Source organism: Actinomyces gerencseriae DSM 6844, from assembly GCF_000429265.1.
GTDB lineage: Bacteria > Actinomycetota > Actinomycetes > Actinomycetales > Actinomycetaceae > Actinomyces > Actinomyces gerencseriae.
Genome location: NZ_AUBN01000011.1, coordinates 115343 through 161355, shown reverse-complemented (window position 1 = coordinate 161355; position 46013 = coordinate 115343). Strand labels below are relative to the sequence as shown.

At 66.7% G+C, this 46013-nt stretch carries 39 protein-coding genes, 1 tRNA gene, 1 other RNA gene and 3 pseudogenes (1 of these 44 cut by a window edge); 14 read left to right on the top strand and 30 right to left on the bottom strand.

Annotation, left to right across the window (positions count from 1 at the left end; translation table 11 throughout):
* The 7 genes and pseudogenes from G448_RS18510 to G448_RS17400 all read right to left on the bottom strand — a co-directional run.
* The coding region (locus G448_RS18510) for an IS630 family transposase (RefSeq protein ID WP_026407247.1) at nucleotides 1–350 on the bottom strand (350 nt) is incomplete at its 3' end.
* A gap of 128 nt (nucleotides 351–478) precedes the next feature.
* Nucleotides 479–859 (bottom strand): annotated as a pseudogene (locus G448_RS19170) (helix-turn-helix domain-containing protein); the annotation flags it as partial.
* A 190-nt stretch (nucleotides 860–1049) separates the two neighbouring features.
* Complete coding sequence (locus G448_RS19165) at nucleotides 1050–1436, bottom strand: MFS transporter (protein WP_084436368.1); 387 nt, start codon at nucleotides 1434–1436, stop codon at nucleotides 1050–1052.
* A 168-nt stretch (nucleotides 1437–1604) separates the two neighbouring features.
* A complete protein-coding gene (locus G448_RS0105875; RefSeq protein ID WP_026407246.1) occupies nucleotides 1605–2117 on the bottom strand; it encodes a transposase family protein in 513 nt (170 codons plus the stop codon).
* A 115-nt stretch (nucleotides 2118–2232) separates the two neighbouring features.
* A complete protein-coding gene (locus G448_RS18710; protein WP_156910931.1) occupies nucleotides 2233–2382 on the bottom strand; it encodes a hypothetical protein in 150 nt (49 codons plus the stop codon).
* A gap of 1003 nt (nucleotides 2383–3385) precedes the next feature.
* Nucleotides 3386–4345, bottom strand: coding sequence for a quinone oxidoreductase family protein (locus G448_RS0105865; protein WP_026407245.1), 960 nt, complete (start codon nucleotides 4343–4345; stop codon nucleotides 3386–3388).
* Nucleotides 4346–4535: 190 nt separating this feature from the next.
* The gene (locus G448_RS17400; RefSeq protein ID WP_211227965.1) at nucleotides 4536–5405 is read right to left on the bottom strand and encodes an aldo/keto reductase; all 870 of its coding nucleotides are present in this window, start codon (nucleotides 5403–5405) and stop codon (nucleotides 4536–4538) included.
* A 540-nt stretch (nucleotides 5406–5945) separates the two neighbouring features.
* On the opposite strand from G448_RS17400, the gene G448_RS17395 reads away from it, so the two are divergent.
* The 3 genes and pseudogenes from G448_RS17395 to G448_RS15270 all read left to right on the top strand — a co-directional run bounded on the left by G448_RS17395 (nucleotide 5946) and on the right by G448_RS15270 (nucleotide 8547).
* On the top strand, nucleotides 5946–6374 hold the full coding sequence (locus G448_RS17395; RefSeq protein WP_084436366.1) for a MarR family transcriptional regulator: 429 nt from the start codon (nucleotides 5946–5948) through the stop codon (nucleotides 6372–6374).
* Between the two features lie 100 nt (nucleotides 6375–6474).
* The gene (locus G448_RS19160) at nucleotides 6475–7137 is read left to right on the top strand and encodes a 4'-phosphopantetheinyl transferase family protein (protein ID WP_425393639.1); all 663 of its coding nucleotides are present in this window, start codon (nucleotides 6475–6477) and stop codon (nucleotides 7135–7137) included.
* Between the two features lie 96 nt (nucleotides 7138–7233).
* Nucleotides 7234–8547 (top strand): annotated as a pseudogene (locus tag G448_RS15270) (ISL3 family transposase).
* 574 nt (nucleotides 8548–9121) lie between these two features.
* Here G448_RS15270 and G448_RS18705 read toward each other — a convergent pair.
* Nucleotides 9122–9598, bottom strand: a complete 477-nt coding sequence (locus G448_RS18705; protein WP_084436361.1) for a helix-turn-helix domain-containing protein — start codon at nucleotides 9596–9598, stop codon at nucleotides 9122–9124.
* A 203-nt stretch (nucleotides 9599–9801) separates the two neighbouring features.
* Here G448_RS18705 and G448_RS18030 point away from each other — a divergent pair, with 203 nt between their 5' ends.
* Complete coding sequence (locus tag G448_RS18030) at nucleotides 9802–10014, top strand: hypothetical protein (protein ID WP_156910930.1); 213 nt, start codon at nucleotides 9802–9804, stop codon at nucleotides 10012–10014.
* Between the two features lie 124 nt (nucleotides 10015–10138).
* Here G448_RS18030 and G448_RS15260 read toward each other — a convergent pair whose 3' ends face one another.
* The 3 genes and pseudogenes from G448_RS15260 to G448_RS0105835 form a co-directional block, all read right to left on the bottom strand.
* Nucleotides 10139–11254, bottom strand: coding sequence for a winged helix DNA-binding domain-containing protein (locus tag G448_RS15260; RefSeq protein WP_034494514.1), 1116 nt, complete (start codon nucleotides 11252–11254; stop codon nucleotides 10139–10141).
* Between the two features lie 706 nt (nucleotides 11255–11960).
* Entirely contained in the window at nucleotides 11961–12149 is a 189-nt protein-coding gene (locus G448_RS18500) for a metallophosphoesterase (protein WP_026407243.1), read from the bottom strand.
* Nucleotides 12150–12495: 346 nt separating this feature from the next.
* A pseudogene (locus G448_RS0105835) lies at nucleotides 12496–12873 on the bottom strand (recombinase family protein); the annotation flags it as partial.
* Between the two features lie 265 nt (nucleotides 12874–13138).
* On the opposite strand from G448_RS0105835, the gene G448_RS15250 reads away from it, so the two are divergent.
* Nucleotides 13139–13942: an alpha/beta fold hydrolase gene (locus G448_RS15250; RefSeq protein ID WP_245572200.1), complete on the top strand. Its 804-nt coding sequence runs from the start codon at nucleotides 13139–13141 to the stop codon at nucleotides 13940–13942.
* Between the two features lie 64 nt (nucleotides 13943–14006).
* Here G448_RS15250 and G448_RS15245 read toward each other — a convergent pair whose 3' ends face one another.
* From G448_RS15245 to G448_RS0105810, 4 genes are all read right to left on the bottom strand, one after another.
* Nucleotides 14007–14771 (bottom strand): CPBP family intramembrane glutamic endopeptidase, encoded by a 765-nt coding sequence (locus G448_RS15245; protein ID WP_034494512.1) that lies wholly within the window; start codon nucleotides 14769–14771, stop codon nucleotides 14007–14009.
* Between the two features lie 114 nt (nucleotides 14772–14885).
* Complete coding sequence (locus G448_RS0105820; protein WP_026407241.1) at nucleotides 14886–15407, bottom strand: hypothetical protein; 522 nt, start codon at nucleotides 15405–15407, stop codon at nucleotides 14886–14888.
* 219 nt (nucleotides 15408–15626) lie between these two features.
* Nucleotides 15627–17762, bottom strand: a complete 2136-nt coding sequence (locus G448_RS18700) for a DUF6571 family protein (RefSeq protein ID WP_026407240.1) — start codon at nucleotides 17760–17762, stop codon at nucleotides 15627–15629.
* 76 nt (nucleotides 17763–17838) lie between these two features.
* Entirely contained in the window at nucleotides 17839–18285 is a 447-nt protein-coding gene (locus G448_RS0105810) for a hypothetical protein (protein WP_156910928.1), read from the bottom strand.
* A 373-nt stretch (nucleotides 18286–18658) separates the two neighbouring features.
* Here G448_RS0105810 and G448_RS0105805 point away from each other — a divergent pair.
* A tRNA-Leu gene (locus G448_RS0105805) sits at nucleotides 18659–18743 on the top strand.
* A gap of 447 nt (nucleotides 18744–19190) precedes the next feature.
* On the opposite strand, the gene G448_RS0105800 is transcribed toward G448_RS0105805, so the two are convergent.
* Complete coding sequence (locus G448_RS0105800; protein WP_026407238.1) at nucleotides 19191–19715, bottom strand: EXLDI protein; 525 nt, start codon at nucleotides 19713–19715, stop codon at nucleotides 19191–19193.
* Nucleotides 19716–19823: 108 nt separating this feature from the next.
* Nucleotides 19824–20753, bottom strand: coding sequence for an MmyB family transcriptional regulator (locus tag G448_RS0105795; protein WP_026407237.1), 930 nt, complete (start codon nucleotides 20751–20753; stop codon nucleotides 19824–19826).
* Nucleotides 20754–20880: 127 nt separating this feature from the next.
* Between G448_RS0105795 and G448_RS0105790 the strand changes: the two genes are divergently transcribed.
* From G448_RS0105790 to rnpB, 3 genes are all read left to right on the top strand, one after another.
* Nucleotides 20881–21786 (top strand): Nif3-like dinuclear metal center hexameric protein, encoded by a 906-nt coding sequence (locus G448_RS0105790; protein WP_026407236.1) that lies wholly within the window; start codon nucleotides 20881–20883, stop codon nucleotides 21784–21786.
* Nucleotides 21787–21851: 65 nt separating this feature from the next.
* Nucleotides 21852–22583 (top strand): zinc ribbon domain-containing protein, encoded by a 732-nt coding sequence (locus tag G448_RS0105785; RefSeq protein ID WP_026407235.1) that lies wholly within the window; start codon nucleotides 21852–21854, stop codon nucleotides 22581–22583.
* A gap of 85 nt (nucleotides 22584–22668) precedes the next feature.
* An RNA gene (gene rnpB, locus G448_RS16995) (RNase P RNA component class A) lies at nucleotides 22669–23050 on the top strand.
* A 172-nt stretch (nucleotides 23051–23222) separates the two neighbouring features.
* Here rnpB and G448_RS0105780 read toward each other — a convergent pair.
* The 3 genes from G448_RS0105780 to panB all read right to left on the bottom strand — a co-directional run bounded on the left by G448_RS0105780 (nucleotide 23223) and on the right by panB (nucleotide 26470).
* A complete protein-coding gene (locus tag G448_RS0105780; RefSeq protein WP_026407234.1) occupies nucleotides 23223–24353 on the bottom strand; it encodes a hypothetical protein in 1131 nt (376 codons plus the stop codon).
* 222 nt (nucleotides 24354–24575) lie between these two features.
* Nucleotides 24576–25466: a type I methionyl aminopeptidase gene (gene map, locus G448_RS0105775; RefSeq protein ID WP_034494509.1), complete on the bottom strand. Its 891-nt coding sequence runs from the start codon at nucleotides 25464–25466 to the stop codon at nucleotides 24576–24578.
* A 155-nt stretch (nucleotides 25467–25621) separates the two neighbouring features.
* Complete coding sequence (gene panB, locus G448_RS0105770; RefSeq protein WP_026407232.1) at nucleotides 25622–26470, bottom strand: 3-methyl-2-oxobutanoate hydroxymethyltransferase; 849 nt, start codon at nucleotides 26468–26470, stop codon at nucleotides 25622–25624.
* Between the two features lie 159 nt (nucleotides 26471–26629).
* On the opposite strand from panB, the gene G448_RS0105765 reads away from it, so the two are divergent.
* From G448_RS0105765 to G448_RS0105755, 3 genes are read left to right on the top strand one after another with little or no spacing between them, the layout of a single operon-like run.
* Nucleotides 26630–27961, top strand: a complete 1332-nt coding sequence (locus G448_RS0105765; RefSeq protein ID WP_026407231.1) for a glutamine synthetase family protein — start codon at nucleotides 26630–26632, stop codon at nucleotides 27959–27961.
* Nucleotides 27962–27976: 15 nt separating this feature from the next.
* The gene (locus G448_RS0105760; RefSeq protein WP_026407230.1) at nucleotides 27977–31534 is read left to right on the top strand and encodes a bifunctional [glutamine synthetase] adenylyltransferase/[glutamine synthetase]-adenylyl-L-tyrosine phosphorylase; all 3558 of its coding nucleotides are present in this window, start codon (nucleotides 27977–27979) and stop codon (nucleotides 31532–31534) included.
* 55 nt (nucleotides 31535–31589) lie between these two features.
* The gene (locus tag G448_RS0105755; RefSeq protein WP_026407229.1) at nucleotides 31590–32261 is read left to right on the top strand and encodes a histidine phosphatase family protein; all 672 of its coding nucleotides are present in this window, start codon (nucleotides 31590–31592) and stop codon (nucleotides 32259–32261) included.
* A gap of 90 nt (nucleotides 32262–32351) precedes the next feature.
* Here G448_RS0105755 and G448_RS0105750 read toward each other — a convergent pair whose 3' ends face one another.
* The 7 genes from G448_RS0105750 to lipB form a co-directional block, all read right to left on the bottom strand.
* The gene (locus G448_RS0105750; RefSeq protein WP_051268658.1) at nucleotides 32352–33191 is read right to left on the bottom strand and encodes an amino acid ABC transporter ATP-binding protein; all 840 of its coding nucleotides are present in this window, start codon (nucleotides 33189–33191) and stop codon (nucleotides 32352–32354) included.
* On the bottom strand, nucleotides 33188–34159 hold the full coding sequence (locus G448_RS0105745) for an amino acid ABC transporter permease (RefSeq protein WP_026407227.1): 972 nt from the start codon (nucleotides 34157–34159) through the stop codon (nucleotides 33188–33190). The genes G448_RS0105750 and G448_RS0105745 overlap by 4 nt, the downstream gene beginning before the upstream one ends.
* A 3-nt stretch (nucleotides 34160–34162) precedes the next feature.
* Complete coding sequence (locus tag G448_RS0105740; RefSeq protein WP_026407226.1) at nucleotides 34163–35104, bottom strand: ABC transporter substrate-binding protein; 942 nt, start codon at nucleotides 35102–35104, stop codon at nucleotides 34163–34165.
* Between the two features lie 154 nt (nucleotides 35105–35258).
* A complete protein-coding gene (glnA, locus tag G448_RS0105735; protein WP_026407225.1) occupies nucleotides 35259–36683 on the bottom strand; it encodes a type I glutamate--ammonia ligase in 1425 nt (474 codons plus the stop codon).
* A 178-nt stretch (nucleotides 36684–36861) separates the two neighbouring features.
* The gene (locus tag G448_RS0105730; RefSeq protein ID WP_026407224.1) at nucleotides 36862–37599 is read right to left on the bottom strand and encodes a DUF4191 family protein; all 738 of its coding nucleotides are present in this window, start codon (nucleotides 37597–37599) and stop codon (nucleotides 36862–36864) included.
* 98 nt (nucleotides 37600–37697) lie between these two features.
* A complete protein-coding gene (gene lipA / locus G448_RS0105725; protein WP_051268656.1) occupies nucleotides 37698–38723 on the bottom strand; it encodes a lipoyl synthase in 1026 nt (341 codons plus the stop codon).
* Between the two features lie 74 nt (nucleotides 38724–38797).
* Nucleotides 38798–39505 (bottom strand): lipoyl(octanoyl) transferase LipB, encoded by a 708-nt coding sequence (gene lipB, locus G448_RS0105720; RefSeq protein ID WP_026407222.1) that lies wholly within the window; start codon nucleotides 39503–39505, stop codon nucleotides 38798–38800.
* A 155-nt stretch (nucleotides 39506–39660) separates the two neighbouring features.
* On the opposite strand from lipB, the gene G448_RS0105715 reads away from it, so the two are divergent.
* The gene (locus G448_RS0105715) at nucleotides 39661–41232 is read left to right on the top strand and encodes a protein kinase domain-containing protein (RefSeq protein ID WP_084436379.1); all 1572 of its coding nucleotides are present in this window, start codon (nucleotides 39661–39663) and stop codon (nucleotides 41230–41232) included.
* A gap of 94 nt (nucleotides 41233–41326) precedes the next feature.
* Here the strand turns inward: G448_RS0105715 and G448_RS0105710 are convergent, their stop codons facing one another.
* On the bottom strand, nucleotides 41327–43582 hold the full coding sequence (locus G448_RS0105710; RefSeq protein ID WP_026407220.1) for an FAD-dependent oxidoreductase: 2256 nt from the start codon (nucleotides 43580–43582) through the stop codon (nucleotides 41327–41329).
* 99 nt (nucleotides 43583–43681) lie between these two features.
* Here G448_RS0105710 and G448_RS0105705 point away from each other — a divergent pair, with 99 nt between their 5' ends.
* Entirely contained in the window at nucleotides 43682–44335 is a 654-nt protein-coding gene (locus G448_RS0105705; protein ID WP_026407219.1) for a TetR/AcrR family transcriptional regulator, read from the top strand.
* A gap of 86 nt (nucleotides 44336–44421) precedes the next feature.
* Here the strand turns inward: G448_RS0105705 and sucB are convergent, their stop codons facing one another.
* Both sucB and lpdA read right to left on the bottom strand, forming a co-directional pair.
* Nucleotides 44422–45879 carry a 2-oxoglutarate dehydrogenase, E2 component, dihydrolipoamide succinyltransferase gene (gene sucB / locus G448_RS0105700; RefSeq protein WP_026407218.1) on the bottom strand — a complete coding sequence of 486 codons (1458 nt, stop codon included), beginning with the start codon at nucleotides 45877–45879 and terminating at the stop codon, nucleotides 44422–44424.
* A gap of 26 nt (nucleotides 45880–45905) precedes the next feature.
* Nucleotides 45906–46013 carry the final stretch of a dihydrolipoyl dehydrogenase gene (gene lpdA / locus G448_RS0105695; protein WP_026407217.1) on the bottom strand. 1266 nt of this gene lie beyond the right edge of the window, so the window shows 108 of its 1374 coding nt (coding positions 1267–1374); its start codon lies off the right edge, out of view; the stop codon is at nucleotides 45906–45908.

Sequence of the window (46013 nt, the reverse complement as noted above, 5' to 3'; positions counted from 1 at the left end):
GCACCGGTGGGGGTGAAGTGGACGTGGATGCGGGGGTTGGCCTCCAGCCAGGCGCGCGCCTCGGGGGTCTTGTGGGTTGCGTAGTTGTCGATCACCAGGTGCAGCTCCTCGTCGGGGTAGGCGCGCGCGACCTGGCGCAGGAAGACGAGCAGCTCGGTACGGCGCTGGCGGGGCCTGCAGGCGGCTGTGACGCGGCCGGTAGCGACCTGAAGGGCGGCGAACGGGGTGGAGGTGCCGTGCCGGGTGTAGTCGTGGGTGCGCCGCTCGATCCCGCCCGGCTGCATGGGCAGCATCGGGGCGGTGCGGTCCAGGTCCTGGATCTGGGACTTCTCGTCGACGCACAGCACCACGGCGTTGTCCGGGGCGCCAGGCGCAGGCCCACCACGTCGGTGACCCTGCCCACCAGCTCGGGGTCGGTGGAGTACTTGAAGGTCCCCGACCTCCAGGGCTGGATCCCATAACTGCGCCACACCCGCGCCACGGTGGCGTTGCCGATGCCCAGGTGACGTGCCAGCAGTCGGCTCGACCAGTGCGTGACCCCGTACCTCTTGGGAGGTGGCGCCAAAGTAGCGGCCACGACCCGCTCCTGAGGCACCTGCCCGGGACGCCCCGAGCGGGGCGCGTCCTCCAGCCTCCGCACACCCCCGGCCTGGTAGCGGCGCTGCCAGGAGACCACCGTGGGGACGCTGATTCCCACCGCCTGCGCGATCCGACTGTTAGCCATCCCCTGAGCGGCCAGGAGCACGATCCGCGCCCGCCGCGCCAAACCAGCCGGCACCGTCGTGGCACGCAGCCAGGACTCGAGCACCTCCAGGTCACCCTCACGCAGAACCAGTTCAGGAGCAGGTCTATTCGCCATACCCCTCATCATCCTAAACACCAACCACAAAACAACTAACAACACGCGACACTAGGTGCAGGCCAAAAACCGAATGCCATCCAGCGAGCCCCACCAGGAATCCTGACAACGACGGATCAATAGCTAATCCGGCGCCAGCAGTAGATCCGAAAATGGCGAACGCCTTCGCCAATTGCTCACCCGTGTATGCTTAAGCGAGCAGAGCACTACCAGCAGTCATCATCGCAGCCGCTCCGACACCCGACAGGCCGCGGACCACATCAAGTAACAAGATGTTGTTAGCCAGTACGCTTGTCAAAGAGCAGGCAGCGAACAATGTTGTACCAAAAATGAACACACGCTTACGGCCAAGAATGTCTGCCAGCGATCCAAAGATCAACATAAAGGCAGCGAACGTTAGATTGCACGCATTTACAACCCGCTGCAACTCTACGAGGCCAGGATGCAATTCAGCATTAATCTGAGGGATTGCGACCGATGTGCCGGTTAGAGATGCGGGGAGAATAAGCGCCGCCAGACAAGCGGTCAGTAACGTCAGCAACTGTTGTGATCGGTTTACGGTATGTGGAGTAAACATTGAGTATGTCTCCCTTCTTGCGAGAGGTCGTGATTCAAGAGGAATGAAAATCTTTGAATCAAGATTTAAGGCATCGCGAGAACAAGTCAATACAGCCCGCGACTGTCAAATTATTATTACGATCGACGACTTTCTTTTAAAAATAGTCCATGACACCTGGAGGTTTATTCATAGGGTGTAGGTGAATATGATTCCGAGGATGGCGGTGATGGTTGTTGGGAAGGTTTGTAGTGGTCTTCTGTAGCCGGCGTGCAGGACCTTCCATGTTTTGATGTTGGCGATGACTCGTTCGATCTTGTACCGGATCTGGTTGACGGTGGTGTTGTAGGCCTTGTCGTCAGGGTGGAGCGGCAGGCATGGTGGTTTTCTTTTCGGGGTGATCATTCCCAGTCCGATGTACTCCTTGTCGCCGATGTGCCTGGGTGGTGAGGCTCTGTCCGGGAGGTCGGCGGGTGGTACGTCGAGCAGGCCGCAGCGGCGCAGCGCCTCAGCGTCGTGCGTGCATCCGTCCTGGGGGTCGGAGACCCGGGCCAGGGTCCCTGACAGGGTGCGGGCGACCTGGACGTTCAGCCCCGTGGTCCCGTGCTTACCGGAATAGAGCTCGGGGTGGTCCTTCCAGGACCAGCACTCCAGCAGGGTGCCGTCCACAATCAGCTGGGCGGTGGGGTCCAGGTCCTCCACGACTGGCACCTGGTCGCTGAGGGCGTGGGCGATCAGGGGCGTGTAGGAGGTGATGACTCGGGAGGCGGTGGCCTGGGAGACACAGTAGAGCTCGGCGAGCAGCTTCTGGGGCAGGTTATGCCGCAGCCAGGATCAGAATCAGGCGCACGCACAGGAGCAGCCCCAACGCCCTCGCCCCGAACACCGGCAGAGGACCGGAGGCGTGAATGGCCTCGCACAGGCCCAGAACCTCACTGCGGGAGATTCTCGTGCTACTATTCGTCATGGCGGCTTGCTTCCTGAGGTGCTTTAGATTTGACACCTAAGATTCTCTCAAGAGCAAGCCGCCACCCTATCTAACGACACATCCCCCTTTAAACACCCTAAACACCCCTATGAATAAGCCTCCTTGATTTAATTCGTCGCCAAGTACACCGTTCACGACCAATGAAGTGAGTAACTCACTCAGAAGAAAGACATCTTCGAAAAATTACCAGCATAACTTTTTTGAATGGTGTAAATTACACGCAATTCCGATAAGATCAGCTAATCGAGACGACCTAACGAGCAACTTAAATCGTTGCACCATCAGCGTGTCGACCTCTCTAACTTTTCAACAGAATGATAGGCAACGACACATGCTTTGAGACATAGATCATGCAAAAGGTTTACGATCAAATCTGGCAAGTCCGCGCACATCACTATAGTTAAATTAAAGATTCGAGCAGCACCAAGCGCACATCGATTGCCGATTGGGGCTATCTCCCGCAAAGATCTCAACTAGGAGATCCATCGGCGTTGGATAAATATTGATTAAATTTGCTCTTCTATTTCGAACATTTTTGACATGTCTGCTAGACGAAGACTCGAAATTGTTGTGACGATCAAGCTCACGACACCTAACCGTATGAAGATGAGGTAGCCACCTGAGCAAATCAGCCTTGCTGGCGATGTATTTGTGTTGCCTTACTTCGTACCCTGTCATTCGACAGACTACATCGACGCCACGGAACCCTGCAACGCGAAAGAAGCGAATTGATCCGGCCGATTGGGTGATTTACGCCACCGCCGTTGTCGATCTAGGTGAGTCCACTCACCAAATTGGCGCTCGACTGAATGAATACGGGCGCTTGCAAGAGAATGAACCAATATCCACCCGTCTTCGCAAGCGCCCGTGTCTCGGTCTCTCAGCAGATATTCAACGACAGAACAGACTGTTCAACATCGATGGACTTCCGTTGTAACCGTGGTGTCCAGATGGGCTTTGAGTGAGTTACCACTCTGCTGCGCTATCGAACGCGCAGCGCCACCTTGCCTGTAGTTTGGCCAGTTTCGAGGGCTTCGAGCAGCCGTGCAGCGTCGATGATGTTAGCGACGTCGGTGAGGTCGACGCGAATGGTGCCGTTGGCAACAGCGTCGAGTGACCACCGTAGCGACTCGGTTCCTTCCTCTGGGTGGGCAACTAGCCATGCACCGACGTTGAACCCGGCGGTGGTCTTGTTTTGCAGCCAGTGCTGTGTGGAGTTTACGGCAACGTCTTCTGCTTGCGATGCATTGCCAACACGAATCAGTCGACCACCACTGCGCAGGACGCGGAAGGCGTCTTCTGTCGCCTTGCCACCAACGGGGTCAACGACGATGTCGTAGAAGTCCTCGGGGATAGCAGCAAGGTCGTCGCGTAGGTAGCTGTTATCGTAGCCAAAGCCACGTGCGATCTCCTTCTTGGCGTCGGTACCAACCACGGCATCGACACGACCGGCCCCCAGCGCACGGGCTACCTGGGCAAACTGCGACCCCAAGCCACCAACGCCGGCGTGAATCAGCAGACTCTCGCCGGCAGCAAACCGGGCCACGGTGGTCAGCGCCAAATGGGCGGTAACGGTGTTGATCGGTACAACGGACGCAAGGTCCATAGGCAGCGCGTTGGGGACCTCGGCTACTAGCGAGGCTGGGGTGCAGACCACCTCAGCGAACCCTCCGGTATTTGGCAGGATTGCGGCCACCTTCTGACCGACAGTGAGGTCGGTAACACCTGCGCCGAGCTCACGGATGGAGCCTGATACCTCCAGTCCGGAAATACGACCAAGCCGAGATGGCATCCGCCCAGTGGTCCACAGCGCGTCAATGAGGCCAACGCCTGCGAAGTCAACATCGATACTGACTTCACCTTCAGCTGGCAATGGCGTCTCGACCTCTGCGTACTCCAGCCCGTTGAAGCGGTCGTGGCGGTTGATAATGAGTGCGTGCATAGAGGCTTCTCCTTCTTGTGGTGGTTAGTTGGTAGAGGTGGGCTAGATTGAAATGAGGCGCTCACGGCGTTGACTAGTCCAGTTGGGGTCGTCGATGTCGCAGCGCTCGCCGACGACATCAGCCGCTAACGCATCGAGTGCACACATATCGTCCAAGTCAAGAGTGACCGTCATCGAGCGGACATTTTCGTCAATGCGATGCTTTTTCGCGTGCCCGGGATAGGAGCAAGTGCAATATCTTTACGTTCAGCTGTTGCATACAACCAAGACAATGCAATCTGTGCCGCCGTGGCTTCATATTTTTGGCCACCGTGTTTAATGTTGTCACGATCGTTTGATTTATTGCGAGCGCATCGCCGCTAAATCGCGAGAATGACCCACGCCAAGCGTCGTGAATTTGCTGCGCATTACTGATGGTCCCGGTAAGGAATCCGCGACCCAACGGCGAATATGGTACAAATCCGATTCCGAGTGCAGCAGCAGTTGGAACGACATGCTCCTCTACGTCACGACTCCAGACTGACCATTCGCTTTGTATAGCGGCGATCGGGTGTACCGCTTGGGCTGCTTCTATCTCCGGAGCAATGACTTCCGACAGGCCTAGATGGCGAACTTTTCCTTTCGACACCAACTCACTCATAGTTCCCACAACATCTTCGATCGGTATCGAAATGTCACGCCTGTGCAGATAGAGAAGATCGATCACGTCTACGGACAAACGACCAAGACTCTCATCAACTGCCTTACGAATGTATGACGCATCGTTGATCACGCGAAGGGATTTTCCGTCGGCAGAGCGCGAGATCCCCACTTTGGTTGCAATGGTCATCTCGCCTCGTCGATGCTTTGCCACCTCACCGACAGTGAGTTCATTCCTTCCGTCACCATAGATGTCTGCCGTGTCGATGAAGTTGACACCGATATCGAGTGCATGATTGAGTGTTGCAATGTCATTTTCATGAGCACTGTAGCCATACACACCAGTCAGTGCCATAGTGCCGAACCCCATTCGGCTGGCGACTAGTTCATCTCCGAGAGTGACAAGTGCGGGGCTTACCAAGTTACCTCCTAGGTTTGAATAGCGGCCGTCGAGGAGAGTGGTGACAGACTAGCATGAGGGTCCTGTCATATGACAGACTTCGATCATCTGACGACCGATGGTCACGAACGGCGCGTTATGCCCGCAACCGCAACGTTCTTGTCCCATCCACCCACTGGTCGAAAAGTGCGATATGTCACTCACCGAACCATGATGAGCCGGCCCTCGATGTCGACCACCGAACGACCTCTCGCCACCACAAACAGAGCAGCAGCGCTCAACCAACTGCCAGCACCTAAAGTGAGAGCATTGTCACAGTCGATTTTGCGGGCCACTGTATGGCATCGTGTCGTATCTCGGGGAACACCGATGGCAGTGCGGCTCGGTGAACATCACGCTTCCGGGGCAACTTGAGGCGCTTCCACTCTCAGCGCCGACGCACGGCCGACATTGAAGGATCAATCATCCGACTACACTGGAGTGGACAGTGTTAGATCAGCCGAAGACGGGACAAGTGTGACAAATCACTCAGATCAAGCGCAGTGTAATTGCAATGAAGATATGACACTACGCCTCGGCAATGGAATCAAACGGGTCGAGCAGCTCCTTATGGGAGAAAAAGCTCGAGCCTTACGTGATTTTGAGCTGACAGTACCTCAGTACGCCACCCTGGCAACACTTGCCCACTCCCCTGGCCAGTCCGCCGCACAGCTCGCGCGAGCAGCGCTTGTGTCACCTCAGACGATGGCAACCATTCTCGGTAACTTGGAGGCGAAAGGGCTGATTGAGCGAGACGTGTCGTCATTACACGTCAGGGTACTTATATGCCATTTGACTAGCGCGGGCTGCGAACTAGTGTCTAATGCGGATCGAACGGTTAAGTCAATCGAAGACGACCTTCGTTCTAATTTCACCGAAGACGAATTTCGCTGTTTCCGCGAATACCTGGCTCGTTCGGAACAATATTTACTTACACGAGTAAAATCATAGCACAGGATTATCTCCCCGATGGTCCTAATGCACATTTCTCCTGATTGGATTTCCGTTGCTGAAAGTCAAGGCGCACCTATAGGCGCCCTACGAAGAGGAAATAGCCTACCTCAAAAAAGCGGGACAGAAGCGCTGGCAAGAGTTTGCGGCTGTTAGGCTCTGCGCAAAGATCGCGCTGCAATCACTAAACTACGAGCGACCGGTGATGGTTCCAGGAAGGTCTGGGTTACCCACTTTGCTCAATGGTCTTATCGGTAGTATGACGCATTGCAATAGTTATTGCGCTGCCGCGGTAGCGCCTTCTCAGGTTTGTAACGCGATAGGAATCGACGCCGAGCCAAATCGGGGTGTTACTCCAGGAGTGCTAGATCGCATCGCGTCTTCAACGAAATGCGAACACGTCCAATATCTGCGCGCTTTACATCCACACATTTCGTTCGATCGGCTTTTATTCAGCAGCAAGGAGTCTATCTATAAGGCAGTATTTTCGAACTCCGGCGATAGTCTCCGCTTTAAGGACGTTCGGGTTTTAGCGAACCCAAACAGTAACTTTGATACACAAATAACGTCATCTCATTTGAGGCGCGCGTCACTTCAAGTGATACTGGGGCGAGCGCGACGGAATCTTGGGTACTATTGTTACCATTCATCTCATAGATCTGCCTGTCAGAGCGACGGCTCTAGCAGAGACATCTACCTCACTCGCGACAAGATGGAAAACCGGCTCTTCGCGTTTGAGGGTGTTGTAGCTGGAGCCTATTGAAGTGCATAGGTGGGGTGGGTGTGTCGTTGCGGTGGGTAGGGGTCGAGGTCCCCTGATGATGGGAGCTGCTACACACGCCACCTGAGAGACCTCGACATGCCTGAGACTACCTTCACCGCCCCTGATCTGACGACCTTCCTGGGCCTGGACACCCTGGGACTGACCGCGGTGGGCCAGCACCTCACGGCGGAGTGCGCGCTGATCGAGTGCCGCATGCAGATAGGGGTCGATGATCCTTTCTGCAAGGCCTGCGGCGCCCAGGGACAGGCTCGTGGGACGGTGGCCAGGCGCCTGGCCCACGTGCCAGCGGGGTGGAGGCCCACGCAGCTGCTGGTACGCCTGCGGCGCTTCGCCTGCACCCACTGCTGCCGAGTGTGGAGGCAAGACACCTCCACCTTGGCTGAGCCCAGAGCGCGGCTGACCCGCTCGGCGGTCGAGTGGGGGCTGCGTGCCCTTGCCCTGGAGTGCATGTCGGTCTCCCGGGTAGCAGCCGCTCTGGGGATCTCCTGGCACACCGCCAACAACGCAATCCTGACCCAGGCCGAGCAGGCCATCACCGGCAACCCTCACCGCTTCGACGGTGTGGAGGTCCTCGGAGTTGATGAACACGTGTGGCGCCACACCAAGCGGGGCGACAAGTACGTCACCGTGATCATCGACCTGACCCCCGTGCGCGACCGCAGTGGTCCGGCCCGGCTTCTGGACGTGGTCCCGGGCCGGTCCAAGAAGGTCCTCAAGACTTGGCTCGCCCAGCGCGACCAGGACTGGCGTGGACGGGTTGAGGTGGTGGCGATGGACGGCTTCACCGGGTTCAAGAGCGCCGCCGGCGAGGAGCTGCCCAAGGCCCGGGCGGTCATGGACCCCTTTCATGTCGTGTCCCTGGCGGCCGGCAAGCTCGATGAGTGCCGCCGCCGCATCCAACGAGCGATCACGGGCCGGCGGGGCCGGGCGGAGGACCCGCTCTACCGGGCCCGGCGCACCCTACTGACCGGAGCCGACCTGCTCACCGACACCCAGGCCGAGCGTCTCGAGGCCCTGTTCACCGACGAACGCCACGCTCCGGTTACGGCCGCCTGGGGCGTTTACCAGCGCCTGATCTAGGCCTATCGCACCGAGGACCCGGGCCTGGGGCGGTTCCTGATGCAACGGCTCATCAGCTCCCTGAAACAGGCCATCCCAGACGGGCTCGAGGAGATCCAGACGCTGGCCAGGACCCTGACCGAAAGAGCCTCCGACATCCTGGCCCACTTCGACCGCCCCCGTACCTCCAACGGCCCCACCGAAGCGGCGGGCGGACGCCTGGAGCACCTACGCGGCATCGCCCTGGGCTTCCGCAACCTCACCCACTACACCATCCGCAGCCTCATCCACGCCGGACGCCTCAAAGACCGCCTGACAACAACCACCTAAACCAGGCGATAATCCCCACCTACAACACCCTCAAACGCGAAGAGCCGGAAAACCTGGGCAGGTTTGGTCAACACTTTTTTCGACCTAGCAGAGTCCTACGTTCGTCGCAATATTCCCATGACCATGAAGGATAGAACCAAATCACCCAGGCGACTTCCTCAACCTTGACGACCACTCCATCCTGGATAACGTCAGAACCATCTCTATAGAACAGGCCAAACATCGCGTCGTGAGCCAATTCGAGACATTCCGAGTGGTATAAGGACTAGAGGCAATATAAGCGACTTTGATCAGTTAGGGAAACAGGCAGATACTGAGTGTTTAAAATTAGCGACGAGCGGGGTGACGTTTTTCCCACTACTGTATTTCTGAGGTGAGCACATACCACTCGCGCTGAGCAGATCTTGGGTGCTGTTTGAACAGGCACTGTGCCGCACCGTGACGATCGTCTGACCATTACAGAGTCGTCAAGAGAATTTGTTGGTGGCGCAACTATACATGGTTGGCTACGTGCCGCCTAAATTTAGGTTCCAGAATGATAATTCAGCAGCATATAAGATCCACTTATCACCCTTCAGGCAAGGTCCGACCGATCACCCCATCTGCCCTCGTTGGCCTTGAGGTGTTTGCTCACCGTATCCCGCCCGAAGCCGAGCTCCAGCCCGATCTCGATGTAGGTACGGCCCTGAGCGTGGAGCTGCTGAGCACGACGGAGATCATCATCGGTGAAGCGCCGCTTGCGGCGGGGTCGTTGCTTAGCTTGGCGGCAGACAGCCTTCACCGTAGAGGTAGACGTGCTGACCTGTCTAGCGATCGCTCGGGCGGACATGCCGGTGGGCTCCAGATCGAGTATCTGCTGCTTCTTCGCCGCGCTGATCGGACGGCAGACCGTCTTGCGAATACCGCGGGCCGTCGTGGTTTCGCTCGCCTGCTCGGTAGGCGCTACGCTAGGCGTACTCGATTCCGGAGCCATCTCACCCGCGATGAGGCGCTTGCGGAAGGCGAGTAGGGGTAGCCAGTTGTTCGAATTGATGTTGCCCAGGTGTACCACGAGGTTCCTATACGAACTTGCATCATATGGGTCATGCCTGCATCATGAGGGTCATGGCTTGGGGTCGTGTTTGATGGTTGAGAGCGTCCGCCCCGCCGGGTGGGCGTTTTTCGGACACCGCTTGTTTTGTGTTTCAGGCCGTCTTGGTCGGGTCCAGGAGATTCGCGTTCCGCCTCGTTGGGGGCGCGATATTCTAGGGCTGAGTGAAGGCGGACGTGATTGTATCTCATCTCGATCCACGAGGCACTATCGTTGATCGTCTTATCCTTCGTGGGATACGCCATGAAACTTATTCGTGGGCTGTATGTGAATATGATCCGATCGATCGTGTAGCAGACCTGGTTGACGGTGGTGTTGTAGGTCTTTGTGAAGAGCCTGATATGTCTGTCATGCTGGAGCTCAGTGCCGATCTCTGAACACAGCAGACCGGTTTGGAGCGGATTGCGTTTGTCACGAATCTGCTGTAGCGGGCGGCAGAATCACCGGGGAAGCGCTTGTCCCAACTAGACGGAATGATGTGATGACACTGCGGGGTGGGGGTCATCCCACCCGCGGTGTCATTTTCACCAAACCATGCACCGCTGCAAGCCGCGCAGCTGCATCCTCCAGCACCTTGGAAGGCGGCGCCTGCTCACCTGGAAACGGGGTGGCGACAAGATTCCCGTCATCCATTTCCCAGACGCCGGTGATCCGCCCTCCCTGGGTCAGGACGGGAGCGATCCAACCTGCAGTCTTGCTCACCCGCGAGCGATGCTTGTTCGCCAGCATGTGAGTGTCCTTAGTCCCAGGGCCAAGGACGAACTGGTCGAACGCTCCTAGGAAGTGGGTGGCGCGGCTGGGCTGGGTGGCCGCGAGCTCGTCCTCATACTCGGCGAGCAGATATCGTGTCTCATCCTTCACCCGCACCTCGACGATTTGCTCGCCAAGACTGGCGAACCAGCCCTTGAGCGTTGACTTCTTGTTGCTGTTGCGCGAGAGCCACGCGTCAAAGGTTTCAGGGGTCGCCGGGCCATAGGCGGAGAGGTATCGCTTAATGACCGCCGGTGCTGCCTCCGCAGGATCGGGTAGCCCATTCCAGTTCTTCAGAAAACTGGCAGGGTTAGTGAATGTCACCTTCGAAGAACTGCTTGGGCCATAGCACAGGGCACCCCGCCATGCGAGGGGCTTGAGCAGAGCGCCCCATCCGGAACGCAGTTGTTCTTCCATCCCCTTGAACCGTTTGTCCTGAACCAGTTCGCTCACCAGCTCATCGCGAGACAGCACCTGACCGTCGAGGAGATCAGCAACAGACTCCGTCAGTTGCTCGACCTCCTCTGGCGTAGCGCCGAAGTGCCGTGACCAGGTGGGCTTGGTCCACGTACGAGCGCTAGCTAGCAGCGATAGGTACTCCGCTACGTCCGCAGACCGCATCGCGTGCAGCGTTCCGCGCATCGCCCAAGTCTTGACAAGCGAGCGGTCGGAGTACGCACGCTTGACCCCTTCAGGTCGCGGGTTGCGTTGCCGTAAGGCGATAGCGGTCTCAGCAGCGGAAGCCACCTGCGCCTGCGTACCGCAGAGCCGTCCGACGATCTCAACAGGATCTGCGTCCGTCAACGGTTCCAGGTACTGCCTGTGCAGCCGCCATGCGAGCACCTGTTCGGCGGAAACCTCGATCAACGTCGTCCCCTCTCGTCGTTACCGTCAGATTCTAAGCCTCTTCGGAGCCTTGATTCGGTACACCGGGTAGCACTTCATGCAACCAGTCGCTGCGTGTCTGCTGAGCTTTCCACTGCCGCGGGTATCCCACCGACACGTCCTCGAAGCGGACGCCGGAGAGCTCGATGGATACGAGGGATGTGCAGGTGTCCGTACACCACGACCTTCGCGTTGTACTCGATGTGCCACCGTGCGGTTTGGGCAGTGCCGCACCACAGACCGAACTCGGGGTGACGCAAGATCTGCATGGGTTCACAGTGTAGTGGCCAGTGATTGACGAGCGCTGTTGGGTACCCCGTTGAGGCAGGCCAACCGGTTTTGCGTGTATGCGAGCCGCGCACGACACCAGTCCTCACGGGTGGGGTAGGGATCTGGATGCAGGAAGTACTCGTCAGTGCAGACGACGCCAGCGGACGCCGCAACAGAGAGTGCCTCCTCCTTCGTGAAAGTGCCTGCAGGGCGAAAGGTGTAGTCGTATAGGACGAACAGCGGCGCGATGACCACTGGCACGGTTGCTGTCTGCCACGTCGGGTATGGGTCCTCGGACGTCACCACCCCCGGCGCTCGGCACACATCCACCAACTTCTGGTAACAGGCTTCGCCCCGCAACGCAACTGCACCTCATCGTTCGGTGTCGTCCACAACTCGTGGTTGCCCGGCATCCAGATCACCTTTGCGAATCGAGCAGACAGTAAAGCAAGGACTTTTCAACCTGGGAGAAGTCCTCAGCGACGTCGCCGGCGACGATCAGCCAATCGTCCTCCGTCGTCGGCTCCATGCTCTCCAGAAGTTGCTGGTTCTCCGGGTAAGCGACATGTAGGTCGCTTACGGCGAGAAGCTTCCGAGATGGGAACACTTGATATAGTCTACATCACTGTATCGAGTCTGCGCGAGCTTGACTGAAAGAGGCTCTTCGCGTTTGAGGGTGTGGTAGGTGGGGCTTATTGGCACTTTTAGGTGGTTGTTGTGAGGTGGTCCTTGGGGCGTCCGGCGTGGATGGGGCTGCGGATGGTGTATCCCGCGAAGGACAGGGCGATCAAGGATATTGCCTCGTGGATCGAGCTGAGATACAATCACGTCCGCCTTCACTCAATCCTAGGATATCGCGTCCCCAACGAGGCGGAACGTGAATTCCTGGGCCTGACCAAGACGGCCTGAAACACAAAACAAACAGTGTCCGAAAAACACCACCCAGCAGTCCAGTTGCGGTACCCCAGCGGAGCCTTCCCCAGCGTCTCGCCGTTCCTGGCCTTCTCACCCATGCCCTTGATGACCCCGTTGGCCAGGTTGCGGGAGTAGAACTCGTCGATGGAGCTCATGATGCCGTGCAGCAGGATACCGCCGGGGGACTGGTCGATATTCTCAGAGGTGGAGATCAGGCGGACACTGGCCTCGTCGAAGGCCCGGTTGATCTTCACATCGTCCGCCCTGTTGCGCGCCGGGCGGTCGAGCTTGTGGACGATGACGTAGTCAACGTCGCCGGCATCCTTGAGGTAGCGGAGCATCTTCTGCGGCTCGGGGCGGTTGGCGCTGCGGGCGGACTCACCGCGATCAACGAACTCCTTCACCACCAGCGCCCCATAACAGTCGCCTTCTTCTTAGAAATTGCGTCATCAGGTTAGGGCTTGCCGGTGGGGTGTTGGTTCCACCGGAAGCGGGCGTGGATGACTCGCTTCTGCCGGGGCTCGGCGTCCGCGCTCCGCTCCCGTGTCGCGCCTAGTGACGTGATCCTCAAGAGAGTCGTCCTCGTCGGGGCCGATAAATGCAGCTAAATACTGCCGGAGTCAATGCGTGCACGAGGTTCGTGCGCATGTCGCCCGCCTATACTCGTTGAGGTGACGATGCTTGCGCTGCACGAGTGGGGGGGATCCCACGGCTCCGGTCCTGCTCCTGGTCCACGGCCTGACGGAGTCGGCTGCAGCCTGGCCCGACGCGGTGGCTCGCTGGTCTCCCCGGTATCACGTCCTCGCGGTGGACCAGCGGGGGCACGGGGCGTCCCCGCGCTGGGACGACGAGTTCCTGGGCCGGGTGCCGCAGACCATGCAGGAGGACCTTGAGCTGGTGCTCTCCTCTTTCCCGGAGCCGCCGGTCGTCGTAGCGCACAGCCTGGGAGGGCTCGTGTCGTTGCGGGCGAGCGTTGCCCGGCCCGACCTGGTTCGGGCCCTGGTCCTGGAGGACGTCGCGCGCCCCACTGGGCACTGGGCCCCGGACCCCTGGTTCGTGGAGCACCAGGAGCGCTTCCTGGACGCGTTCGCCGACGGCGGCGCGGCCGAGCGGGAGCGTATCCGGCGCGAGACCTCGTGGAGTGATGCCGAGATCGAGGGGTGGGCCGGGTGCAAGGGGCAGGTTGACCGCCGCTACATCCGCGAGGGGACCTATCTCGGTGAGGCCGACCTCATCAGCGCAGTCAACCGGCTGATGATGCCGACGCTGTACCTCGCGCCCCGCCACGGCGACATGGCCCCGGACCCCTCTGAGGTGATCAACCCGCTCGTGCGCTTGGTGCTGCTCGACGGCGTCGGCCACTGCGTGCGGCGGGACGCCCCGGAGGCCTACCATGGGCTGGTCGATCCCTTCATCGAGGAGGCCTTCGGCGAAAGATGCGGGTCATGGCACGACCGTCGTGAAGGGCAACCGGGAGTTCCGTGAGCACGTGGTCCGACTGGTGCCGGAGCAGCGTGAGGGGCACGCCTCGGAATCGGTCACGTCCGCCTCATGCTCCCATGAATCCGAGCACCAGCATCGGTCCGACGCCGAAAGCGATATTGACGATCCAGTGGGTGATCACCATCGGCGCCAGACGTCTCTGCTTATGGACGATGATGCCGGCGGTGATGCCCCAGGCCGTGAACATGAAACCGTAGATGGCCATACCGCGGACGTCGCCTGCGAACATCATGTGCTGCAAGCCGAAGAGCACTCCCTGGATCAGGATGGCGGTCGTGATTCCGGAGCGCCCGACCAAGCCTTTCTGGAGCCAACCGCGGTAGATGATCTCCTCGATCGGAGCGTTCGCGAGGAAGATGACTGCACCGAAGACGCTCATCGCCGGCAACACGCCGGCGGGCAGCTGCGGGCTGGATTTGGAGAATACTTGTTCAAAATTCTGGAACATGTTTGCGCCGAATATGAGATACATCGACCCCATCAGGGTGATGATCATCGGGATATAGGTGACGAACAACCACAGGAGTCCCCAGGCGATGTCCTTGCCGAGACGACGCTTCTCGAAACCAAGATACGTCCATGTCGACACGCCGTGCCGCCGGAACGCACGCCAGATAACGGCGCCGCAGACGATATTGACGAAGGGAAAATAGGGCGTGTCGAGCGGTGGAAAATCCTTACTGATGCCAGCGAGTCGGAGTATAAAATATGTTGTGGTCGCCAGTGCCGCCATGGCGACCAGACGAATGAGTACGAAGTGGAATGGCTTGTCGCGCTGCGCGTCGAGTGGATTTTTCGTGGTTGGGATCATTGAGGTTCTCTCACCGGGGTCGGGACGGCGGCCTGGGGGCCAGGATGGCGAGGAGGGTGAGTAGGGGGTGCGGGTCGGGTCGGGGCGTCGGCGGTCATGTGCGTGGGGTTCGGGTCATTGGTCGGCCGGTACCTTGGTGTAGCGCTGGTCGGGTCCGGCGGCGGTCTCGGGGATGGTGGGGATGATGGTGGTCATGAGGGTGCGTACGCCTTCCAGGGTGGTGTCGTTGTAGCCGTGGTCCGGTCTCCCCTCGATGAAGTACTGGAATTCCAGGACGTGGTTGTCGGGGTAGAGCCAGGCCGCATCGACGCTCGTAATGACGCCATCGATGTTGGGGCTGTCCAACCAGATGTAGCCTCGGCCCTCCACGCCGTCCAGGACCAGTGGGTCATGCCCCTCACCGTCCAGGTCGGTGAAAGGATGAATGCCGCCAATAGCGTCCAGGTAGCCGCCGGGTTCGTAGGAGATGTAGAACGCGGTTGGAGACAGATTCGCCGAGGCGTTCCGGCCTCTGATCCTGCATTGGAAGCCGTTCTGGTCGGGCTTGTTCGGGTAGCTGTCGTGCCAGTACTCGTAGTCAACGGTCTGGAAGGACACGGCCTCCCGGAGCGCGTCGGTGGAGGTGATCTCGCACACGGCCTGCTCGTCAAGGAATGTGGGCGAGGGGGACGGTGAGCCGGTCACCCGGTTCACAAGCCCGCGCCCGCACCCCGCTGGCCCCAGGGCCAGTGCCACGCATGCCACCACCGCGGTCACGAGACGCCGCACCGGCCGGGGCCCGTGCCGAGGAGCCATCATGGGTCCTCCGTTTCCCTCATCCTCTTTCTCCGCATCCTTTCCGCTCGCACAGGCGAGTCATCCCTTGCGGGGACCACCGTCGTCACTGCTGCTTTCCGCATGGGTCTTTCCGTGACTGTCTCCGTTCGTGATGCCGTCCTCGAGTTCACCGAGCACCTTGAGGTCGTCGTTGTTGCTCACCTCGTCGTCCTTCCAGGTCACCATGTCCTGGGCCTGGTCATTGGTCAGGGCGGCCGTGTTGATGGCGGGGTTGCCGTCGGCGTCCTGGTGGTACCAGTCGTGGTCCTTGGCGGTCTCGACGGCCCTGCGGCCGCCGTTGTCGCTGTCGCCGTCCAGCAGGCCGTGGTTGAGGGCGTCGGCGAAGGCCCGGGCCCGTAGTGTCCTGGAGGAGGTGGCGGCGTCGACCGCGTCGCCTGCGGGTGCTCCCAGCGCGTCGGTGATGGCGTCGGCGGCCAGGGGCCTGGCGATGGTCGAGCCCACCGAGAAGGCCAGCGGGGCGGCCGCGCCGCTGCTGAGGGCCGACACCCCGGCCGCCGCCACCGTGGTCAGCACCGACAGGCTTGTACCCACCGTGTCCTTCTGCTCGGCGGAGCCCTCGGCCCCGTCGTCGGTGAAGCGCGACTCCGACAGGGACCGGATGTAGGTCGAGGACGCGGCCGCCTGCTGATACTCACTCTTCAAGGTCCCCTCCCCGGCGCCGGGCTCGGCCATCTTGCTCTGGATTCGGTCGTGGTGGAACTCGCCCATGCCCGTGGCCAGGGTCGCCATGGCGTCCTTGTCATCGCCGAGGCGGTAGACCAGCGTCGAGATGTCGGCCTTGCTGACGCCCCAGTTCAAAAGCCTGGGTCCGTCGCCGCTCTTCAGGTCTTTTCCTTCGGCGACGGCGGTGATCTCCTCGGGGCTGTTGGCCGCCATGACCGCCAGGTTCTGCTTCATGGCGTCGGTGATGTCGTCCTTGGAGAACGCCTCGCCGGCGAAGTAGGTGATGGCCCGGCCGCATGCGCAGGTGGCGCGCGCGTCGGCGTCCGCCGGCACCGGGTCATCCGCGCTGGGAGCACGATTGCGGAACGAGGAGGCCGCCGCGGTCGCGGCGCTCAGGGCCTCGGCCGCGTCCTGGTGCTGGATGTTCCAGTCCCGGCTGGTCAGCAGCTCCCACCGCTCGGTGGCGGTCTGGGAGGAAACCCAGTTCCCGGCGTCATCGACGCTGCCGTCCTTGGCCGGCGCGAGATACTCCAAGGCGGCCTCGGGATTGTTGCTCATGGCGGTCAGTACTCCGGTCAGGGGGTCCGAGGTGCCCGCCTGGCCGTTGATGAAGTGCATGGTCGGCGGGACCATCGAGTTCGGGTCGCGGCTCTCGAGCCTGCCGGCCAGGCCGATCAGGAAGTCGGTGCCGTAGACCGCCTCGGGCGCGCTCAGCATCATGTTGAGCGCCACCATGTAGCCCGGGGCCCCGCCCTTGTCCTCGATCACCCGGTGGAGGCCCTCCGCCAGAGACTCGCCGCCCGAGTCCGACCGGCTCGCGGCGGCCAGCACACGCCCCAACGTCGCGGTGGAGGCCGTGAAACGCCCCGCGGCGTCATCACCGTCGTAGTCATCGCGGTAGTAGTCGTTGAGGTCCTCGACCAGGTCCAGGTAGGCCTGGGCGCCCCCCACCCCGTCGACGAGCATCTTGCCGTAGACGGGGTTGTCCTGGTGGTTGGCGATGTCGGTCAGGATCTGGTCGGTGGTGCGCCCGTCGTCGGCGGTGCCGTTCTCGGAATCCTTGGCCTGGGCCAGGGCGGCGGCGTCGGCGCCGGCGGCGGTGGCGGCCTGGGTGTTGTAGCCGCGGAGGTTGGTGATGGTGTCCTCGGCGCCGTCGGGCAGGTAGTAGGTCAGGCTGCCGTCCGGGGCGGCGGCGGTGACGCCACTGCTGTTGAGATCGATGATCTCCCGGCGGCGGGCCGCGAGATCGTCGGCGACCTCCAGCAGGATCGCGGCGGCGTTGCCCATCGTGGTCGCCGACACCCCGTCCGCCGGAGCGCACGAGTACAGGGCCGGGGCGCTCGTCATCTCCTCGACCGTGGGCACCGGGTGATCACGATCATCACTGGCCCAGTAGATCGCGCTGCGCCCCTCATCAGTATCCTCGACATAGGCGTACAGGTTGTTGATCAGCGCCTGCACGCCCTCGGGATCGAACTTCACGAACGTCATGACGATCCCCCATGGTCTCCACGAATCTCCGCGGCCCCCGCGAGCCCATCGCACTTTCGGAGCCCTCCCCGGGCTCTCACTGGGCCTGCCTCCACGTGGCCTCGGGCGAGTTCGGCTCGGCCCTCTTCCCGGGATAGGTCAGCTGAACGTTCTCGGCACTGGTCAGGTCCTCGACGATGCAGCGCAGCATGGTGGCCACCGCGTCGATACCACCTGTGATCCAGCCCCGGTAGCCCTCGGCCGCTGGGGAGTCCCACACGTCGTCGTCCAGCGCCGTCTTCAGACTCTCCAGCGTCTCACCGCCCACGACGATGGTCGGATTGACATCACCCGAGCCACCGCCCGAGGGAATCGCCTGATTGGACGTCCTCCACTCCGTCGTCAGATCGGTCTCCACCCCCTCCGCCTTGGCCTTGATCTCCTGAACCGCCTTGAGCTTGAGATTAGGAGGCCAATCAGGATGACCCCCGCCGTCGTCATCGTAGGAGTCACCGCCGTAAGGGGCGTATGCGGACATCATCACGAGCCTCCCGGGGGCCTGATTCAGGGATCCGCGCGGTAGCGGTAAGCGGCTCGTCCTTCGACGGCGCACCGCCCGGCCACCGCGCTGTGACGCGCACAACCCAAGCACACTCGCGCCCACGGGACAACCCCCCGAGCGCCCGCGGTTCGTCCACATCGCAGCGCATCCACCACCCGCAACCATTTCACCCCCACCGATTGCCGTCGCATCGAGGATCTGCTCGATTCACCGGGCCCTGCTCGGGGCGCTCGTCGGCGATCCCGGCCCGGCGACGCGGGGCCATCGCGGCCGAGTGACGGCCCTCGGAACTGGTCACGGCCGCCGATGTCGAAGGTGTTAAGTTGTCCTGGCTCCCGATGATCGGGAGTGGCCGGCCTCCGTGGTGGAATCGGTAGACACCGCGACCTTAAAAGTCGCTGCCTGCGGGCGTGCGGGTTCGAGTCCCGCCGGGGGCACCACGAGGTTCGTATACGAACCTCGTGCCAGGCGTGTCATGGTCGGGGCTCGTGCCGGACGATGGGGAACGCTCATCCTCATCGGTTATACCTGCCCGCCGGCGGGAGGGACGAGTACCGGCTCTGGAACCTGACGGGGCTCCGACGGGCTTCGGAGACTTTCGGCGTGGTCGCCACGTTGAAGCCAGGGATTTCGTATGCCATCTTCGGCGCTCTCATGTGGACGTCCATGGGCATGTGCGTTCTGGGCTTCTCAAGTATGGACTTCTCGACCAAAGATCGATCGTCGTCGTGGGAGTGCGGGCGATAGCAATTGTTGTCACCCTGTCCACCGCCCTCAGCGAGAAGAGGAAATGGTCCGGATCCGGAGAATATCCCGGAGGCTGGGACTATGCCGGACGCTTCTCGGGCTCGGGCTCGTCGGGCGGCTCCGGCGCGCACGGGAGGCGATCAGATGTCCAGGTCCTCGACGAGGGGCCGGGACTCGACGCTCCTGACCGCCTCGATCAGCTCGTCGGGCAGCTCCCCCTCCATGTCGTCGACTGCGGCGAAGACCCGGAGCTCCCGCTTGCCGCTGCTCCACCAGTCTCCGTGCCATGTCCCGGGGTTCTCCCAGACCGGGTCGTCGTCCTCCGGGCTGGACAGGACGTCCCAGTTGGGCTCGTCGCGCAGGTGCACGGCGTACTGACCCTTGGCCGTCCTGTACACGCGAGCGGTGAGCGAGCGGATACCGCCGTCCTGCTGCCTCCAGCGCAGCAGGCGTCGTCCCGAGAACCGCTTCGTCACCGCAACCGGGCCCTCGTCCACCGTGAGCTCGATGGTTGCCATCGTGTCCTCTTTCTGTCGTTCGTCGTGCTGCGCCAGGTACAGACGCAACCCCACCGTCACGGCGGCCGACATCCCGCCCGCAAGTGTCGCAGCGCGATCGAACAGGGGCAGGTCGGCCTCCGAGACGTAGACGTTCTTACTGGGCATGCGCATAAACATATGCATGTCTCGGCCCGGGACGCAAGGCCGACGTGCAGGATGCGATCCGCCTTTCGGATCGCGGGGCCGACGGGGTCGGGCCGGGCCCGATCGGGCTCAACCCGCCGCCGCCCAGGCGCGCAGACGCTGCATGGCCGCGTGGGCGGGGGAGCCGGCGGACGGCGTGAAGACGACGACCTGCGCACCGTCGTCCTCCGCGAGCATGCGGAAGGGGATCGTGACGGCGCCGATGAGGGAGTGGAAGATCCTCTCCTCTCCCTGGGACGAGCTGGGCGGCAGGTCCTGGTCGATCCACATGCGGCAGAACAGGCGGCTGCGGGCGCTCAGCGTGCCGACGACGCCGATGAGCTCGGGGTCGTTCGGGTAGGCCTCGAGGGCCGCTCTCAGATCGGCGACGGCACGCGTGATCACATCGCCCCAATCGGGCCAGAAGCTCTGCGCCGCCTCCTGATCGAAAAAGGCGAATTCGAGCAGGTTCACCGTCTTCTTCCGAGCGCCCGCCCACTCCAGCACGGGGGCGTACAGAAGGCGGCCCGGCCTATTGACGGCCACGAGATCGAGCGACCGGGAACGCAGGTAGGCGGGCATGTCGAAAGAATCGAGAAGCTGCCTGGTCGGAGCGGATACCGCGCCGCGCTCCGGCCCCCGACCGGATTCGGCGGCGCTCGTTCGTTGCTCGGACGGAGCGGCGGGAGCCCGCTCGCGCGACACCGCACCGGCGTCGGGATAGGCCGCGTCGAGCAGAAGATTGAAGCGATGGCGGTCGTTCGGACTCAGTGCGAGCACGTCGCTGATGAGATCCTGCAACGACGACTCCGGCGCCGTGGGCAACAGACCCTGCTCGAGATCCACGTAGTAGTCGGTGGCGACGCCCAGTAGCCTGGCGATCTCGTCGCGGCGGAGGCCGGGCACGCGGCGCGGCAGACCTTTGGCGGGCAGGCCGGCCATGGTCGGGGTGACTGCCGCGCGATGCTCGGTGAGGAACGCGCGCAGGTCCGTTCGAGCATTCTTGAGTCCTCGAGGCATAACGACAGAGTAAAAGAAAACGATGGGTCGCGTTACCCTTTCATGATCTTTCGCTCATTCCTGGATATTAGCGATCGGTTAATTTATATCCTCGTCCAGCGCGTGCGCACCAGGCTAGCCTTCACTCATGAGCCAAGCCGACCTCGCTCCCACCGCCGCCGGCATCCAGCCGGTCTCCCCGCAGGACGCCGGTGCGCCCTCCGACGCGCCCCCGACCGTCGCCGACGTCGTCGGCATGCTTCGTGCGGCGGCCCCGCCCGAGCTCGCCGAGCCCTGGGACTCCAATCAGCTCATCTGCGGCGACCCGGCGGACTCTGCCGGCTCGGTGCTCCTCGCTGTCGATCCGGTCACCGCGGTCGTCGATGAGGCCATCGAGCGCGGCGTCGATATGGTCATCACCCACCACCCCCTCTACCTGCGCGGCACCGACCACGTCTCCGCCACCGACCCCAAGGGCCGGACCGTTCATCGTCTCATTCGTCATGGAATCGCCTTGGCCAACGCCCACACGACCCTCGACGCCGCGCACGGGGGCGTCGCCGCTGCGCTCGCCGCCGCCGTCGGAGTGCTCGCCGCCGTGCCGCTGGAGCCCGATCCGCATGATCCGACTCAGGGCATCGGGCGCATCGGCGACCTTCAGCGCCCCACTCGGCTGCGCGACCTGGCCGTGGCCGTCGCCTCTGCACTGCCCGACTCCGCGCCCGGACTGCTCGTCGGCGGGGACCTCGACGCGACCGTTGAGACCGTCGCCGTGTCCGGCGGGGCCGGGGACTCCCTGCTCGATACCGCGCGTGAAGCCGGCGCCGATGTCCTCCTCACCGCCGATCTGCGCCATCATCCCGCCTCCGAGCACCTGGAGGCCGGCCGCCCGTACTTGCTGTGCGGAACCCACTGGGCCACGGAGTGGGTGGGACTGCCGCCGCTCGCGGCCCGCTTGGAGCGGGCGGCCTCGGCGGGCGGACGTAGACTCGCCGCGTACGTGTCCGAGGTCGTCACCGACCCGTGGACTCTGCGTCTGAGCACTGGCTCCTGAGCGAGCGCTCGGATCGCCCAGAACGTGATACCCAGCCGATGACCAGCCAATGAAGGACCACAGCAGTGACGAGCGCCCCCCTCCGCCAGCAGCGTCTTCTCATCGATCTGCAGAGCCTCGACTCCAGGCTCGCCCGTCTCGCCCATGAGCGGACCCACCTGCCCGTCCTGCGCAGGATCGAGGCCACCGTCGAGCGCTTGCGCGCCAATCGGCGCGACGCCGTCGTCGCCGCCGGAGTACTCGCCGATGCCAAGGCGGAGTCCACTCGCGCGGAGGACGAGGTCGGGCAGGTCGTGCGCCGTGCCGAGATCCTACGGGAGCGGCTCTCCTCGGGTACTGCCGGCGCCCGTGACCTGAGTGCCATTCAGGGGGAGATCGATCAGCTCGGTCGCCGCCAGAGAGTCCTGGAGGACGCTCAGATCGCGGCCATGGAGGCCTTGGAGGCCGCTCAGGCGGAGGCCGATCGCCTCGCCGCCCAGGAGCAGGAGATCCGTGCCGCCGGCCGTGAGCTCACCGCCGCCCGTGATGCCGAGTTCGCCCGTCTCGACGGGGAGATCGAGCGGACGCGTGCCCGACGCGCCGATCTCGCCGAGACGATCGACGCCCCTCTGCTGGCCGAGTACGACGCCGCTCGAGCCGCGACCGGCGGCCTTGGAGCGGTCGCCCTGCACGGGCGCCGGGTCGAGGGAGCCGTCCAGGTCAGTCCGGCCGAGCATGCGCGAATCGCGGCCGCACCGCCGGACGCGGTCATCCACGCCGAGGAGAACGATGTCATCCTCGTGCGCATGGGGGAGTGACCCGGCGGTTCTCATCGGCATCGCTGCCGAGAGGGGCGCTCGGAAGGCGGTCGGGAGCGGAAGAGGATAGAGTGCGTTGCGCGGACGAGCCGACCGGGCGGCCGCGGTGCCCCTGGGAGACCGGGGGATCGAGGAACGTCCGGGCTCCACAGAGCAGGGCGGTGGCTAACAGCCACCCGGGGCGACCCGCGGGACAGTGCCACAGAAAGCAGACCGCCTGCCGGGAGGCCGGCCGGTAAGGGTGAAACGGTGGGGTAAGAGCCCACCAGCGCCGCAGGTGACTGCGGCGGCTAGGCAAACCCCGCCCGGAGCAAGACCGCGCAGCAGGCGCCCGAGGGCTGCTCGCCCGAGCCTGCGGGTAGGTCGCGTGAGCCCGCCGGCAACGGCGGGCCAAGATGGATGGTCGCCACCGCCGCACCGGCAACGGTCGGCGGCAACAGAACCCGGCGTACAGGTCGGCTCGTCCGCCCTCGCACCGAGGCCGTGTCGTGCCCCGGGCGGCTCCTCCGCCCGGCGCGGCTTCGTATCGTCGTTCGCATGGGGGTGCCCGTCACCGGACCGGTCCGGTGACGGGCACCCCCACTCTCATCGATCGGCGCTCGATCGGTCGGTGGTGACCTCAGCCGATCGATCGCCGGGTCATGACCTCGGCTTGATGTAGGTCTCCTGGTTGCCGGAGAAGCCCTTGACGGCGAACACGCCGTTCTTCGCCTGCGCCTGCTCCTTCGTCAGGAGGAAGGTGATGTAGCCCTTGGCCGTGCCCCCGTCGCGGGGCATGTCCTGCTCGGAGAACTCGTCCTTGACACTGTAGAGGGAGGTGGAGGAGGTCGTGTTGCCGTTCTCGACGTAGTCGATCTTCAGGCCGTAATCCTCGTACTGCCCCGTACCGTGGTAGGTGACGCTCACCGGCACGCGGACGTAGACGGAACCGTCGCCGGGGTCCAGCCTCTTCCACGTGTAGGGGTTGTCGACCTGATCCTTGACCTTCTGGGTCGCGTCCCATTCGACGACTCCGAGGGCGACATCGACCGACGAGTTCGGGTCGCCCAGGCTGTAGGCGTCTGCTTTGAAAGTGATGGAGCTGTCCGCCTCGAGCGGGTTCTTCTCCGACATGCCCGGATCACTGGCCGAGGGCGTGGTCGGGCCCGAGGTCGGACCCGGGCCGGGCGCTCCGGTGATGGAGGGCGCGGGCACCGGACTGTGGGCGGGGTCGCTCTTACCGCCGCGGTTCAACAGGACGGCGGCGAGAATGCCTCCGACCAGCGCGATCACGAGCACGCCGATGATGAGCCAGAACCACCACTGCTGGGTGACGGGCTTGGGGCCGGGCCCTCCCGGGGCACTCATGTCGGCGGGCTGCCAGCCGGGTCCTCCCGGCGGCGGCCCGCCGGGGGCGCTCTGGTTGTGGTAGGGCGTCGGCGACTGGGCGTAGTTCATGCCGGGCGCGTACGGGGACGCCCCCGAGTCGGCGCCGACTCCGGCGGCCGATCCGGCGTAGTCCCCCGAGGGCGCGGAGGCCGACTGCCCGGTCGGATCGGCCACGGGGGACGAGCCGGCCGGAACCGCCTGCGTCGGAGCCCAGGCGGCGTCCGCGGCTGATGATGCCTGGGGCGCCGAGCCGGCGCTGCTGCCGGGTGCGGAGTCCTCGACCCACAGCTGCCAGCCCTCCGGCGCCGGTCCCCATGCGGGGTCGGGCTGCCAACCCGCGGGGGGATTGAATCCCTCCGGAGGGGCCGGCCAGTTCGGCGGCGGATTGAATCGAAGTGCCATGAGGAACCTCCGGGGCGGTCGGATGATGGGAGCATTGGTGCGACGTGCGTCGTCCTGGGGAAGAATCTACACGCGGTGGACGCGCCGCCGTTATTCATGATCGTATATCGCGTGGGAGGATAATGGGGAGTTGTGTCCGCGCAGTTACGCGGGGCCTGCGCGAGGCCGAGGGCGGGCGCCCGGGGCATCACGGGGAGTCGGATGGTGAGTCGCGACCGCGAGTCAGACCGTGGTGAGCACGTCGGCGCCGTCCTCGGTGACCACCAGAGTGTGCTCGAACTGGGCGGTTCGAGAGCGGTCCTTCGTCACCACCGTCCAGCCGTCGTCCCACTGCGCCCACTCCTCCGTGCCCAGGGTGAGCATGGGCTCGATGGTGAAGACCATGCCGACCTCCATGACGTCGGCGTACCGGGGCGCGGCGTCGTAATGGGGGATGATGAGGCCGGAGTGGAAGGCCTCTCCCACACCGTGACCGGTGTAGTCCCGCACGACGCCGTACTGGAAGCGCTTGGCGTACTTCTCGATCACCCGCCCGATGACATTGACCTGGCGACCGGGGCGCACGGCGCTGATGCCGCGCTCCATGGCGGTGCGCGTGCGCTCGATGAGCGCGGCCGTCCCGGGATCGACCTGCCCGACCGGGAATGTGGCGTTCGTGTCGCCGTGGACGCCATCGAGATAGGCGGTCACGTCCAGGTTGATCAGATCGCCCTCCTTCAGAACGGTCGAGTCCGGGATGCCGTGGCAGATGACCTCGTTGACCGAGGTGCAGATCGACTTGGGAAAGCCCATGTACCCCAGGCAGGACGGATAGGCGCCGTGGTCGCACATGTACTCGTGGGCGATCCGGTCGAGCTCGTCGGTGGTGGTTCCGGGGGCGATGGCCTCGGCGGCCTCGGCCAGGGCGCGGGCCGCAACACGACCCGCACGGCGGATCCTCTCGACCGTCTCCGCATCCTTGACGTCGGAGGCGGTCACTCGCTCGGGGCCGTCATGGAACATGTACTCGGGTCGGGCGATCGAGGCGGGCACGTGCCGATCGGGGCCGAGCCTGCCCTTGGTGAGGGTGCCGCGGGGAGCCCTGTCCGCCAGGGATGAGGTCGAGGTGGTCATGCGCCCAGCATAGGAGCGCTGCGCGATGAGTCGCCTCCGTTCCTCCCCTGTTGCGCCCGTCATATTCCGTCACGCCCTGTCGTACGAGGGCTCCAGGGACCGGCTCCGGGGTGCCGGGGCCGCGGGGAGCTCCTGCTGCTCCTGGCGGGGAGGGGTCAGGAGTCGAACCAGTGCTCCTCGGCTGGGAAGGCGCCTTCGCGAACCTCGGCGGCGTAGTCGCGGGCCGCCCGGCGCAGGGCCTCGCCGACCCGTCCGAACCGCTTGGCGAAGCGCGGCCTCCACTCGGTCATCCCGGCCATGTCGGACCACACGAGGACCTGTCCATCGCAGCGGGCCCCGGCGCCGATGCCGATGGTGGGGACGGCGAGGGCCTCGGTGACGCGTGCGGCCACCGGCTCCGGCACCATCTCCAGCACCATGGCCATGACCCCGGCCTCCTGGATGGCCAGGGCGTCGGCCAGGAGCTCCTCACCCGCCTCGCCGCGACCCTGGACGCGGAAGCCGCCCAGCGCGTTGACGGACTGAGGAGTGAAGCCGAGGTGCCCCATGACGGGGATCCCGGCCTCGGTTAGGGCTCGGATCGCGTTCGCGCGCGGTCGCCCGCCCTCGAGCTTGACGGCGTTGGCTCCCGCCTTGATCAGCCCGACGGCGCTGCTCAGCGCCTGCTCGGGGCCCGCCTCGTAGGTGCCGAAGGGCAGGTCGGCGATGACGAGGGCCCGCCTGGCCGCGCGGCAGACGCTGCGCGTGGCCACCACCATCTCGTCCAGGGAGACGGGCAGGGTCGATCCGTGACCGAGCATGACATTGCCGATGGAGTCGCCGACGAGGATCATGTCCATCCCGGCCTCGTCGAAGATCGCCGCGGTCAGGCCGTCATAGGCCGTGATCATCGTGAGCCTGGTGCCTTCGGCCTTCGCCGCGAGCAGGTGGGGGAGCCGGACCGGTCCGCCGCCGGCGACGTTCTCGGCGGCGGAGGACCCGTAGGGGGACTCGGGAGTAGTCATGGCCCGAAGCCTATGCCGGTTCGCACGGCCACGCCTCGAACGAGTCGGGCCCCGCGGCCACTCTCTCGGGGCGTGTGAGATCCTTCCGGCTCATTCGCCTCTGTAGGCTCTGATCGGAGGGCGGATGGCACCGTCCGGCATCACCGCGCAGGAGGCACCATGGACAAGCAGCAGGAGTACGTTCTTCGGGCGATCGAGGAGCGCGACATCCGCTTCGTCCGCCTGTGGTTCACCGACGTCCTGGGGCAGCTCAAATCCGTTGCCATCGCGCCGGCCGAGGTGGAGGGCGCCTTCGAGGAGGGCATCGGCTTCGACGGCTCGGCGATCGAGGGGCTCACGCGCGTCTACGAGTCGGACATGCTGCTGTCCCCGGATCCGTCGACCTTCCAGATGCTGCCCTGGCGCGACGGCGCCGACGGGGTCGCCCGCATGTTCTGCGACGTCCTGACCCCTGACGGCGAACCCGCCCGCACCGATCCGCGGGCGGTCCTGGAGCGTCAGCTGGCGCGTGTCGCCGACGCCGGATTCACCTGCTACATCCATCCCGAGATCGAGTTCTACCTGGTCAATCGGGACGCGAACGGCCGTATCACCCCCACCGACCACGCCGGGTACTTCGACCATGTCCCGGGAGGGACGGCCCACGAGTTCCGCCGCCGGGTCATCCTCATGCTCGAGCAGATGGGCATCTCCGTGGAGTTCTCCCACCATGAGGGCGGCCCGGGGCAGAACGAGATCGACCTGCGCTTCGCCGATGCCCTGTCCATGGCGGACAACATCATGACCTTCCGCGCCGTCGTCGAGGAGGTGGCTCTCCAGGAGGGGAGTCTGGCGACCTTCATGCCCAAGCCCTTCGTCGGTCGGCCGGGCAGCGGCATGCACACGCACTTCTCCCTGTTCGAGGGCGACCGCAACGCCTTCTACGATCCGTCGGGGGAGTACCAGTTGTCGATGACCGGCAGATCCTTCATCGCCGGGCTCCTGCTCCACGCCTCGGAGATCTGCGCGGTGACCAACCAGCACGTCAACTCCTACAAGCGCATGTGGGGCGGTGATGAGGCTCCCGGCTACGTGTGCTGGGGACACAACAACCGCTCGGCCCTGGTCCGCGTGCCCATGCACAAGCCGGGGAAGGGCCTGTCCGCGCGCGTGGAGTATCGCGGCATCGACTCCTCGGCCAATCCCTACCTCGCCTACGCCGCCATTCTGGCGGCGGGCCTGAAGGGGATCGAGGAGGGCTACGAGCTGCCCTCGGAGACCGAGGACGACGTCTGGGCGCTGACGGAGGGCGAGCGTCGGGCCATGGGCATCGCCGCCCTGCCGACCTCGCTCAAGCGGGCGGTGACGGCCATGAGCGACTCTGACCTGGTCGCCGACACCCTGGGCGAGGACGCCTTCGAGTACTTCATGCGCAACAAGCGTCGTGAGTATCGGTCGTACGACGCGCAGGTCACCGCCTTCGAGCTCAGCCAGTTCTTCCCGCGCGCCTGATCCGGGGGCGCTGCGATGACCGGGCGACGGGGCGGGTCCGCCTCCGGGCCGTTCGGCCGGAGGCGCACGAGCCTGCGCGCACGGCTGGTGCGCGCCGGCTTCGTCGAGATCGATCGCGCCGGATCCTGTCTGCACGACGAGGCCCTGAGCCGACTGCTCCCGCTCGCGCAGGCGCCCCTGGACGGCGACGGGCTCGACCCGGTCCGGGTCGCGCTCGTCGAGGAGCTCGGCGCGACCGCGGATCCGGACCTCGCGCTGCTCTCGCTGGCGCGCCTGGCGTCGGCCGTCGGCGCTCGAGGCGAGGAGCTGCGAGAGCTTTTCCGCCCCCTGGGCGCGGACCGCGGAGGCGCCGGCGGCGGTGATTCAGCCGAGGGCGACGACACCGCGCAGGACGGGCGCGCGCGCGATGAGCACCGCCGTCGGCTCCTCGCCGTCCTGGGCTCCTCTCGCGCGCTGGGCGACTTCCTGATCAGCCATCCCGATCACCTCGCCGCCCTGAGCCCGGCCCGCGCCATCGATGCCGCCGATCGGCCGCCCGTCGACGCGGTCCTGACCGGGGCGGTCAGGGCTGTGCTCTCCGCCGGCGACGCCGCCGGCCGTGCGCGCATCGACGCGGCCACGGCGGCCATGCGCGTGGCTTACCGCGACCGGCTCCTGGCCATCGCCGCCGATGACTTGACGACCTCCGACCCGCTCGGCCACGTGCCCGTGGTCGTCGAGCGCATGACCCGGCTGGCCGACGCCGCCCTCGAGGCCGGCCTCATGATCGCCCGCGCCGGGGTCGGACCGCGGGCCGAGGACGTCGCCCTGGCCGTCATCGCCATGGGCAAGACGGGAGCGCGTGAGCTCAACTACGTCTCCGACGTCGATGTCGTCTACGTCGTCGGGCCCACGAGCCGCGTCGAGGCCTCCGAGCGCCCCGGACGACCCGTGGATGAGGACGAGCTGGTGCGCCTGGGCACCGAGCTCGCCGTCGAGCTGGCCCGTGCGACCTCCGCCTCCGGGTGGGAGCCTCCCCTGTGGCCCCTGGACACGGCGCTGCGCCCCGAGGGCAAGGGCGGCGCCCTGGTGCGCACCCTGGAGTCCCATGTGACCTACTACGAGCGCTGGGCCGCCTCCTGGGAGTTCCAGGCGCTGCTCAAGGCCAGGCCCTGCGCCGGGGACGCCCGGCTCGGCGCCGCCTACGCGCGCGCCGTCGATCCTTTCGTGTGGCGGGCCAGCAGTCGGGACAACTTCGTGGACGACGCCCGGGCCATGCGCAGGCGCGTCGAGAACGAGTCCGGCGGGGGCGGTGGGGAGGACCGCCGCATCAAGCTCGGTCCGGGCGGGCTGCGCGACGTCGAGTTCACGGTTCAGCTCCTCCAGCTCGTCCACGGGCGCGGCGATGCGCGTCTGCGCGTCCGCTCGACCCTCGGCGCCCTGGCCGAGCTGTCGGCGGCCGGATACGTCGGACGCTCCGATGCCGCCGAGCTGGACTCCTGCTACCGGCTGCTGCGACTGCTGGAGCACCGCAGCCAGCTCTACCGTCTGCAGCGGACCCACGATCTGCCGCGCGGCGAGGCCGACCTGCGCCGTCTGGGACGGGGCATCGACCGGCGCGTCATGGGCGGGCCCGAGGCGCTGTGGGCGTCCTTCTCCTCGGCGCGCAGGCGCGTGCGCGCCCTCCACGAGGAGATCTACTACCGGCCGCTGCTCACGGCGGCGGCGACGCTGAGCGCTGACGAGATGGCGCTGAGCCCACGGGCGGCGCGCGAGCGGCTCAAGGCGGTGGGCTACCTCGACCCCGACGGCGCCCTGCGCCATATCCATGCCCTCACGGAGGGCGTCAGCCGGCGCGCGGCGATCCAGCGCCAGCTCCTGCCCGTCATGATCGGCTGGCTCGGCCAGGGCCCGGATCCGGACAACGGCCTGCTCTCCTTCAGGCTCCTGTCGGAGAGGATCGGCGGATCCCACTGGTATCTGGCGATGCTGCGCGACTCGCGGGCCGCCGCCCGGTCCCTGTGCCACGTTCTGTCCACCGCCAGGTGGACCACGGAGCGCCTGGCCGAGAGACCGGAGTCGATCGCCTGGCTCGACGACGCGGGCGGGCTGATCGCCCGCGATCCTGCGGCCCTGCGATCGGAGGTTCGCAGTCTTCTACGGCGGCGCGCCCTGGTGGCCGACGACGAGTCCGACCTGGAGCGTCAGGCCGCGGAGGCGGTGCACGCGGTCATGGGCGTGCGCACCCGCGAGCTCGTCCGCGCCGCGCTGGCCGACTCCCTGGACGGCGTGGACCCGGAGCGCACCGCCCGCATTCTGACCGACGCCACTGACGCGGTTCTCGACGGGGTGCTCAGCCTGGCCACCGGCATGGTCGTCGCCTCGCGCGACGGCGCCCGTGCGGTTGAGTCCGGACCGCGGGGAGACGGTACCTGGAGCGGGGCGCTGGCCCGCCACGCGGTGATCGCGATGGGGCGCTTCGGCGGGGCCGAGATCACCTACGCCTCCGATGCGGACGTCCTGTTCGTGCACGAGGCGCGCCCCGGTGCCGATCGGCGGGAGGCGGCCGATGAGGCCGAGGCGGTCGCCCGACTGGTCGTGCGCCTGCTCTCCCGGGCGCAGCCGCATTCGCTGGAGGTCGATGCGGATCTGCGTCCGGAGGGGCGCCGCGGTCCGATGAGCCGCTCGCCGGGCTCGTACGCGGACTACTACGAACGGTGGTCCTCGGTGTGGGAGCGCCAGGCGCTCCTGCGGGCGCGGGCCTGCGCCGGCGACGCCGGGCTCGGACGCGCCTTCGAGGAGCTCGTGGAACCCCTGCGCTGGAGCCCCGGCGGGTTGGACGACGACGGTCTGCGGGAGATCCGTCGTCTCAAGGCGCGCATGGAGGCGGAGCGCCTGCCCCGCGGCACGACGCCCGCACGGCACCTCAAGCTGGGGCCCGGCGGCCTGTCCGACGTCGAGTGGGCGGCGCAGGTCCTCCAGCTGCGGCACGCGGCACGGGTGCCCGGACTGCGTACGACGTCGACCCTGACGGCCCTGGACGCGGCGCGGTCGGCGGGGCTGCTCGGCGCGAGCGAGACGGATGATCTGCGCAGCGCCTGGCTGCTGGCCTCGCGGGTGCGGGCCGCGAACGTTCTGGGAACCGGGCGGGATCACGGAACGCGCGTCGAGGTTCTGCCGGAAGGACAGCGGGAGATCCGTCTGGTCGGGCGCCTGCTGGGCATGCCCCCCGGGCGGGAGCGCGATCTGGAGGACCTCTACCGGCGGCGCGCCCGGCACGCCCGTCGCATCGTCGAGCGCGTCGTCTTCGGACGGATCTGCGAGCCCCGGCCCGACCCGGCGGGGCCGGCGCCCCGGGCGGGTGGGGACGTCGGGTCGGGGACCCCTGAGCCTCCTCGGGACCGCCCTGGCGACGATCGGGCGTCGAGCACGGCCGAGGAGCGGCGCACGGGCGCGACGGACGAGGACGAGACGGCCGGCCATCGCGCCGGGGCATCGAGGAGCCGGCCCGCGTCGGCACCCGCCCGGTCCGTGCCGAGGCCGTCCCGACGCGCTCCTGCGCGCCGCGGAGGCGGCCCCTATCCGTGGTCGTGACCACCTCCGGATCCCTGCGGAGGAGAGCGCGCGCGTTTCCTGACAGGATGGACCCGTGAAGCTCCTCCTCGTCCGTCACGGACAGACCATCGCCAACACCATGGGTGCTCTCGATACGGATTTTCCCGGCAACTCCCTGGATCCCACCGGCCTGTCCCAGGCGGCCTCGCTGCCGGATCTGCTGGGTGCCGACCGACTCGGAGGGATCTCCTCGCTGTGGACCTCGCCGATCGCCCGAGCGCGTCAGACGATCGCGCCGCTGGAGGGCGTCACGGGCCTGACGGCGAGTATCGACTCGGGTCTGCGAGAGGTGCTCGCAGGCGATCTGGAGATGTGCACGGACGCGCGCTCGGTCGCCTGCTACGCGGACACGACCCGGGCATGGATGATAGGGCGCACCGCTGCGCGCCTGCCCGGCAGCCCGGAGGACGGCGCCGACACCTTCGCCCGGTTCGACGCCGCCGTCGGTCGGATCGCCCGCACGACGACGCAGACCGCCGGTGCGGGGGCAACGGCACTGCTGGTCGCCCACGGCACCGTTCTGCGTCTGTGGACCGCTCTGGCCGCGGCATCGGGCGGGGGAGCGGATCCCGCCTGGATCGCCGACCATCCCATGCGGAACGCGGCCGTGAGCCTGGTCGAGGGCGATCCGGGGCGCGGGTGGCGCCTCGTCGACTGGAACGAGGGGGAGTGGGTCAGCCCGGGGCGGCCCGGCGTCGCGAGCTGATGGCCTCGTGCCTCGCCCTCGGCCGGTGAGCGGATGGCCGGCCGACTCCCTCCGCACGATCTCGGAGGGTCGGGCGTACCGCCGGTGACCTCACAGCACTGAGGAGAGGAAGGCCCGGGTGCGGGCTCCGCGCGGGTGGCCGAGGACCTCGGTCGGATCACCGGACTCGCGGATGACGCCGCCGTCCATGAAGATCAGCTGGTCGCCGACCTCGCGGGCGAAGCCCATCTCGTGGGTGACGACGACCATGGTCATGCCCGAGGCGGCGAGATCCTTCATGACCTGGAGGACCTCGCCGACGAGCTCGGGGTCCAGCGCCGAGGTGGGCTCGTCGAAGAGCATGAGCTCGGGGTCCATGGCCAGGGCCCGGGCGATGGCCACCCGTTGCTGCTGGCCGCCGGAGAGCTGGGAGGGGTAGTGGCCCAGACGGTCGCCGAGCCCCACGCGCTCCAGCAGTCCGACGCCGTACTCGCGCGCGCTCGCCCTGCTCAGGCCCCGCACCTGCACCGGCGCCTCCATGACGTTGCCCAGGGCCGTCATGTGCGGGAAGAGGTTGAAGCGCTGGAAGACCATGCCGATCCGGGCGCGCTGCCGAGCGCGCTGCTTGTCGGTCAGGGCGTGCAGCTGGACGTCGCCGTCGGGACCCTCGACCTCGCGCATGCCCATGAGCTCTCCATCGACCCATACCCGGCCGGCATCGATGGACTCCAGCTCGTTGATGCAGCGCAGCAGGGTGGACTTGCCCGAGCCGGAGGGGCCCACGAGCACCGTCACCGAGCCGGGCGGGACGGTGAGGTCGATGCCCTTGAGGACGTGCAGTTCGCCGAAGAACTTGTGGAGGCCGCGTACGCGCACCTTGGCGATGGCGTCGGAGCCCGCGGCGGCGAGAGCGGTCGTGCCGGGTGTGCCGGGCGTGGCGGGAGTGGTCATGAGGTGGCCTCCAGGAAGGGGTTGTCCTCGGTGGTGTGCGAGTCGAGGATCGCCTGCTGCCGGGCGGACAGCGCCCGGCCTCGCCTGGAGCCCGAGGTCGACGAGGAGCCGTCGAAGCCTCTGCCGTAGTAGCGCTCCAGGTAGTGCTGGCCGACCATGAGGATGGAGGTGATGATGATGTACCACAGCGCCGCGACGATGAGCAGCGGGATCGTCTGGTAGGTGAACGAGGCGTAGGAGTTCGTCACGAAGGTCAGGTCCAGCGTGAAGGGCACCGCCAGGACCAGGGAGGTCGTCTTGAGCATGGAGATCGTCTCGTTGCCGGTGGGCGGGACGATGACCCGCATCGCCTGGGGCAGCACGATGCGGCGCAGGATCCGGCCCCTGCTCATGCCCAGGGCTCCAGCGGCCTCGGCCTGGCCCGGGTCGACGCTGGCCAGGCCCGAGCGGACGATCTCCGACAGGTAGGCGCCTTCGTTGATCCCCAGTCCGAGAACCGCGGCCACGAAGGGCGTGAACACCGATGTCGTCCTGAAGGTCAGGATCTCGGGGCCGAAGGGCACTCCCAGGCTCAGATGCTGGTAGAGCGCGGACAGGGCGCCCCAGAAGACCAGTTGGGTGTAGATCGGTGTGCCCCGGAAGAACCACAGGTAGCTCACCGCCACCCAGCGCAGGATGAGGTTGGAGGACTGGCGCATGATGGCGGTGGTCACGGCCAGTACGATGCCGATGACCATGGCCAGGAGGGTCAGCAGCAGGGTCCAGCCGACGGCGCGGACGACGTGGATCTCGCGGAAGAAGAACCAGACCGTGCCCCAGTGGAACTTGTCATTGGTCACCAGGGCGTGGATGAGCATGGCGCCCAGAACCGCGACGATCGCGGCGCTGATCCAGGTCCCGGGACGCGGGACCGGCTTGAGATGGTTGAGCTGGACGGGCTCCTCGCCGGTTGCGGGCCTTGAGGACACGATTCACTCCTCCACTTCCGGGTTCATCTCGGCGGTGGCCAGCGCCGAGTCGCTGATGCCCCAGGAGTCCAGGATGCTCTCCCAGGTGCCCGAGTCCATGAGGTACTGGATAGCCGCCTGAATCGCCGCGTTGAACTCGGGGTCGCTCTTGGACAGGATGACGGCCTGGGGGAGGGCGTCCTCGATCCCGCCGACGGTCTCGACGGCTCCGCCGGTGCTCTCGATCGCGTAGCCGGCCACGGTGGAGTCGGAGTAGATGGCGTCGACGACGTTGCCGACCAGGCCCGTGGTCGCCTCGGACTGGGTGGAGTACGAGCGCACGTCGATGGCGGGCCTGCTGGCGCGGGTGCAGGCCGCGGAGTCCGCGCGTATCGCGTCCTCCTGGGCGGTACCGGTCTGGACGCCGATCTGCAGCCCGCACAGGTTGAGGTGGTCGGAGGGGTCGACGCCCCGGGGATTGCCGGAGACCACGTTGAAGCGCGAGCCGACGTTGATGTAGGAGACCATGTCCAGCGCGGACTCGCGCTCGCCGGAGACCGTGAAGGAGGAGATGCCCGCGTCGTACGTGGTCCCCACCGCTGCGATGATGGAGTCGAACTCGGCCGTGTGGGTGACGGAGCCGACGCCCAGGACGGCCGCGATGGCCCTGGTCAGGTCCACGTCGTAGCCGATCGCGGTGCCGTCGGGGTCCAGGAACTCGGCGGGAGGGTAATCGGTGGCGGCGGCGACGTCGAGGACTCCGTCGGCCAGGGCCCCTTCGGGCAGCATGGCGATAATGTCGTCCTGCGGCCGGATGCCCGAGGTGTCGTATCCCCTGGTGGAGGCCGATGCCCCGGTCTGCGCGGTCCTCCAGTCGGCGGCGTTGGTGCAGCCCGCCAGTGCTCCGACCAGGGCGAGGCACAGGCCGACGGCGATGCCGGTGACCAGTGCGCGGGTGGACCTCATGGGAACTCCTCGAGGGCGGGGCGCGAGACCGATGGCGCCGGTCTCGGAGTACCAAAAGAATATTACGTCGGTCGGTATAGATATTCAGTTGGTTGAGATGACATCGAGCACGTTGCTCGTGCCGCGTCTCTGCCGCCCTCTCGCTCCGCGGCCGTCACAGGTCGTAGTAGAGCTCGAACTCATAGGGATGCGGGCGCATCCGCATGGGGACGATCTCGTTGTCCCGCTTGTACTCGATCCACGTGTCGATGAGGTCGGGGGTGAAGACGTCTCCCTCAGTGAGGTAGTCGTGATCGGCCTCCAGGGCGTCGAGCGCCTGATCCAGGGAGTACGGCAGCTTGGCGATGTCGTCGTACTCCTCGGGGGCCAGCTCGTAGAGGTCCTTGTCGATGGGCTCGCGCGGTTCGATTCGGTTGCGGATGCCGTCGATCCCAGCCATGAGAACGGCCGAGAAGCACAGGTACGGATTGGAGGAGGGATCGGGGACGCGGTACTCGATGCGCTTGGCCTTGGGGGAGGTGCCCGTCACCGGGATGCGGATGCAGGCCGAGCGGTTACGGGCCGAGTAGACGAGATTGACGGGGGCCTCGAAGCCCGGCACCAGGCGGCGGAAGGAGTTGACCGACGGGTTGGTGAAGGCGAGCAGGCTGGGCGCGTGCTCCAGGATGCCGCCGATGTACCACCGGGCGTAGTCGGAGAGCTGGCCGTAGCCGCGCTCGTCGAAGAACAGCGGCTTGCCGTCCTTCCACAGAGAGTGGTGGCAGTGCATGCCCGATCCGTTGTCGCCGAAGATCGGCTTGGGCATGAAGGTGGCCGTCTTGCCCGCCCTCCAGGCCTCGTTCTTGACGATGTACTTGAACTTCATCATGTCGTCGCCGGCGGCGAGCAACGAGGCGAAGCGATAGTTGATCTCCTGCTGCCCCCCGGTGCCGACCTCGTGGTGGGCGCGCTCGATCTCGAGGCCCGCTTCCAGGCAGGTGCGCACCATGGCGTCACGGATGTCGGTCATCTGGTCCGAGGGGGGGACCGGGAAGTACCCGCCCTTGAAGGGCGTCTTGTACCCCTTGTTGCCGCCCTCCTCGCTGCGACCCGTGTTCCAGGCGGCCTCGTTGGAGTCGATGGCGTAACGGGTGGAGGCGGGCGTGGTCTCGTACTCCACGGAGTCGAGCAGATAGAACTCGGCCTCGGCGCCGACGTAGCAGGTGTCCGCGATACCGGTGGAGCGCAGGTGGTCCTCGGCCTTGGCCGCGATCGATCGGGGATCGCGGGAGAAGCGCTCGTCCGTGAACGGGTCCACGATCGAGAAGTTGATGATGAGCGTCCGCTCCTTGCGGAAGGGGTCGAGGTACGCGGTGGTCACGTCGGGCACGAGCTTCATGTCGGACTCGTGGATCGCGGTGAAGCCGCGGATCGAGGATCCGTCGAACATCAGCCCGTCGGCCAGGGCGTCCTCCTTGAAGGCGTCCACCGGTATCGTGAAGTGCTGCATGGCGCCCGGCAGGTCGCAGAAGCGGACGTCGACGAGTGCGACCTCCTCCTTCTCAATGTAGGCCAGGGTCTCGGACGCGTCCTTGAACATGTGTGTTCCTTCATCTGGGTGCCCGCCTCCAGCGCCGGCCCGGCTCGGGTGCCTCGACGACGCGATGTGCGGCTTCGTGCAGGGTATGGGCGCACCGTGACGCGGACGTGCCGCGTGTGTGTCCCGGTTGTTTCGTTCCCCGGTCGTCCGGACGCCTCGGGGGTCCGCTCCGCCGGACTCAGCGGCCCCGCATGGCCCGCCGGTCCGGACGGACCTTGGAGGGGTCGATCCCCTTGGGGATCGGCAGACCCTTGGACGACAGGGAGGACAGGCGCTTGGAGACCTGGCTGATCTCGGCGTCCGTGAGCCTGGTGGGCTTGGTCGGCAGCTTGCGGATGGTGCGCCACAACTCACCCAGGCGGGTCTGCCCGTCCTCGACGCCGACGTTGACGACGTGCACCGGCACGGTGGACAGGATGCGTCGCAGGACCTTCTGCTCGTCGGCGATCGGACGCTGGAGGCGACCGGAGGGACCCTCGGCGACCAGCACCACCCCGGGGCGTCCCACCAGGCGCCAGATGACGTCCTGGGTCTTGGGGTTGACGTGCACGGGGTCGGATTCGAGGTACCAGCCACGGCCGAGCATCTGGTCGAGCACGAACTTGGCGGCTCCCGGCATGCCCTCGAGCTGGGCGTACACGGCGCGCTGCGCGGTCCACGTCAGGAGGGCGGTGTCCGCGGCGACGGCCAGCAGCACCGCCATGAGGGTCCAGTACCAGATGGCCTGTCGCAGCGCCAGGGAGAGGCCCACGGCCAGGCCGACGATCGCAACCGCCGTTCCCAGCATCGCCCACCCGATCCACGGGTAGGTCCTGCGCGAGATCGTGTAGGAGTCCTTGATTCTCTGGACGAGGCTCTGGATGCGCCGGCCGAAGCCGCGCTTCTTCCCCGACTCGGGGCTGGGGGCGGTGCTCACGCGCCCACCATAGTCGACGGCGCCGGTCCACCCCCCGCGCGGTCGCAGTCGATCGGCCGTCCGACGCCCCTCGCGGCGCGAATCCGGCGACGGGCGGATCAGGAGGCGCCTCCTCCCAGCCGCGCGACCACTGCGCTGGCCTCCTGCCGGGCGGTGACCGGTGTCGCGAGATCGGCCATCTCCTCCGGTACGGGGCGGCCCCTGGCGCGCATGGCCCTGCCCCAGAGCAGGCCCGAGCGGTAGGAGGAGCGCACCATCGGGCCGCTCATGACGGCGGCGATGCCCATCTCCTCGGCCATGGCCGCCAGCGCCACGAACTCCTGGGGCTTGACCCACCGGTCGATGGGGTGATGCAGCTTCGAGGGGCGCATGTACTGGGTGATGGTGAGGATGTCGACCCCGGCGTCGACGAGGCCGGCGACGGCGTCCTCGATCTCGGCGCGGGTCTCGCCCATTCCCAGGATGAGGTTCGACTTGGTCAGCAGTCCGGCCTCGGAGGCCCGGCGCAGCACCTCCAGACTGCCGTCGTAGGAGAAGGCGGGGCGTATGCGCCGGAAGATGCGCGGCACGGTCTCCAGGTTGTGGGCGAAGACCTCGGGCGCGGCCGAGAAGACCTCCTCCAGGGGCTCCGCGCGGCCCTTGAAGTCGGGCACCAGGAGCTCGACGCCGCAGCCGGGCAGCGCGGCGTGGATCTGCCGGGCGGTCTCGGCGTACAGCCAGGCGCCGCCGTCGGGGAGATCGTCGCGGGAGACTCCGGTGACCGTGGCGTATCGCAGCTCCATCCGCGCCACCGAGGCGGCCACCCGTGCGGGCTCGTCCTCGTCGTACTCGGTGGGGCGGCCGGTGGCGATGTCGCAGAAGTCGCAACGGCGCGTGCACAGCTCGCCACCGATGAGGAAGGACGCCTCGCGCTCGTTCCAGCACTCGTAGATATTGGGGCAGTTGGCCTCCGCACACACGGTGTGGAGCTTCTTCCGACGCACCAGGCCGCGTACCTCCCGGTAGGTCTGCGACACCACGGCACGGGTCTTGAGCCACTCGGGCCTGCGTTCGATCGGCGTCTCGGCGTTCCGCGCCTCGATACGCAGAAGACGACGGCCCTCAGGAGCGATGGTGCCGGTCACGAACCCTCCTCGACCTATGACGACAGCGCCGCCAGTCTATGCCAGGACGCGTCCGTCTGGGACTGAAGACCCATTTATGCGGTGCGGATCGGCGTGTGATGCGCCACCATCGGTGCGAGCCGCTCTGTGAGAGCGGCGGAGACGTCGTCGGCCAGGTCAACCGCGCGCAGGTGCGCCCCGGTCTCGGCCGCCAGGGATGTGACACCGGCGTCGTCGATGCCGCACGGCACGATCCGGTCCAGGTCGAAGGAGGTCAGATCGGGATCCACGTTGAGGCCGATGCCGTGCATCGTCGCGCCGCGCGCCACCCGAACCCCCAGCGCGCACACCTTGCGCTCCATTCCTCGGACCGACGAGGACGACTCCGGGTCCGCTGCGACCCACACGCCGGAGCGCCCCTCGATCCGATGGGTCGCAAGACCTCGCCGGGCGCACACGTCGATGACGGCCGCCTCCAGCGCGCGCACGTACTCGATCACATCAACGGGTGAGGCCAGGCGAACGATCGGGTAGACCGTGAGCTGGCCGGGGCCGTGCCATGTGGTCTTCCCGCCCCGGTCGACGTCGACGACCGGTACGTGGCCCGGTTCGACGAAGGCGCCGTCGGGCCGTTCCCAGGAGTGCGCTCTGCGGCCCACCGTGTAGACGGCCTCGTGCTCGAGGAGGATGAGCGTCGAGGTGCGGCGCCCATCGGCGACATCCGCGTGGATCCGCCGCTGGAGCTCCCACCCCTCGCGGAAGGGGACCAGGCGGGAGCCGAGGTCGAGGTCCAGGCGGTTCACACCGTCACGATAGACGTCCTGCCGGGGCGGCGCGCAGAGCGGACTCGCCGTGCGGACCCCGATGTCGTGCGGGGCCGACCCCGGACGATCGGGAGTTATCCACAGGGTGCCTCGAACCTGGTGCCGCAATGGGGGGCACGAGGACCATGGCTGCCATGAGATCCCTGAAGCCGCGCCGATCGAAATCGGAGCCGCCGCGCGCCGGCGACTCCTCGTCCACCGAGGACACCGCCCTGCCCGTCGAGATCAGCGATGAGCTGGTGGCGGCGGGCCTGGCGATCGGGGAGCCGATGGGGCGTGATCGGCCGGGCTACTTCGCTCCGCGGAGGGCCCTGGATACCTCCGGGCGCGACGTCGTGGTTCAGGTCGTCGACGTGGCCGAGGGCGCGGCCGGGGCCCGCGCCCTGCGTCGCCTGGCCGATCTTCGGCTGCTGCGCAGTGAGGCGATCGTGGGGGTTCGGCAGGTGATCTCCCTGCCGGGGGGACGCGTGGGCGTGATCAGCGACCTCGTCGTGGGAGCCGATCTGGCGGTCGTGCTGGGCGCCCGGGGCGGACTGACGCGTGACGAGGCCGCGCGGCTGCTCGACGACCTCGGGGCCGCGCTGGCGCATCTGCACGAGCGGAGCATGGCTCATGGAGACGTGGCGGCGGCCAATGTCATCGTGGACACCGACGGCCGACCGGTTCTCATCGATCTGCTGGGGGGCGTCCTGGAGACCGGCACCGAGTCGAGCGCGGCCCCCGAGCGCGGGACGGGAGGGCCGGCGACTGCCGCCGCGGATGTGTACTCCCTGGCGGCCCTCCTGCGCCAGTGCGCCGCGGGATCGCCGGCCCTGGCCGAACGGCTGGACCGGGTGCTGCTCGACGCCCTGGATCCCGATCCCGCTCGCAGGCCCAGCGCGCGCGACCTTGCGGCCCGCGCCCCCGAAATCGGTCGGCCGGGCGCCATCGAACTGCCCGACGGAGCCAGACTGGCCGCCGGAGCGCTGAGGGCCGCGACCGCTCAGCCGACACGGGCGGTGGCGTCGCGTCGCGGTCGCGCCCCCGGGGCGCGGCGACCGGCCCGGCCCCGGGGGCTCACGGGCCCTCCGGCGAGTCATCGACGTCGCGCGGCGCTCCTGGGCCTGGTGCTGCTGATGCTCAGCGCCGTCGTCGTCGCCGTCGGAGCCGGTGCGCTGATGCCGGGGTGGGCTCCCGACCGGATACTCGGCCGGGACGATGCGCCGTCCACCGCCGAGGCGTCCGCCTCGACGATGGCGGCCGAAGCAGTTGCGCAGGATGCCGCGGATGCGGACGCCGCGGATGCCGTTGCCATGGACGCCGCCGATGCGGGGGAGACCGATATGCTGCCGGTGGTGGTCGAGCTCTCGGTGACCCGTGATGCCGCTCTCAACGAGGGCGATGCCGAGGCCCTGGCGTCCACGACCGCACCGGGCTCCCCGGCGGCCCTGGCCGATCAGGCGCTGCTGACGGCGCTCGCCGACGCGGGGGAGCGGGTCGAGGGGCTGGACACCATGGTGCACTCGGTGACCAGTGCGCAGGCGGAGCGGGCCGGCGATGACTGGCCCGGCGCCACCGTCGTCCGTGTGTCGCAGTCCCAGGGGCCGTCGGTGCGCATCGGGGCCGACGGCTCGCGGAGGGCCGTGCCCGCCCAGGCGAGTCGGGATGTCGTGCTCGTGCTGGTCCCCGACCCGTGGAGGGTCGTCGAGGTCCTGCAGGCCGACTGAGGGAGCCGGCCGCGTGGTACGGGCCGGCTCGCCCCGGCGCGATTCGCTCGTCGCCCGCACGTCGTCATTGCGCCCGATCGTCCCCCGGCCGTGGTCAGTAGGGCTCGGTGAGCACCTCGGCGACGTCCGCGCGCTCGAGGAGCGACCGGCAGTCCGCCACCATGGCGGCCGAGCCGCACAGGTAGACGTCCGCTCCCGACAGTTCGGCGACGATATCCTTGAGCGCATCCGTCACCCGTCCGTGGAAGGAGCCGTCGACCGCCTCACGGCTGAGGCAACGCACCACGCGACCGGGCAGGGGGGCATCGACCAGGGTGGTGAGATCCTCCCCGCGGTTGCGGCAGCCGAACAGCAGGGTGTCGTTCCCCAGGTCGTCCGCGTGGCGGAACATGGCCAGGAAGGGGGCGAGCCCGGTGCCCGTGGCGATGAAGACACGACGGCGCCCGGATTCCCTGAGTGCGTACCGCCCCAGGGGCAACTCGACGACGGTGCGAGTCCCGGTCCCGGCCCGCTCGATGAAACGCGACCCCGTCCCGCCGGTTCGAGTCGAGACGAGGAGCCGGAGCACTCCTCCGTCGAGCCCGGCGATCGAGTAGTCGCGCCATGCGTTGTCGCCCACGTGAAGGCGGGCGAACTGCCCCGGCGCCCAGGCCTCGACCGGGCCCTCCAGCTCGAGCTCCACCTCCCGGATGCTGGGGGTCAGACGCCGTGCGGAGGTCAGGACGGCGTGGTGCTTGCCCTCGGGCAGCGCGCGGGGCGCGGCGGCCGGTCGGGCGGGAGCCTGAGAGCGCACGGCCGCGGTGATCATGGGGTAGCCGCGTGATCCGAGCACCTGGCAGGCGGCCGCCATCCCGCCCATCATGGCGCCCATGATGCCGAGGCTCCCGGCGTCCTGGCCGGCCAGGAACAGGCCGGGAATCGCCGTACGGGGGCCCAGCGGCCGGGACGCGTACCTCAACGGTGTGGCGGGCGGCCCGTAGAAGGCCCCGGCGGGATGCGCGGTGTAGTGCTCGTAGGTCAGGGGCGTGGAGACCTCCGTGTACTCCACCAGATCGCTCAGACCCGGGACGGCGCTCTCCGCGAGGGACAGCATGCCGGCGGCGATGCGCGCCTTGAGCGCGGAGTAGTCGGAGCCCCGGTCCCCCTGCGGACGGTCCGCCCACCGCTGGAAGGCCTCGGCATCGACGAATGACGTGACTTCGGCGGTGTGCGGCGTCTCGCCGGACTTCAGGGAGGGGAAGGAGACGAAGACGCTCTGCGCCCGTCCTTCCAGCAGAGCCGCTCCTCGCTGATCGAAGCCGTCGTGGTCGAGCTGCCGGTTGACCCAGACGTTGCCGCCGTCCACGCCGATACCGCGCGGGTCGTCTCGCAGGCGCAGGAACACGGTCACGGCCGACATCCCCGTGCCCAGGCGCCCGATGGTGCGGCGCACGGGGGCCGTGGCCCGGCCGACGGCGCCGTTCGTCGGCAGCAGGCGGGTGAACGTGGTGGATGCTCCGGCGGCCGAGATGACGACGGGGGCGCGATGCACCCGCTCGCACGTGTCCGCACCACGACGGTCCAGCACCCGCACTCCCGTCGCGGCGCCGTCCTCGACCAGGATCCCCGTGACCTCCTGGGCGACGCGAACGGCGCCTCCCGCCTGCTCGATCCCCTTCTCGAAGGTGCGCGCGATTCGGGCGCTGCCGCCCCTGGGGAACCATCCCCCGTCGAGGTAGTGGGCGACGACCAACGCGTGCATGGCGAAGGCCGAGCGCGAGGGGGGAAGGCCGTAGTCGCCCCACTGACTGGCCAGGACGGCCTTGAGGGCGGGGGAGCGGACGTGGGCGTCCAGGTACGCCTTCGTCGTGCCGGTGGCGGTGCGCCCGGTCAGGCGCTGTGCGAGACGCAGGAGCGGCGCGACGGGACGGGGCACCATCTCCTGGGCGAAGCCGAGCGTCGTCCAGGCGGCGACGCGGCGAACATCCTTGACGTAGCGGCGGATCGCCCCGGCCTCGTCGGGGAAGGCGCTGGTGAGGCTGCGCTCGTACTGCTCGGGATCACTGCTGGCGCGCAGGTCGATTCCGGGGTAGACGAAGCGGTCGTAGGCCTCCGGCATGCGGTTCCACATCAGTTCGCCGCCGGAGAGGTAGTCGAAGTACGCGCGGGCCCGGCTGCCGGGCGCGACCTGACCGATGTAGTGCACGCCCACGTCCCAGGAGGCCCCGTCGCGTCGGAAGGTGTGAGTCAGACCTCCCGGTTCCGTGTGCTGCTCGAGGACGAGGACCCGCTTGCCCGCCACGCGGGCGAGCATGCCCGCGGCGGTCAGTCCTCCGATGCCGGAGCCGATGACGATGACGTCGTATGCCATGTGTCCACTCTTCTCGTTACTAGACAGTGTCAGGTAGCAGCATAACAAGAACTTAGACACTGTCTAGTAGGTCGCGTGGCACGGTTCTACACTTGTGCCATGACGTCTGAAACGGTGGCGCAGTCCGAGAGGGGCGACGGCCGCGGTCTGCGCGCCCGGCTTCTGCGGACCAGTCGGGAGCTTCTCGATGCGGGCGGCCCGAGCGCGCTGAGCATGCGCGAGGTCGCGCGTCGCTCCGGGTGCACGCACCAGGCCCCCTACCACTACTTCGCCAACCGCGAGGCGATCCTCGCGGCTCTGGTGCGCGAGGGGTTCGAGGACCTCGCGGACCATCTGAGCGCCGCGCACGACGGACTCGAGGCGCAGGGGCTGCATGCGACCCTGATCGCCTCGGGGCACGCCTATGTCGAGTTCGCGCTGCGCAATCCCGGGGTCTTCCGCGTGATGTTCCGCCCCGACATGTGCGATCCGGAGCACTTCCCCGAGGTGGAGCACGCGAGTGCGCGCGCGCGCGACGAGCTCGCGCGCCTGGCGAGGATGGTGGCGGGCGAGGGCGCCGCACCGGAGGTCGAGACGCTGTTCTGGGCGGGCGTGCACGGGCTGGCGTCACTGCTGCTCGACGGCCCGTTGGCGGGAGAGCTCGAGACCCTCCAGGAGCGTCTCGAGTTCGCCCGTCGGGTCGGCCTGGTCGCTGTTCCACTCGCCGGGTTCGCGCGGCGGCCGCTCGGCGAGGAGCGGGACTCGGGGCGGTAGCGCGGGCGGCGCGGAGGCGCTCCGAGCGCAGCAGCAGTGAGGCCCCGCACCATTACGGTGCGGGGCCTCACGCGCCCGGGGCGGGTTCAGAGTCCCAGCTCGCCGGTGAAATCGCCTTCCTCAAGACGCCTCTTGACCGTCATGAGGTAGCGAGCCGCGTCCGCGCCGTCCACCAGCCGGTGATCGTAGGACAGCGCCAGATGGCACACCGAGCGGATCGCGATCGCCTCGCCCCCATCGACGTCCTTGATGACGCGCGGCTGCTTCTGGATCGCGCCCAGGCCGAGAATCGCGACCTCGGGCTGATTGATGATCGGGGTGTCGAACAACGCGCCCCCGGAGCCGGTGTTCGTGATCGTGAAGGTCGACCCGCTCAGCTCATCCGGGTTGACCCTGTTCTCCCGGGTGCGGGCGGCCAGATCGTTGATGCGCCTGGCCAGGCCCGGGATATTGAGCTCGCCGGCGTTCTTCACCACGGGCACGAGCAGCCCTCGCGGGGTGTCCACCGCGATGCCGATGTGCTCGACGTCGTGGTACGTCACCTGCTTGTCGTCGATGGTGGCGTTGATCTTCGGGTGGGCCTTGAGGGCCTCGGTCGCGGCCGCCACGAAGAATGGCAGGAAGGTCAGCTTCGTGCCGTTCTTGGCGAGGAACTCGTTCTTGGCCTGACCGCGCAGGGCGGCCACGCGGGTGACATCGACCTCGACGACCGTGGTCAGCTGGGCGGAGGTCTGCAGGGAGGTGATCATGCGCTCGGCGATGACCTGGCGCAGACGGCTCATCTTCTCGGTCCTGCCGCGCAGTGCCGTATCGACCGCGGGCCTGGCGGCGGCCGGGGCGGCGGGCGCCGCAGCGTGAGCCGGGGCCTCGGCGGCCCTGGACGTTCCGGCCGCCTCAGCCGCCTTGGCCGCCTCAGCCGCCTTGGCCGCTTCGGCGGTCCTGGCCGCCTCCTCGACGTCCTGCTTGCGGATACGACCGCCCACGCCCGTTCCGGTGAGCGTCGTGAGGTCGATACCCTTGTCCCGAGCGAGCTTGCGCACGATCGGGGTGACGTACGCCGCGGACGCGACAGCGGCGGCGGACGGCGCCGCCGTCGCGGGCGACTCGGTCCTGGGCTCCGCGGGAGTCGGCGCCGCGTGCCTCGGGCCGTAGACCGGGGCGGCCGGAGCGGCCGCGGGCGTCGGTGCCGCCGGCGCGGCGGCGGGCGTCGGCGCGGCCGCCGATGCGGGGGCGGCCGCGGGTGCCGGGGGGATCGGTGCGGCCGGGGCGGCCGCGGGCGCCGGGGTCGCCGGGACGTCTCCCTCGGAGGGGGCCCCGATAATGGCCAGGACGGTGCCCACCTCGACGGTCTCGTCCTCGGGGACCCGGATCTCCAGGATCGTGCCGGCGACGGGCGAGGGCACCTCGGTGTCGACCTTGTCGGTGGCGACCTCGAGGAGGGGCTCATCCACCTCGACGGTGTCGCCGACGGCCTTGAGCCACGACGAAACAGTGCCCTCGGTGACGGACTCGCCCAGAGCGGGCATCTTTACGGACTCGGACATGGTGGAAACTCTCTATCTCTTCGAGATCAGCCGTGGTTGTGCAGGGGCTTGCCGGCGAGAACCATAGCGGCCTCGCCGATGGTCTCGTTCTGCGTGGGGTGGGCGTGGACGAGCGGGGCGAGATCGTGGGCATC

Excerpts from the sequence above, each read along its gene's own strand:
- G448_RS19165 (WP_084436368.1), bottom strand. The coding sequence starts at position 1,436 with ATGTTTACTCCACATACCGTAAACCGATCACAACAGTTGCTGACGTTA.
- G448_RS18710 (WP_156910931.1), bottom strand. The coding sequence starts at position 2,382 with ATGACGAATAGTAGCACGAGAATCTCCCGCAGTGAGGTTCTGGGCCTG.
- G448_RS0105865 (WP_026407245.1), bottom strand. The coding sequence starts at position 4,345 with ATGCACGCACTCATTATCAACCGCCACGACCGCTTCAACGGGCTGGAG.
- G448_RS17395 (WP_084436366.1), top strand. The coding sequence starts at position 5,946 with ATGACACTACGCCTCGGCAATGGAATCAAACGGGTCGAGCAGCTCCTT.
- G448_RS15245 (WP_034494512.1), bottom strand. The coding sequence starts at position 14,771 with ATGATCCCAACCACGAAAAATCCACTCGACGCGCAGCGCGACAAGCCA.
- G448_RS18700 (WP_026407240.1), bottom strand. The coding sequence starts at position 17,762 with ATGACGTTCGTGAAGTTCGATCCCGAGGGCGTGCAGGCGCTGATCAAC.
- G448_RS0105800 (WP_026407238.1), bottom strand. The coding sequence starts at position 19,715 with ATGCCCAGTAAGAACGTCTACGTCTCGGAGGCCGACCTGCCCCTGTTC.
- G448_RS0105795 (WP_026407237.1), bottom strand. The coding sequence starts at position 20,753 with ATGCCTCGAGGACTCAAGAATGCTCGAACGGACCTGCGCGCGTTCCTC.
- G448_RS0105790 (WP_026407236.1), top strand. The coding sequence starts at position 20,881 with ATGAGCCAAGCCGACCTCGCTCCCACCGCCGCCGGCATCCAGCCGGTC.
- G448_RS0105780 (WP_026407234.1), bottom strand. The coding sequence starts at position 24,353 with ATGGCACTTCGATTCAATCCGCCGCCGAACTGGCCGGCCCCTCCGGAG.
- map (WP_034494509.1), bottom strand. The coding sequence starts at position 25,466 with ATGACCACCTCGACCTCATCCCTGGCGGACAGGGCTCCCCGCGGCACC.
- panB (WP_026407232.1), bottom strand. The coding sequence starts at position 26,470 with ATGACTACTCCCGAGTCCCCCTACGGGTCCTCCGCCGCCGAGAACGTC.
- G448_RS0105765 (WP_026407231.1), top strand. The coding sequence starts at position 26,630 with ATGGACAAGCAGCAGGAGTACGTTCTTCGGGCGATCGAGGAGCGCGAC.
- G448_RS0105760 (WP_026407230.1), top strand. The coding sequence starts at position 27,977 with ATGACCGGGCGACGGGGCGGGTCCGCCTCCGGGCCGTTCGGCCGGAGG.
- G448_RS0105750 (WP_051268658.1), bottom strand. The coding sequence starts at position 33,191 with ATGACCACTCCCGCCACGCCCGGCACACCCGGCACGACCGCTCTCGCC.
- G448_RS0105740 (WP_026407226.1), bottom strand. The coding sequence starts at position 35,104 with ATGAGGTCCACCCGCGCACTGGTCACCGGCATCGCCGTCGGCCTGTGC.
- glnA (WP_026407225.1), bottom strand. The coding sequence starts at position 36,683 with ATGTTCAAGGACGCGTCCGAGACCCTGGCCTACATTGAGAAGGAGGAG.
- G448_RS0105715 (WP_084436379.1), top strand. The coding sequence starts at position 39,661 with ATGAGATCCCTGAAGCCGCGCCGATCGAAATCGGAGCCGCCGCGCGCC.
- G448_RS0105710 (WP_026407220.1), bottom strand. The coding sequence starts at position 43,582 with ATGGCATACGACGTCATCGTCATCGGCTCCGGCATCGGAGGACTGACC.
- G448_RS0105705 (WP_026407219.1), top strand. The coding sequence starts at position 43,682 with ATGACGTCTGAAACGGTGGCGCAGTCCGAGAGGGGCGACGGCCGCGGT.
- sucB (WP_026407218.1), bottom strand. The coding sequence starts at position 45,879 with ATGTCCGAGTCCGTAAAGATGCCCGCTCTGGGCGAGTCCGTCACCGAG.